The sequence below is a fragment of the Nocardioides pacificus genome, assembly GCF_054775955.1.
Genome location: NZ_BAAHCI010000006.1, coordinates 1 through 44,829 on the forward strand (window position 1 = coordinate 1; position 44,829 = coordinate 44,829).

Here is a 44,829-nt window from a genome sequence, read left to right on the forward strand (position 1 = left end):
GTCTTACTCCAATGATGTTACGCGTCCACTGTGCGGTTTTGAAACAACAACCACTGTGCATTCACTCGGATATATGTGAATAGTGCCCATAGATTTGAACACGCACCACCACGCCCGTTTTATTCGGTGTTGGTGGGTGGGTTCGCCAGAGTTACGGCGGCCATAGCGTGGGGGAAACACCCGGTCCCATTCCGAACCCGGAAGTTAAGCCCCACAGCGCCGATGGTACTGCAATCGAGAGGTTGTGGGAGAGTAGGACGCCGCCGGACAACACTTCGGTAGAGGTCATCACCAGCATTAGGTTGCTGGTGGTGGCCTCTTCTGCATTTCGGGGTCTCGACGTCGGTCGCTAGCGCGACCTGCTCGACCACCGAGCCCCTGTTTTTCGTGGGTCGTGCAGGTCGCGTACCGAAGCCCGGTTTTCGTTGGTCGAGCAGGTTGCGCAGCAACCGACGTCGAGACCCACCAGTCGTCCACAGCCCCGCCGCTGACGTGCCCTCTCCACAGGGACCGCTGCCTGCCCCCGTCCAGCCCTGACGCCGGCCATTCTGGACGCGGAGGTGACGAGGATGTCGACACAGGAAGCCGCGGTCGAGGCCGCGGCAGGATTCAACGAGGTGCGCCTGATCGGGCGCGTCTCCCAGGTGCCCGAGCGGCGCGAGCTGCCGAGCGGGGACGAGCTGTGGACCTTCCGGGTGATCGTGCCCCGGCCGGTCACGAGGTCAGGTCAGGCGCGCGGCCCGGCGGTGGACACACTCGACTGCGCGGCGTGGAGCGGGCGCGCGCGGCGATCAGTGGCCGGCTGGTCCGCCGGGGACGTCGTGGAGGTGACAGGACCTGTGCGTCGTCGCTTCTTCCGGACAGGCGCAGGGGCTGCCTCCCGCGTCGAGGTGGAGGTGGTCACCGCCCGGCGACTTCGTCGCGCACCGACCTCATGAGGACGCCCACGCTGGGCTTCGGCTGGAACGACGTGGCCTTCTCGGGCAGGAGCCGGTGATGCGCGACGATCTCGCTCACGAGGTCGAAGTCCGGGGCCGGCATCAGGATGGCAAGGCCCTTGTCGGCAGCCGTCTTGGCGAGCGCCTGCTCGACGGAGTGGTGATAGCCGACGCTCGCACCCGAGCCGGGCAGCGCCGCGAGCACCTTCTGATGGAAGACTTCCACGGCGCCGCGTTGCGGGCTGGTCTCGGCCCCGAGGAGGAGCGAGCCCCACCGTTCACCGTCGGTGACGACGAGGGTGTCGGGGCACAGCGCAGTGACAGCAGCGCCCTCCGCGCAGCTGACGAGGTCGAAGCCGGCGTCGCGGGTGGCGCGGGTGAGGTCGTCGAAGCTCACGCCGCCCAGATGACGGTGAATCGGGCCGAGGAACAGGGGGCTCTCGTCCTGATCGACGAGCATGGCGAGCCCGCGATCCCAGGGGGTGCCCGGGTGTCGTTCCTGCAGGGCCAGGTAGGCGGCGTACCGGTGATGGCCGTCTGCGATCAGCGCGTGGGAGCGGGCGAGTGCGGAGGAGATGGTCTCGAGGGTGCCACCATCGCGGATCGCCCAGATCCGGTGCTGCTGCTCGGCGCGATCGGTGAAGGCGTGGTCGGGGGGACGGCTGGTCCTGACCCGACGCATCACGTTCCTGACGGCCAGAGGCCCACGGTGGACCAGCAGGATGGGGGCCGGGTTCAGCTCCATCTCATACATGCGCTCCGCGAGCTCGGCGACCTGTTCGGGGTGGATCCCCTCGTGGGGCGCGATCGCGCGCTCGGTGCCGCTGCCTTCGCGGTGAGAGAGGCCGACGGCGCCCACCAGACCTCGGATGGTCAACCCACCTGCCGTGTACTCATGGAGATAGAGGGCAGGGGACGGGTCGTGGTGCAGCCGACCCTCCTCCTCCCAGCGCTTCAGACGTTCGGTCACACCGCGATAGGGTCGCGCGAAGGCGCGCGCGGCCGCCGGCTCCCCGATTCGGCCCTGGTTCAACATCAGCGCGCGGAAGGGGTACAGACGCAGCGGAGTCGCCACGAACGGCGGGCTCACCACGCTGCTCGACTCCATCGAAGCATCGTATTGCGCGGCACCAACCCCGGAAGGAGCGGCATGTCCCTGCTCGGCTCGTCAGCGGAGGCACTCACCGTCGACTACGACCTCGCCATGCTGGACCTGGACGGCGTCGTCTACGTCGGCCGTGACGCCGTGCCAGGGGCGGCGGCGCATCTCGAGCGCGCGCGTGCGGCCGGCATGCGGCTGGCCTTCATCACCAACAACGCCTCCCGGCCACCCGCGGCCGTCGCGACCCACCTCGAGGAGCTGGGCATCCCTGCGGAGGCCGAGGACGTCGTCACGTCTGCTCAGGCCGCCGCCCGGGTCCTGGTGGAGCGGTTCGGGTCAGGAGCCCGGGTGCTGCTCGTGGGTGGGGACGGACTGGGAGAGTCCCTGAGGGCCGTCGGACTCGAGCCGGTCGTCAGCGTCTCCGACGAGCCCGATGCGGTCGTCACGGGCTTCGGGCCCGACGTGCGGTGGCACCAGATCATGGAGGCGGCCGTCGCGATCCGGGGCGGCCTGCCGTGGGTGGCCAGCAACACCGACCTGACGTTCCCGACCGCGGCCGGCCTGGCCCCCGGCCACGGCGTCCTCGTGAGGATGCTCCAGGAGTTCACCCAGGTGTCCCCGGTCGTGGCCGGCAAGCCGCAGCGGCCGTTGCTCGACGAGACCGTACGACGCTTGGGGGCCGCACGCCCGTTGATGGTGGGGGATCGCCTGGACACCGACATCGAGGGCGCCACCGCGGCCGGGATCGATTCGCTCCTGGTGCTGACCGGGGTCACCGGGCTGCCTGAGCTGGTGGCCGCCACACCGGAGGTCCGTCCGACCTACCTCTCGCCCGGCCTCGAGGGTTTGCTGGAGACGCACCCGGCACCGGATGTGACGCCCGGCGAGGTGCGATCCCAGGGCTGGTCCGCCCGGGTCGAGGCGGGTCACCTGGTCGTCGACGGTGGTGGCGATCGCTCGGCGTGGTGGCAGACCGTGGCCGTCGCCGGCTGGCGCCACCTCGATGAGACGGGGGTGGTCGTCGACACGTCGCGGCTCGTCCCGCCGGCCACGGCCGACGAGCCGTCGACCGATAGCCTCAGCGCATGAGCGAGTCCCACGAGAGCGCCGGTCGGACCGGGCTCACCGCAGTCGATGCCGTCCTCGACTCCCTCACCCGTCTCGACGAGCTGTCGTTGGAGGAGCACGTCGGCGTCTACGAGGCTGCCCATGAGCAGCTGCGCCGCTCGCTCGACACGCGCCCGCACGCGGCGATGCGCCCGGACTCTCAGGCCGGGAGCTGAGGAGCGTGCCTCCACGTCGTCTCAGGCTGGATGCCGAGCTCGTCCGGCGCGGCCTCGCGCGTTCCCGCGAGCACGCGAGCGAGCTCGTGGCCGCCCGCCGCGTCAAGGTGGGGGGCGCCGTCGCCAGCAAGCCCGCGACGGGCGTCACCACGGACGCGGCCATCGTCGTGGTCGACGACCCCGACCGGCCCGACTACGTCTCGCGGGGCGGGCACAAGCTCGCCGGTGCGCTGTCGGCCTTCGCGGCGCACGGCCTGGAGGTGCGCGGGCGCCGATGCCTCGACGCCGGCGCCTCCACCGGGGGCTTCACCGACGTGCTGCTCCGCCTCGGCGCGGCCGAGGTCGTGGCCGTCGACGTCGGTTACGGCCAGCTCGCCTGGCGACTGCAGCAGGACGACCGGGTGCACGTGCACGACCGGACCAACATCCGCGACCTGAGCGTCGAGACGATCGGCGGTCCCGTCGACCTCGTCGTGGGTGATCTCTCGTTCATCTCCCTCGAGCTGGTCCTGGACGCCCTCATCGGCGCCACTCGGCCCGACGGCGACCTGGCCCTGATGGTGAAGCCCCAGTTCGAGGTCGGCAAGGACCGCGTCGGCAAGGGAGGCGTCGTGCGCGACCTGGATCTGCGCGCAGAGGCCGTGACGGCGATCGCCGAGAGTGCCGCCCGGCGAGGGTGGGGTGCACGGGCGGTCACCACGAGCCCCCTCCCGGGTCCGTCGGGGAACGTGGAGTTCTTCTTGTGGCTGCGACGAGGAGACGCGGCCATCGGTGGCGACGAGATCGCGGCCGAGGTGCAGCGCTCACGGTCACTCGGGGTGTCGGGTGAGAGGGTGGAGACGTGACCCCGCCCGCTTCTTCCGACCGCCGTGTCCTCCTGCTCGCCCACACCGGGCGCGAGGAGGCGCGGGAGGTGGCGCGCGCGTTCTGCAAGTCCCTCGTCGGGCACGGGATCAGAGTCCGGCTGCTCGCTCATGAGGCGCCCGACCTCGGCTTCGGCCCCGTCGACCCGATGACCGGCCCGACGAGCGACCCGCTGGTCGAGGTGGCGGCGGAGGAGGACGGGGACCCGGTCGAGGGGTGCGAGCTCGTCGTGGTCATCGGTGGCGACGGGACCATCCTGCGTGCCTCCGAGATGACGCACGCCAGCGGCACGCCCGTGCTCGGGGTGAACCTCGGACACGTCGGCTTCCTGGCCGAGGCGGAGTCCGACGACGTGGAGTCCACGATCGATGCGATCGTGAACCGCCGCTACACCGCCGAGGACCGGATGACCCTCGACGTCCTCGTCTACCACGACAAGGAGCTCGTGGCGCAGACATGGGCCCTCAACGAGGCCAGCGTCGAGAAGGCCGCGCGCGAGCGGATGCTCGAGGTCGTCGTCGAGATCGACGGTCGCCCCCTCTCCCGCTGGGGCTGCGACGGCGTGGTCTGTGCCACCCCGACCGGGTCGACCGCCTACAACTTCAGCGCCGGCGGCCCGGTCGTGTGGCCCGGAGTCGAGGCGCTGCTGATGGTCCCGATCAGCGCCCACGCGCTCTTCGCCCGACCGATGGTCGTCGCACCCACGTCGGTGCTCGCGGTCGAGGTCCTGGATCGGACCGGCGGCGGGGGAGTCCTGTGGTGCGACGGCAGACGGACCGTGGACCTTCCGCCCGGCGCCCGCATCGAGGTCCGCCGCGGCGTACGCCCGGTGCGCCTGGTGCGCCTGCATCAGGCGCCGTTCACCGACCGCCTGGTGGCGAAGTTCGACCTCTCCGTCGAAGGGTGGCGGGGGGCGGCGGAGCGACGGCGCCGCGAGAACGGGGACCAGCGTGCTTGAGGAGATCCGGATCAGCTCGCTGGGGGTGATCGAGTCCTCCACTCTCGAGCTCGGCCCCGGTCTCACCGTCATCAGCGGTGAGACCGGCGCAGGCAAGACCATGATCGTCACCGCCCTGACCCTCCTGCTGGGCGGACGCGCCGACAGCGGCGCCGTGCGCTCGGGTGCGCGCTCCGCACGCGTGGAGGGGGTCGTCCGCGCCGACGCCCTGCCGGAGTTCGCCGCCCGGGTGGAGGAGGCCGGCGGCGAGGTCGAGGACGACCGCGTCGTGCTGGCTCGCAACATCTCGGCCGAGGGACGCTCACGCGCCTTCGTCGGGGGCGCCTCCGTCCCGGCCGCCACGCTCGCCGAGGTCGCCGAGCCCCTGGTGGCGGTGCACGGGCAGTCCGACCAGCACCGCCTGCTGCGAGCCTCGGCTCAACGCACCGCTCTGGACCGGTTCGGCGGCGCCGAGATCGCCGGCCTGGCCGAGCGCTACGGCCGGCTGCACGCTGAGCTGCTCACCACCGAGCGCGAGCTCGACGAGGTCGTGGCCACGGCCCGCGAGCGGGCCCGCGAGGCCGACCTGCTGCGCTTCGGACTGGGCGAGATCGAGGCCGTCGAGCCGGAGCCGGGCGAGGACACCGCACTCGCCGCGGAGGAGACGCGCCTGGGCTTCGCCGACACGCTGCGCACCGCGGCGGAGCAGGCGCGCGAGGCGCTCTCCAGCGAGTCCGGATCCCCGGACGCCCTCGGAGCGACGTCGATGGCGCGCACCCTCCTGGAAGGGGTCCGCGAGCACGACGGCGAGGCCGCCGAGCTGGCCGACCGCCTCGCCGAGGTCAGCTACCTGCTCTCCGACGTGGCCGCGGACGTGGCCTCCTACGCCGCGCGTGTCGAGAGCGACCCGGTGCGCCTGGCGACGGTGTCCGAGCGGCGGGCTGCGCTGACCGCCCTGACGCGCAAGTACGGCGAGAGCATCGACGAGGTCCTCGAGTGGAGCCGGACCGCGGCCGAGCGGCTGCTCGAGCTCGACTCGACCGACGAGCAGATCGAGGGACTGCGCGCGCGGCAGGCGAGTCTGCGCAGCGACCTCGCGGACGCAGCCCGGGACCTCTCGGCCGCCCGGACCTCCGCCGCCGGGCGTCTCGCGGACGAGGTGACCGCGGAGCTGACCCGTCTGGCGATGCCGCACGCACGCATCGAGATCGCGGTGCGTCAGAGCGAGCAGGAGCCCCCCGCAGCCGATGGACCCGCCGCCTCGCCTGCAGCTGGCGCGCCGCTGAAGGTGGGCAAGCGGTGGCTGCGCTTCACCGCGTCCGGCGTCGACGAGGTCGAGCTGCTCCTCGCCGCCAACTCCGGCGCCGACGCGCGGCCTCTGGCCAAGGGCGCCTCGGGCGGTGAGCTGTCTCGCGTGATGCTCGCGCTCGAGGTGTCGCTGGCCGGGACCAGTCCGGTCCCGACCTTCGTCTTCGACGAGGTCGACGCCGGCGTGGGCGGCAAGGCGGCCGTGGAGATCGGGCGTCGGCTGGCCCAGCTGGCGCGGACGGCGCAGGTCCTCGTGGTCACGCACCTGCCCCAGGTCGCGGCGTACGCCGACCGGCACGTGGTCGTCGAGAAGTCCAGCGACGGGACCGTCACCACCTCCGGCCTGACCGTCCTGGGCCCCGAGGACCGGCAGCGTGAGCTCTCCCGGATGCTGGCCGGGATGGACGACTCCGACACCGCGCTGGCACACGCCCGCGAGCTGCTCGAGAGCGCGCAGCCGGCCCGCGCTCTGGGCTGAAGTCGAGCGACTCGCCCGGTCGCCGCGGTTGCGAGAAGGGCCTCCGTCCGGTTGAGAAGATGGCGCGGTCATGAAGTTCTCCGTACGACCACGCACCCCTGCCGCTCTCCCCGGGATCGTCGGGACCGCTCGCGCCGAGAGGCGCACCCGGATCCTGATCTCGCGCGTGCGGCCCGGTGACGTCGCTGTCCTCGACCACCTCGACATGGACCGGGCCACCGCCCAGGGCCTGGTCGACGCCGGTGTGGTCGCCGTGCTCAACGCCTCCCCGATGATCTCGGGGCGGTACCCCAACCTCGGCCCCCAGGTCCTCGTCGACGCCGGTCTCCACGTCGTCGACGGCATCGGCGCCGACGGCTACGCCGCGGTGCGCGACGGCAGCAGCGTCCGCATCGACGAGGGCTCGGTCCACGTCGGGGACCTTCAGGTGGCTCAGGGGCGCGTCGTCGACGCCCAGGTCGTGCGCGAGGAGATGGAGAGCGCCCGAGCCGGGCTCGGGACCCAGCTCGAGAGCTTCACCCACAACAGCACCGCGTTCCTGCGTCGTGAGCAGGACCTGCTCCTGCACGGTGAGGGCGTGCCGCGGCTGGCGACGAGGATCGAGGGCCGCCCGGTCGTCGTGGTCGTCGCCGGTCACGAGTACCGCGCCGAGCTCGCCGGCATCCGCACCTACATCCGCGAGCAGCGTCCGGTCCTGATCGGTGTCGACCGCGGGGCCGACGCCCTGCTGGAGGCCGGGCACCGGCCGGACGTCGTGGTGGTCAGCGGAGACGCCGACGAGGACGACGCGCCGTCGGCCAAGGCGCTGCGTCAGGCCAAGGACGTCGTCGTCCGGGTGGCCCGGGGAGCAGGGCGCGATTCCAGCGAGCAGCTGGAGCGTCTCGGCGTCCGTCCGGTGCGCTTCGAGTCCGGGGCGACGTCGGAGGACGCCGGACTGATCCTGGCCGATGCCGGCCACGCCAGCCTGATCGTCGGCGTCGGCATGCACGCGACTCTCGCGGAGTTCCTCGACCGGCAGCGCGCCGGTCTGGCGAGCACCTACCTCACCCGGCTCAAGGTCGGGCCTCGACTCGTGGACGCCGAGGCGGTCCCCGCCCTCTACTCCGGCCGGGTGCGGCCCCGACACGTCTTCGCCGTCCTCCTGGCCGGGCTCGTGGCCCTCGCCGCCGCCATCGGCGTCACGCCCGTGGGCCAGGAGTGGACCACCGACGCTACCGAGGGTCTCCAGGACCTCTTCGACTATCTGCAAGGACGCATCTCGTGATCTCGTTCCGCCACCATCTCGTCACGCTCGTCTCGGTCTTCCTGGCCCTCGCGATCGGCGTCGTCCTCGGCGGCGGCCCGCTCTCGGAGGTGGGCAGGGGAGCCGGGGACGAGGCCGACCGCAAGGCCGTCTCGGCCCGCGAGCGCGCCGCCGACGCCACCAGCGCGGTCTCCTACGCCGACACCTTCGCCACCACGGTGGCACCCGCGGTGTACGGCGACGGCCTGGCGGCGCGGGACGTCGCCATCGTGACGCTGCCCGGCGCCGACACCGAGGTGGTGGACGCGCTGACCGCCCAGATCGCTGCAGCCAAGGGCCGGATGGTCGGCGTGCACACGCTGCAGGAGACGATGCTGGACACCAGTGAGAAGTCGCTGGTCGACACCCTGGGGAGCCAGCTGGTCACCCAGGCCGGCGCCGACGCGGCAGCCCCGGACGCCACGACGTACGAGCGCATCGGGGAGCTCCTGGGCCGTGGCATCGCCACCAAGAGCGTCGAGGGCGAGCCCGTCGACGCGACCGGGCGCGAGATCCTCGAGAGCCTCGCCGGCGCCGGCCTGGTGAAGCCCTCCGCCGACGCCGCCCAGCGGGCCCCGCTGGTGCTGGTCGTGCTCGGAGACGAGCCGGCCGGCGAGGAGGGGGACCAGACAGACAGCGACTGGGCAGACAGCGACTGGGCGGGCAGCGACGCGATCCTGGCCGGGATCAGCCGCGGGCTGCGCGCGGCGGCGGCCGGCGTCGTCGTGGTCGGCACGACCGACTCGGGGGCCGAGGGCCAGCTGGGGCGGCTGCGCGAGGACGAGGTCGCCGCCCAGATCGCGACTGTCGACAGCGTCGAGCGACCGCTGGGTCAGGTGACCACGGTCCAGGCGCTGATCCGGGTTCTCGGACGAAGTGCGGGCTCCTTCGGAGCGTCGGGTTCGGACGGAGCCGTCCCTCTCCGGTAGGCTGCAACTCCGTGAAGAACGCGACGCCGACCAAGCACGTTTTCGTGACCGGAGGAGTCGCCTCCTCCCTCGGCAAGGGGCTCACTGCCTCCAGCCTGGGTGCTCTGCTGAAGTCCCGCGGTCTCCGCGTGACGATGCAGAAGCTCGATCCTTACCTGAACGTGGACCCGGGCACGATGAACCCGTTCCAGCACGGGGAGGTCTTCGTCACCAACGACGGGGCCGAGACCGACCTGGACATCGGGCACTACGAACGATTCCTCGACACCGATCTCAACCAGATCGCCAATGTCACGACCGGCCAGGTCTATTCGGCGGTCATCGCCAAGGAGCGCCGCGGGGACTACCTCGGCGACACGGTCCAGGTGATCCCGCACATCACCAACGAGATCAAGGACCGGATCCGCGCGATGGGCGGTGACGACGTCGACGTCGTCATCACCGAGGTCGGTGGCACCGTCGGCGACATCGAGTCGCTGCCGTTCCTCGAGGCCGCCCGCCAGGTCCGCCACGACGTGGGCCGCGACAACTGCTTCTTCATCCACGTCTCGCTGGTGCCGTTCATCGGTCCCTCGGGCGAGCTGAAGACCAAGCCCACCCAGCACTCCGTCGCAGCGCTGCGCTCGATCGGCATCCAGCCCGACGCGATCGTCTGCCGCGCAGACCGGGAGATCCCGGCCAGCATCAAGGGCAAGATCTCTCTGATGTGCGACGTCGACGAGGAGGCGGTCATCACCTGCGCCGACGCCCCGTCGATCTACGACATCCCCAAGGTGCTGCACCGCGAGGGCCTCGACGCCTACCTCGTGCGCCGCCTCGACCTGCCCTTCCGCGACGTCGATTGGACGGTCTGGGACGACCTGCTGCGTCGGGTGCACCACCCGAAGGAGGAGGTCACCGTCGCGCTGGTAGGCAAGTACATCGACCTCCCCGACGCCTACCTCTCCGTCGCTGAGGCGCTGCGCGCCGGAGGCTTCGCCCACGAGGCGAAGGTCAAGCTGCAGTGGATCCCCTCCGACGAGTGCGCCACGCCCGCAGGCGCCGCACGCATGCTGGGTGACGTCGACGCGATCTGCGTGCCCGGCGGCTTCGGCATCCGCGGCATCGAGGGCAAGCTCGGCGCGCTCACCTATGCGCGCACCCACGGCATCCCGACGTTGGGCCTGTGCCTGGGGCTGCAGTGCATGGTGATCGAGTACGCCCGCTCGATGGCCGGTCTCGAGCAGGCCGCGTCCACCGAGTTCGACCCCGAGTGCCCCGAGCCGGTCATCGCGACGATGGCCGAGCAGAAGGAGTACGTCGAGGGGGCCGGAGACCTGGGCGGCACCATGCGTCTGGGCCTCTACCCGGCCGCTCTCAAGGAGGGGTCGGTCGTGCGCGAGGTCTACGGGGGCGAGGCCCTGATCGAGGAGCGCCACCGGCACCGCTACGAGGTCAACAACGGCTACCGCGACCAGCTGGAGCAGGCCGGGCTGGTGTTCTCCGGGACGTCGCCCGACAACAACCTGGTCGAGTTCGTGGAGCTGCCCCGCGAGGTGCACCCCTACTACGTCGCCACCCAGGCCCACCCGGAGTACCGCTCCCGCCCGACGCGTCCGCACCCGCTGTTCGCCGGACTGGTGGGCGCTGCCATCGAGCGCCAGCGCGAGCTGCGCTTCCCGATCGACGAGGAGGGCCTGCGGGCTCCGGCCCTCGACGAGGCCTGAGATGGGAACCGACCCCCTGGCGGACACGCCGACCTCGTGGCCGGTGTCGCGGAGCAACGACCTGCACCGCGACGGGTGGGTCGTCGCCCTGCGTGAGGACTTCATCCACCGACCCGGGCACGAGGACCACGAGCCGTTCCGGCGGCTGGTGGTCGAGCACCCCGGTGCCGTGGTGATCCTCGCGATCGACGAGCAGGACCGCGTCCTGTGCCTGCGCCAGTACCGTCACGCCGCGCGTCGGGAGTTCGTGGAGCTCCCGGCCGGGCTGATCGACGGCGAGGACGAGGACCCGCTCGACGTCGCGCGCCGCGAGCTGCGTGAGGAGGCCTCGCTGCAGGCCGAGCACTGGAGCCACCTCGCCACGACGTACGCCTCCCCGGGGATCTCCTCGGAGCAGGTGCACTACTACGTCGCGACCGGGCTGAGCCACGCCGACCGGGGCGATTTCGAGCTCGAGCACGAGGAGGCGGAGATGGTGACGTTCTGGGCGCCGTTCGACGAGCTCCGGGCGGCCGTCCTCGACGGTCGGGTGACGGACTCGCCGGTCGCCGTCGCCGTGCTGATGTACGACGCGAAGCGCCGCGGCTGAACGCCTGAGCCGCCCCTGGGGGGAGTAATGTCGCGCCGTCGCCACAACGACGTGGCGATTCTCACGTCAAGGAGCACAGGTGAAGGTCGGCGTCCCGAAGGAAGTCAAGAACCACGAGTACCGCGTAGCGATCACCCCGGCCGGCGTGCACGAGCTCACCGTCCACGGCCACGAGGTCGTGGTCCAGGCGGGGGCGGGGCTCGGCTCGTCGATCCCCGACGAGGAGTTCGTCGCGGCGGGCGCCAAGACGCTGGACTCCGCCGAGGAGGTCTGGGGCTCGGCGGACATGGTGCTCAAGGTCAAGGAGCCGATCGCCTCCGAGTACGCGCTGATGCGCGAGGACCAGCTGCTCTTCACCTACCTCCACCTGGCCGCCATCAAGCCGCTCACCGAGGAGCTGCTCGCCCGGCGCGTCACCGCCATCGCCTACGAGACCGTGCAGACCGAGGACCGGGCGCTGCCGCTGCTCGCGCCGATGTCGGAGGTGGCGGGACGGCTGGCGCCGCAGGCCGGCGCCTACCACCTGATGCGCGCCGGCGGCGGGCGCGGTGTGCTCCTCGGCGGCGCCCCCGGCGTCTATGCCGGGAAGGTCGTCGTGATCGGCGCCGGCGTTTCCGGCATGAACGCCGCCGCGATCGCGCTCGGCATGCAGGCCGAGGTGCTCTTGATGGACAAGGACATCTCCAAGCTGCGGGCGGCCGACCGGATCTACCAGGGCCACCTGCAGACGGTGGCCTCCAACGCCTACGAGGTCGAGCGGGCCGTGCTCGACGCCGACCTGGTGATCGGCGCCGTGCTGGTCCCCGGCGCCAAGGCACCGACGTTGGTCTCCAACGAGCTCGTGTCGCGGATGAAGCCCGGCTCGGTGCTCGTCGACATCTCGATCGACCAGGGCGGCTGCTTCGAGGACTCCCGCGTCACCACCCACGACGACCCGACCTACCGGGTCCACGACTCGATCTTCTACTGCGTCGGCAACATGCCCGGCGCCGTGCCGCACACCTCGACGTACGCACTGACCAACGTGACGCTGCCCTACGTCGTCGCGCTGGCGGACAAGGGCTGGCAGCAGGCCTGTCGCGACGACCGCAGCCTGGCGCTGGGGCTGAACACGCACGCCGGTCAGCTGACCAACGCGCCGGTGGGCGAGGCCCACGGCCTCGAGGCCGTCCCGTTGGACGGTGTGCTCCACTGAGCGAGTCCTCCCGGCCGAGCCCGCTGGGCCGCGCCGTCCGCACCTACCTCGACCACCTCGGCGTGGAGCGGGGGCTGGCGGCCAACACGCTGTCGTCGTACCGACGCGACCTGCGCCGCTACCTCGGCTTCCTCGCCGAGGCGGGTGTCGAGGAGCTGGACGCGATCACCGAGGCCACGGTCTCGGCGTTCCTCGTCCGGCTGCGCGAGGGGGACGCCGATCACCCGCCGCTGTCGGCGAGCTCGGCGGCGCGCACGGTCGTGGCGGTGCGGGGGTTCCACAGGTTCGCGGTCCACGACGGGCTCGCCGCCGTCGACCCGGCCAGCGCGGTGAAGCCGCCGACGCCGGCCAAGCGGCTCCCGAAGGCGCTCCCGCTGCGCGACGTCGAGGCGATCCTCGAGGCGGCGGGGGCTCCGGGGACCACGCTGTCGCTGCGCGACCGGGCCCTGCTCGAGGTGCTCTACGGCACCGGGGCGCGGATCTCGGAGGCGGTCGGGCTCGACGTCGACGACCTCGACCCCGTCGACGGGACGGTGCTGCTGCGCGGCAAGGGTGGCAAGGAGCGGCTGGTGCCGGTGGGGTCGTTCGCACGGGAGGCCGTCGAGGCCTACCTGGTCCGCGCGCGCCCCGAGCTCGTCTCCGCAGGGAAGGGGACCCCGGCCCTGTTCCTCAACGTGCGCGGGGGACGGCTGTCGCGCCAGAGCGCATGGGCGGTGCTCGCGAAGGCGGCCGAGCGCGCCGGCGTTGAGGTCGACGTCTCGCCCCACACGCTGCGCCACTCCTTCGCCACGCACCTGCTCGACGGGGGCGCCGACGTGCGCGTCGTACAGGAACTCCTGGGGCACGCGTCGGTGACCACGACCCAGGTGTACACACTGGTGACCGTGGACAACTTGCGCGAGGTCTTTGCCGTGGCCCATCCGAGGGCTCGCTCGTGACGGGGGAGAGACGCCTCGACAAGCTGGCCCCGGCGATCAAGGACGCCGACGCCGACCGGCTGTACGACGTGTTCTCCGCGTGGGCGACGGCCGGGGGCACCGCGCCGTACCCCCACCAGGACGAGGCGGTCATCGAGCTGCTCAGCGGCAACAACGTCATCCTCGCGACGCCCACAGGCTCCGGGAAGTCGCTGGTGGCGACCGCGGCGCACTTCGCGGCGTACGCGACCGACCGGGTGAGCTTCTACACCGCGCCGATCAAGGCGCTGGTGAGCGAGAAGTTCTTCGCCCTGTGCGAGGTCTTCGGGGCCGAGAACGTCGGCATGCTCACCGGGGACGCCGCGGTGAACTCAGACGCCCCGATCATCTGCTGCACCGCCGAGGTGCTGGCCAACATCGCGCTGCGCGAGGGGCGCCGTGCCGACGTCGGGCTCGTGATCATGGACGAGTTCCACTTCTACTCCGAGCCCGACCGCGGCTGGGCCTGGCAGGTGCCGCTGCTGGAGCTGCCGCAGGCGCAGTTCCTGCTGATGTCGGCGACGCTCGGTGACGTCTCCGGGTTCGTCGACGACCTCACGCGTCGCAACGGCCGCGAGACCTCGGTGGTCGACGACGCCGAGCGCCCGGTGCCGCTGAGCTTCCGGTGGGCGATGACGCCGCTGCCCGAGACCGTCGAGGAGCTGGTGACCACCCACCAGGCGCCGGTCTACGTCGTGCACTTCACCCAGGCCAATGCCATCGACCATGCCCGGACGCTGCTGGGCACCCCGATCGCGACCCGGGAGGAGAAGGACCAGATCGCGGAGCGGATCGCGACCTTCCGCTTCGGGGCCGGCTTCGGCAAGACGCTGTCCAAGCTGCTGCGCCAGGGGATCGGCGTGCACCACGCCGGGATGCTGCCGAAGTATCGCCGGCTCGTCGAGCAGCTGGCCCAGCTCGGCCTGCTCAAGGTCATTTGCGGCACCGACACCCTCGGGGTCGGCATCAACGTCCCGATCCGCACGGTGCTCTTCACCGGGCTGGCGAAGTTCGACGGCACCCGCCAGCGGATCCTGCGCTCGCGGGAGTTCCACCAGATCGCCGGGCGGGCCGGACGGGCCGGCTTCGACGCCGCCGGGTACGTCGTCGTCCAGGCGCCCGAGCACACCATCGAGAACGAGAAGGCCCGCAAGAAGTCCGAGGCCAAGAACGCCGCCAACCCGAAGAAGAAGTCCAAGCCGCAGCTGAAGAAGCCCCCCGAGGGCACAGTGGTGTGGACCGAGCAGACCTTCGACAAGCTCGTCAACGGCTCGCCGGAGCTGCTGGTGTCGCGGATGAAGGTCGACAACGCGATGCTGCTCAACGTCGTGGCCCGCGAGGAGGACGCCTTCCCGGTCTTCCGGCGGCTGCTGCAGGACAACCACGAGGAGCGTCGCCAGCAGCTGCGGCTCAGTCGCCGGGCACTGCGCCTGGCCCGCAGTCTGGTCCGCTCCGGGGTGCTCACGCGGCTCGACGAGCCCGACGAGTTCGGCCGGCGCTACGTGCTGACGATGGACCTGCCGATGGACTTCGCGCTCAACCAGCCGCTGGCGCACTTCGCGCTGGCGGCGATGGAGATCCTCGACCCCGAGTCGGAGACCTACACCCTCGACATCGTCTCGGTCGTCGAGTCGGTCCTCGAGGCGCCGCGCCAGATCCTGATGGCCCAGCAGCACGCCGCCCGCGGCGAGGCGGTCGCGGAGATGAAGGCCGACGGCCTGGAGTACGACGAGCGGATGGCGCTGCTGGACAAGATCACCTGGCCGCAGCCGCTCGCCGAGCTCCTGGGCGCGGCCTACGAGCTCTACCGCCAGGGCCACCCGTGGCTGCGCGAGGACGCACTCGGCCCCAAGACGATCGTGCGCGAGATGTACGAGCAGGGGATGGGCTTCACCGACTTCGTGAAGCGCTACGAGCTGGCGCGCTCCGAGGGGCTGGTGCTGCGCTACCTCACCGACGCCTACCGCACGCTCAACCACACCGTCCCCGACGCGCACCGCACGCCGGAGCTCGAGGACCTGATCGAGTGGCTGGGGGAGACCGTGCGCCAGACCGACTCCTCGCTGCTCGACGAGTGGGAGGCGCTCAGCGCCCCGGACGCCGACCCCAACGCCGTGCGCGACGCGGTCGCGCACGCACTGGACCAGACCGCTCCGGGCTCGTCGCGGCCGATCACCCAGCAGGAGCGGGCGTTCCGGGTGATGGTGCGCAACGCGGTCTTCCACCGCGTCGTGCTGGCCGCCCGCGACGACCTGGACGCGCTCACCAAGGGGGAGCGTGCGGTCGCCGACCGCTTCGACCCGCCGCGCGAGCTGCAGGTGACCCGGAGCGCCTGGGACGAGGCCCTCGAGGCCTACTACGCCGAGCACGACACCATCGGGATCGACGCCCAGGCCCGCGGCCCGCAGCTGTTCCAGGTGGAGCCGGGGCACGCCCCGGCACCGGGGACCGACGACGAGACGCCGGTGCGGGTGTGGAAGGTCCGCCAGGTCCTCGACGACCCGGAGGGCCACCACGACTGGGTGCTCGAGGCGACCGTCGACCTGGACGCCTCGGACGAGGCCGGCGAGGCGATCGTGTTCGCGACCGGGCTGCGCCAGCTGTAGGGCCGGCTGTAGGGCCAGTTGTGAGGTCCTGCTGGGGGACACCCGAGGTTGTGGGGCGGATCACCCGGTCCTAGAGTCGCGGGCATGCCACCCGCGGTGTCGCTGAGTCGACAATTACGATCAAGGAACCATGGCCGACCCGACGACCTCCTCAGGAGCTGAGCACCGCGTGAGTGAACACCTGCCGTTCCAGAGCCCCGCCGCGTCGGCGGTCCTCGGGCCCACCGGGCGACCGCTCCCGAACATCCCGGAGCCGGGGCCGCGCACCAGCACCGGCAACGCCCGGGTGATCGCCCTGTGCAACCAGAAGGGCGGGGTCGGCAAGACCACCACGACGATCAACCTCGGGGCGGCGCTGGCGGAGTACGGCCGCAAGGTGCTGCTGGTCGACTTCGACCCGCAGGGCTCGCTGTCGGTCGGGCTCGGACTCAACCCCCACGAGATGGACCTCAGCGTCTACAACCTGCTGATGGAGCGCGACGTCACCGTCGACGACGTCGTGGTGCCCTCCGGCGTGCCCGGGATGGACCTGCTGCCCTCCAACATCGACCTGTCCGCCGCCGAGGTGCAGCTGGTGCACGAGGTCGCCCGCGAGCAGAGCCTGCAGCGCGTCCTGGCGCCGGCCCTGTCGCAGTACGACATCATCCTCATCGACTGCCAGCCCTCGCTCGGCCTGCTCACCGTCAACGCGCTCACCGCCTCCGACGGGGTGATCGTGCCGCTGGAGTGCGAGTACTTCGCGCTGCGCGGTGTCGCGCTGCTCAAGACCACGATCGACAAGGTCCAGGAGCGGCTCAACCCCAAGCTCGAGATCGACGGCGTGCTCGGCACGATGTTCGACGGGCGCACCCTGCACGGGCGCGAGGTCATGGACCGGCTCGTCCAGGCGTGGGGGGACAAGGTCTTCCACACCGTCATCCGCCGCACGGTGAAGTTCTCCGACTCCACCGTCGCCGGCGAGCCGATCACGTCGTACGCTACGGCGTCGGCGGGGGCGCAGTCCTACCGCGACCTGGCCAAGGAGGTGCTGGCGCGTTGTCCCGGCGCGTGAGCCTTCCGTCCGCCGACGACCTCTTCCGACCGACCGCCCCGGCGCAGACCGAGGAGGCGGCCCCCGCGGCTCCGGCGCCCGCTGAGCCGGAGGCTGAGCCGGCGCCCACGCCCCGCAAGCCCAGCGGACGGGTGCGCCACGACGAGAAGATGACCGTCTACGTCACCTCCGACGAGCTAATGGACCTCGAGCACGCCCGGCTCGCCCTGCGCAGCCGGCACGGGCTGGCCGTGGACCGCGGCCGGCTGGTGCGCGCCGCCATCGCGCTGGCGCTCTCGGACCTCGAGGCGGAGGGCGCCGACAGTCTCCTTGTGCGTCGCCTGAGCGAGGAGTGACGAGCCCCGTGGCCGAGCAGCCGGTGGCCCAGCAGCCAGTGACCCAGCAGCCGGTTGCGGAGCCCGGCTTCGCCGTACGGCTGACGAACTTCGAGGGCCCCTTCGACCTGCTGCTGAGCCTGATCGCCAAGCACAAGCTCGACATCACCGAGGTCTCGCTGTCCAAGGTGACCGACGAGTTCATCGCCCACGTCAAGGCCGGCGGTCCGGTCTGGGACCTCGAGCAGACCACGTCGTTCCTGCTGGTCGCCTCGACGCTGCTCGACCTCAAGGCTGCCCGGCTGCTGCCCCAGGGCGACGTCGAGGACGAGGAGGATCTGGCGCTGCTCGAGGCGCGCGACCTGCTCTTCGCCCGGCTGCTGCAGTACAAGGCCTTCAAGCAGGTCGCCGCGGTGATGGCGCGCCGCCTCGCCGACGAGTCGCGGCGCCACCCGCGGGCGGTCGGGCTGGAGGAGCGCTTCGCCACGCTGCTGCCCGAGGTGCTGATCGGCATCGGCCTGGAGCAGTTCGCGGCACTGGCCGCGAAGGCGCTGGCGCCCAAGCCGGTGGTCGAGGTGTCGCTGACGCACATCCACGCCCCGAGGGTCAGCGTCAAGGAGCAGGCCACCCTGGTGGTGGACCGCCTGCGGCGCTCGGGCACGATGACCTTCCGTGCCCTGTGCGGCGACTCGCCCGACACCGCGACGACGGTGGCCCGCTTCCTGTCGCTGCTGGAGCTCTTCCGCGAGGGCGTGATCGCCTTCGAGCAGATCACGCCGCTGGGGGCGCTCACGGTGCGCTGGACGGGCGGTGACGCCGACGAGATCGAGATCAGCGACGAGTTCGACGGCGAGTCCGCCGGGGCCGGCGACGAGGAGGGGACCGATGACTGACGACGCTGCGGCGATGACGTCCGAGAGCGTGCCGCGCGCCGACCTGCGCCCCGCGCTCGAGGCGATCCTGATGGTGGCCGACCAGCCGCTGGACCGGATGGTGCTGGCCACCGCGGTCGGCTACCCGGCGGGCGAGGTCGACCAGGCGCTGAGCGACCTGGCCCGGGAGTACGACGAGCAGGGACGCGGCTTCGAGCTGCGCCACGTCGCCGGCGGCTGGCGGTTCTACACCCGCGAGGAGTACGCCGGCGTGGTCGAGGCGTTCGTGCTCGAGGGTCAGTCGGCGCGCCTCACCCAGGCGGCGCTCGAGACGCTGGCCGTGGTCGCCTACAAGCAGCCCGTCTCCCGCGCCCGGGTGTCGGCGATCCGCGGCGTCAACGTCGACGGTGTCATGCGGACCCTGCTCACCCGCGGGCTCGTCGAGGAGGCCGGCCAGGACGCCGAGACCGGCGCCCACCTCTACCGCACGAGCAACTACTTCCTGGAGCGGATCGGGATCAGCTCGCTCGACGAGCTTCCCGAGCTCGCGCCGTACCTGCCCTCCATGGACGACATGGAGGACGACCTGGCCGCGCTCGCGGGCGGGCCTGTCGCGGCGGAGCCGCCCGTGACCCATCCGGTGGCGCCGCTGCCGGACACCGACGAAGGGACCACCACGCCGTGATCGAGACTGATGACGAGGGCCTGATCCGGCTGCAGAAGCTGCTGGCCCAGTCGGGCATCGCCTCGCGCCGCAAGTGCGAGGAGCTGATGCTCGAGGGCGAGGTGGAGGTCGACGGCGAGGTCGTCACCCGCCTCGGCACCAAGGTCGACCCGCGCACCGCGGTGGTGCGGGTCTCCGGCCAGCGGCTGCCACCGATCTCGCCCCACGTCTACCTCGTGCTCAACAAGCCACGAGGCGTCGTGTCGACGATGTCGGACCCCGAGGGGCGCCGGACGCTGCAGGACCTCGTCGAGGACCGGCCCGAGCGGCTCTTCCACGTCGGCCGGCTCGACACCGACACCTCCGGGCTGATCCTGCTCACCAACGACGGCGACTTCGCCCACCGGATGGCGCACCCGTCGTACGAGGTGAACAAGACCTACGTCGCCGAGGTCGAGGGCGTCGTCGCCAAGGAGACGCTGGACGGTCTGCGGCGCGGCGTGCGGCTCGAGGACGGGCCGGTGACGGTGTCGCGGGCCAAGCTGATCCAGCACGGCCAGGGCGACGCCAAGGGGCGCACGATCGTCGAGATCGTGATCCACGAGGGCCGCAACCGGATCGTGCGGCGGATGCTCGAGCAGGTGGGGCACCCGGTGCGGAAGCTGACGCGGACGGCGATCGGACCGGTGCGGATGCAGAACCTCGCGCCCGGCAAGCTGCGCGACCTGACTCGTGAGGAGCTGGGGGCGCTGCTGGACAGCGCACAGCTGTAGGTGCGTACTACAGCGAGCCTGTCGAGGCAGGTGCGCTCGGGGGCGCGACAGGCCAGCTGGTGCTGACCTGGGACTTCGAGACCGAGGGCGGGGCGGCCGCGGTGCACGAGGCCGTGGCCGACTTCCTGACCGCTCGTCGGAGCGTTCTGGAGGACGGCCGGGCCGAGGTGTTCGCCTACTACCGCGAGGTCGCCGACCAGGCTCGTGAGCAGGGCTGCGGCCACGACCTGCCCGACATCCCCGGTCCTGAGCAGGTGTGGGACCACGTGCAGATCGGCGACGAGTTCCAGGTGATGCTGGGCGATGACGGAGCCATGATCCATGTCCTGGTGGAGTGCGAGTGCGACTGGGATCCCGAGCACGGCCTGCAGCTCGTCCTCCACCGTGACCGGCTCAGCAAGGCCGGGCCCTGCGACGGGAACGTGGACTGAGGGTCGATCCGGAGGAGAGAGCCCGAGCGGCTCTCGATAGCCTTGTCCGGCGACCGGTCGCCCGGTCCACCCCAGCGAAGCCGGACGAGGAGCAGTCGTGACCCAGGAGCAGGCCCCCGAGCAGGGGGCCCTGGTCGGTCCCGTCCGCGTCATCGGCGTCGGGCTGCTCGGGACCTCGATCGCCCTGGCCTGCCGCCGCGCCGGCCTCGACGTCCTGCTCTCCGACATCTCTCCCGAGCACGTGCGCACCGCCTCCGGGCTCGGCGCCGGTCGGGCCGACGACCCGATGACCCCGGTGCAGCTGGTCGTGGTGGCCGTGCCGCCCGACCATCTCGGTGCGGCGATAGTGGCGAGCCTGGCCGACGAGGGCGCGGTGGTGACCGACGTCGGCAGCATCAAGAGCGCGCCGCTGCGTGTCGTACGGCGGGACGCGGAGGCGGGGCGGGTCGCGCGCTACGTCGGCGGCCACCCGATGGCGGGCAGCGAGCGGTCCGGGCCGCTGGCCGCCTCCGCCGCGCTGTTCGACGGGCGCCCCTGGGCGATCACGCCCCACGAGACGGCCGACCCGGCCGCCGTCGCGCTCGTGGAGGCGCTGGCGCGCCTGTGCGGCGCCGTCCCGGTGCACCTGACGCCCGAAGAGCACGACCGGGCGGTCGCGCGGACGTCCCACCTGCCGCACCTGCTGGCCTCGCTGGTCGCCGGACGGCTGGCCGACGCGCCGGCCGAGCACCTCGCGCTGTCGGGGCAGGGAGTGCGCGACGTGACCCGGGTGGCCGGGGGAGACCCCGGCCTGTGGCAGCAGATCGTGTCCGGCAACGCCGAGGCGCTGCTGTCGCTGCTGGGAGAGGTGCGCGGTGAGCTGGACGCGCTGATGAGCGCGGTCGAGTCCGGCCAGCGTGACGCCCTCGGGGCGCTGCTGGCACGCGGCGTGGCCGGCACCCAGGCGATCCCCGGCAAGCACGGCGGGCCCGCCCGGCCGATGCAGGCGGTGTTCGTGTCGGTGCCCGACGCGGCCGGCGAGCTCGCGCGGCTCTTCGCCGACGCCGGCTCGAGCGGCGTCAACATCGAGGACGTGCACATCGACCACGACCCGGGCCGCCCGGTCGGGCTCGTGGAGCTGGTGGTCGACGAGGCTCAGGCGGAGCGCCTGATCGGCTCTCTCGAAGCACGGGGCTGGGTCACTCAGCGGTAGGCTGCGGGCTGCGCGCGCCCTCATCCAGGGCGCGTACCCCCATCGAAGGAGCAGTCGCAGTGAGCAGCACCCCCGCGGACTCCCGCACCGGCGTGGTCGTCGCGATCGACGGCCCCTCGGGATCGGGCAAGTCGAGCACCTCGCGGGGTGCGGCCAGCCAGCTGGGACTGCGCTACCTCGACACCGGTGCGATGTTCCGGGCGATGACGTGGTGGATGATCCGGATGGGCGTCGACGTCCACGACCCGGCCGCGGTCGCCGCGCTGGTCGACCAGCCCGACATCCGCTCCGGCACCGACCCGGTCGCGCCGTCGATCCTGGTCGACGGCGTCGACGTGGGCACCGCGATCCGCTCCGACGAGGTCAACGCCGCCGTCAGCCCGGTCAGCGCGGTCCCCGAGGTCCGCACCCGACTGCTGGAGCTGCAGCGCGAGGCGATCGGCGCCGGGGGCATCGTCGTCGAGGGCCGCGACATCGGCTCGGTCGTCGCCCCGGACGCCCAGGTGAAGGTCTTCCTCACCGCCGACCCCGGTGCCCGGGCCGCCCGCCGCGCTGCCGAGGAGGGTGGCACCGACGTGGCCGCCACCCAGGCCTCGCTGCTCGCGCGCGACAAGATCGACTCCGGCCGGGCCGTCGCCCCGCTCATCCAGGCCGACGGAGCCGCCCACATCGACACCACGGCGTACTCCCTCGAGCAGGTCATCGCCCAGGTGGTCGCGCTCGTGGAGGCGGTCGAGGCACGAGCGTGACGGCACGTCGCACGCGGGCGACCCGCGGCGGGGCCCCGCACGCGGACCTTCCCCGCACCACGGACACCCGACACCCACCTCTGTGGCTGCTGCGCGGGGGACGGCCGGTCGCGGAGTTCCTGGTGCGCCGGCTCTACCGGACCCGGGTCCACGGACTGGAGCACCTGCCGCGCCGCGGTCCGGTGATCGTGGCCGCCAACCACATCGGCGTCGTCGACGGCCCGCTGCTGGCGGCGCTGACGCCGAGGCCGGTGCACGTGCTGACGAAGATCGAGATGTTCCACGGCCGGGCCGGGGGCTTCTTCCGGGCGAGCGGCCAGGTGCCGCTGGACCGCTTCTCCGTGGACGTCGCTGCCGTGCGCACATGCGTGCGGGTGCTGCGTGACGGGGGAGTCGCCGGCATCTTCCCCGAGGGGCGGCGCGGCCCGGGGAACCTGGAGCGTTTCCACCGCGGGGCGGCCTACCTCGCGCTGATCACGGGGGCGCCGGTCGTCCCCGTCGCCTTCCTCGGCACCCGGGAGCCCGGGGCCGGAGCCAACGCCCTGCCGCGCCGCGGTGGGGCCATCGACGTCGTGTACGGCGCGCCGTACCGGGTCGCGGCGCAGCCGTGGCCCCGCACACGGGAACAAGTGGGGGAGGTGTCGCTGTTGCTCAGGGAGCACATGCTGGCCCATCTCCACGCGGCCCGTGCGCTGACGGGGCAGGACCTGCCAGGTCCACTGCCCCCAGGAGAAATCGAGGACGACCCGCAGACCGGTGTCGTCGAGCAAGGAGCAAGATGACTGAGTACGACGCGTCCCCCGACGCCACGACGCCGGACTCCGGCGAGGAGACGTCGCTGGGGCCGGTGCCGGTGCTCGCCGTCGTCGGACGTCCCAACGTCGGCAAGTCGACGCTGGTGAACCGCATCATCGGCCGCCGCGAGGCGGTCGTGGAGGACCGCCCGGGCGTGACCCGCGACCGGGTCTCCTACGACGCCAACTGGAACGGCCGCGCCTTCACGGTCGTCGACACCGGCGGCTGGAACCCCGACGCCGAGGGCCTGGCCGAGCGCATCGCCGCCCAGGCCGAGATCGCGATCGGCCTGGCCGACGCCGTGCTCTTCGTCGTCGACGCCACCGTGGGCATCACCGACCATGACGAGGCGGTCGTCAAGATCCTGCGCCGCTCCAAGAAGCCGATCATCCTGGCCGCCAACAAGGTCGACGACCAGAAGACCGAGGCCGAGGCCTACGGCCTGTGGAACCTCGGCCTCGGTGAGCCGCACCCGGTCTCCGCGGTGCACGGACGCGGCTCGGGTGACCTGCTCGACGCGATCCTCGACGCCCTGCCCGAGACGCCCCCCGAGTCGTGGGACCCGCCGGGCGGCCCGCGCCGGATCGCGATCGTGGGACGCCCCAACGTCGGCAAGTCCTCCTTGCTCAACAAGCTGGCCGGCGAGGAGCGCGTGGTTGTCGACGACGCCTCCGGCACGACCGTCGACCCGGTCGACGAGCTGGTGCAGTTCGCCGGGCGCTCGTGGCGCTTCATCGACACCGCGGGCATCCGCAAGCGGGTCAAGACGGCGTCGGGCCACGAGTACTACGCCTCGCTGCGCACCACGACGGCCATCGACCGGGCCGAGGTGGCCGTGCTGGTCATCGACGGAAGCCAGAGCATCTCCGAGCAGGACATGCGCATCATCCAGACGATCCGCGAGGCCGGCCGGGCGCTAGTGATCGCCTTCAACAAGTGGGACCTCGTCGATGACGAGCGCCGCTACTACCTCGAGCGCGAGATCGAGCGCGACCTGGTGCAGGTCGGTTGGGCCCCGCGGATCAACATCACCGCGCGGACCGGCTGGCACATCGACCGGCTCGCCGTGGCGCTGGACAAGGCCATCGAGGGCTGGGAGACCCGGATCACCACCGGGCAGCTCAACAACTTCCTCGGCCGTCTCGTCGCCGAGCACCCGCACCCGGTGCGCAGCGGCAAGCAGGCGAAGATCATGTTCGGCACCCAGGCCTCCACGGCCCCGCCGACGTTCATCCTCTTCACCAGCGGCAAGCTCGACGCGTCGTACGAGCGGTTCATCGAGCGCCGTTTGCGCGAGGAGTTCGGCTTCGCCGGATCGCCCATCGTGCTGACCCAGCGGGTGCGCGAGAAGCGCAAGCGCTGACCCGATTCCACACGTCGGGCGGGGCTGCGGTAGTGTTCATCCCGCTTCGCCCGACAGTGTCGGACGGAGCGTTCGGGCTGTAGCGCAGCTTGGTAGCGCACTTGACTGGGGGTCAAGGGGTCGCAGGTTCAAATCCTGTCAGCCCGACCGAAAAGAGGCCTCTGACCTGCGGAAACGCTGGTCAGAGGCCTCTTGGATTCTTGAGTCACGGAGCCCTATTCCGCGTTTACTCCCCATTAACTCTGGCGCTCGTGCCCCGTTTTGATGCCTGGGGATGACCTGGGCGTGGGCAATCAGAAGCGTGGACGGGGCTCGCAGCACCGCCGACGCCTCGGGCCCCTGCCGGGTGAATCCCGACCCTGCCGGGTGTCGGGGGGATCAGCTTTCGTCCGGGGCTGACGAGTCGTCGGAAACGGTCGTCGTGGACTTGGCGGCGAAGGCCTGAAGGATGTGCGTCACGTCGGGTGTTGATCGGTCCTTCTCGATGTAGAACTCCTTGGTGATCGCATCCGATGAGTGCCCAAGGATGCGGGCTGCGGTGTCTGAGTCGACGAGGCGGTCGATCAAGGTCGCGACGGTCTTGCGGAACGTGTGCGGGGTGACCCAGTCGAAGCCGGTCTCTGCTCGTATCGAGCGCCAGCGCCGCTCGATGTTCCCGACCTGGTGCCAGGTGCCGTTGCGGGTGGTGAAGACCGCGTCGTGGCGATTGGCCGGTTGCTCGATGCGGCGCCTGATCAGAACGTCGACGGCGAACGGGGGCAGCGCGATGGTGCGCTTGGAAGCATCCGACTTCGGCTTCGCCTTCCGGTAGGTGCCCTTTCCCGTCTCGGTCTTGATGGTCCCGCTGATGGACACCGTCGGTGGGGCGCTCTCCAAGTTGATGTCTGACCAGCGGATCGCGAGGACCTCTCCGATCCGGCAGCCGGTAGCGAGCAGCAGATCGACGATGTCGGGCATGTCCTGGTTCGGCTTGGGGCCGGGACGTCGCTTGGTCATCCAGGCGTCCACGGCCAGGCGGAGGGCCTGGAGATCCTGCACTGAGAGCGCCTGGACGTCCTTCTTCTGACCTCGAAGCCGCGATGTGGAGGAGACCGGATTGGCTGGGATCGCGTCGTCGATCACCGCGGCGTCGAGCATCATCTTGAGGACCGTCTTGGTCTTCTTGCGGCGACTGGGCGAATCCTGGGACCTGATGAGTCGCTCAAGGCGTCCAGCGGTGGCCTCACGCAGGCGGATACTGCCGATGGCAGGGTTGATGACGTTGTCGATGATGCGTTGGTACTCGTTCGCGGTGGTCGCTTCCGAGCGCTGATCAGCCCGATACAGCGAGAGCCAGACGTCGGCCACCGTGCTGATGCGCATGTCAGAGCCGATGAGGTCACCGGAGGGGGCGCTTCGGTCGGCGATCTTGGTCTTGAGCTCTCGCACGGCGGCGGCCGCGCTTCGACCGGTCCCCGTGATCTCTCGCGTGACGCCGTCGAGGTCTCTAAAGCGCGTTCGCGCGCGGTACACGCCGGGACGTACCTGCTGCGTCGTGATGCTCCCGAATGTTCCGATGGGGAGCGGGGGGCGAGCCATGGGGCGCTCCTTCGTGACCTCTGAGCGCTATCGATGGCGTGGACCGGAGCGTCGTGACAGGGAACCCAACCCGTTGGATGTCGATGACCGCTCGCCCCTAGAGCCCGGACGGTCGTCGTTCTCCAGCTCTGTCTCGAGGTCGAGTGCCTCGGCGTGGGCCTCGATCCATGCATCCAGGTCCGAGCGGCGGTACCGCAGAGCACCGCCCGCCTTCACGGCGCGCGGGCCGAATCCCGGTCGTCGGGTGCGCCAGGTGTACAGCGTCGACTTCGCGATCCCGATGTAGTCAGCCGCATCGGTGATGTTCATCGTGGCGGGGATGAGAGCGAGTCGCCCCCGTTCAGTCGGACCTCGCTCAACGGAAGGGGCCGTGGCCGCTCCGCTCAGATCGGTGACGGCATCCTCGGGGGCGCGTTCGCGGGCCCGGGGAACCGTCGTTCGGTATCCAGCGATGCTGAGCATCTCTCTCGCCTGTGCCATCTCTCGTCCTCTCGTCTTGATGTGGTGGCCCGGTGGTCGCAGACCGGTGGCTTGTGGTGCTCACCTAGGTGGCCCGACGGATGCTGAGGGATCAGTGCCGCTTGCGGACTGGCCGCCTGGCACGTTGTGGCCGGGCGAAGGTACTGGCGGGCGGCGCCCGGCAGGTGGGGGGTTGCTGGTCGCTGCGAGACAGCTGCCTCGATGGGTGCCGCAGTTGGAGTGCGCGAGCAGGGCCAAGGGCGCCGCTGCCATGGCCGCGGACTCCGTCGCCGCACTCGCCGAACGCAGGGCGTCCCGTACGGGCCGCGGCACCGGGACGGTGCGACGCGCGAGGATGTCGGCGGCGGAGACCCATACGACGTCACTCTCCGTCGTTGCTGTGGCCAGCCCGGACTCGACGTCGTTGTGCGCGCGGCGGGACAGGGCTCGGGCTGGGCCGGTGAGGCTGGGGGTATCGGCCTTCTCGGCGACGACGTGTGCGAGCTCGGAGCCGGTCTCGATCGCACGCAATGTCGTCACGGCGCTCTGAGCGAGTCCTGGCCGGGTGGCGATGACCTCCGATGACGCCACGGCCGTGGCGTCCTGGGTGATCTGGCGGTAGGCGGCGCGGACCTCCGCGGCCGCGCGGGCCAGTGGCTCCTCGAGTTGTGCGCCGGGGAGGGCGAAGTCGCCCCATCGGCGGGCCAGGTTGCTCCAGGAGCGGCCAGCTTCTGATATCGCGGGGATCAGATGCTCCGACGGCTCGAGGATGCCGGCGGTCGTGGCCGCATCGACGAGCACCATGCTGGCGCCGGCGATGAGGCCCTGGGTGCGGGTGATCAGCAGGATGTTGGACGGCTCGAGGTCGCGGGCCAGGGCGCGGTGGGACTGGATGTCCCAGGCCGCCAGTGCCTGCGCCAGACGACCGTCGTCGACAGGCCGGATCGCCTCGCACGCGAGGGCCTGGGTGAACCCCTGGGTCAGGTAGCTGCGCGCGGTGTTCTCACACGCCGACATCCGGTCGACCCAGACCCCGGTGGGTGCGATGGCGTAGGGGGAGAGGTGTTGGGCGAGCTGGACACGACGGCCGGCGCCGCGTGCAGCGCTGACGCGTTCGCGGCCGTTGTCGTACAGGGCGACGGTGACGGCGTGGGCGGACAGGTAGAGGCCGTGCATGATCCTGGTCCGGGCTGCCTCGAGGTCGCGGTGAGCCTCGGTCTGCTGAGGCTCGATCTCGGCGCCGTAGCGGCTCACCAGCGCCGCGGCGTTACGCAGGGTCTGGGCCATCTGGTCGAGGCGGAGGTTCGCCGGGCCCGGTCCCGGCCAAGCAGTGCGACCCGCCAGGCTGGCCTGGATGGTCGAGGCCTGCGCGGACAGACTGATGATGGGGTGATCCCGCTCGGCGACGCTAGGCGGGCGAGCCGGCAGCGAGGCCCACAGGTCCGCCGCTGCCGCGACCATCGACGGCCAACTCCGTAGCAGCGTGGCGGCATCATCGCCGCTGACATCCATCAGCAGTTGCCGAGCCAGATAGTCGACGTCGACGAGCATCTCGCCGACGCTGCGCACATCGTGCGAAGTCGCCGGGATCTGAGTGACGTCGAAGAGCTCCTGGTCGATGGCGGCGTACGCCAGGCGCCGCTCAGTAGCCAAGACTGCGAGCTTCCCGGACGAGGTCGCACAGGTCGACGACCAGCTGCCAGCCGCGAACCAGCTCTGCCCGGCGCACCGGTAAGGGGCGGATCAACTCCTCGGCCTCGATGAGCAACTGCAGCGGCGTCCGCCCCTGGAGCTCAGGGAGCGGGGCGTCGTGGGGCGGCTCTGCGCTGTCAGCCAGCAGGGCGCTGGCATGGGAGTGCGCGAGGTAGATGCCCAGGCCAAGGTCGTGTAGCGGTGAGTCAGGGGCGGCCTCGTCGGCGTCGTCCCACACCTGGACCGCGGCCTGGTGCAGCAGTTGGGCGATCAAGCCAAGCCGGTGCCAGGTGAGGTCAGCCTTGACGGTGTCCACGAGCTCTCCTCTCAGTCGAAGGCCGCTCATCCATGAACCCACGTTCCGTCCGCGGCCCGCTGCGCTCAGCGCCGGGCTGTGGATAACTCGGGTGCTGTCGGCACCTGGGCACAAACTGGTCTCGTTCGCCTATGTCATCCGGGGCCCGCCGCACGATCACCGCGAGCAGAGCCCACGGGATCAGCGCTGGTGCTTCACGATGGAGGAGGGCCGAGATGAGGTACTCGACGACCGTGCTGAAGGCCGTGACGCTGGTCCCGACACTCTTGGTGAGCTGCGTGCTCACCGTGGTGGTGTGTGCCCTGCTCCCGCCGGTGCTGGGGCTGGCGGCATTCATGGCTGCGGGCGGGCTGGTGGTCGCGCTGGCGCTGGGGAAGCTGCAGGAGCCCGCAATCGCGGCGTTGACGCGGTCGCGGCCGGTGACGGAGACCGAGTCCGCAGTGATGGCGCCCGTGCTGGCCGAGCTCGTCGCTCGCGGCGTCGGCGTCGACGCGCTGTTCGTGCGCCGGGTGCAGCGACCGAGCACACCGGTGGCGGCGGCGATCGGCCAGCACACCGTGGTCGTCACCCCTGGGCTGGTCCAGGCGACGTACCGGGGCGCGGTGACCGGCGTGGAGGTGGCAGCCGCCGTGGCCTACGCGGTCGGCCGGCGCCAGGTGATCTCGCCACGACTGGATCTGGTCCTGCTTGCCGCGACCATGCCGTGGCGGCTGATGGTGGCCGCGGGCCGCGGCGTCGGCCGGGCCGTCACCTGGCTTCCGTTCCTGCGGCTCTCCTGGGCGCTGCGCGGCCTCGTGGGGGTCGTCTGCGTGGTGCAGTCGGTCGTCGAAGACCGAGCCCTGGCTGGTCTGCTCGGGGGCGCGGTCATCGCGCTGACCTATCTGGTGCCGGAGGCCGGCCGACGCATCGAGCTCCACACGGAGGCCGAGGCGGACCAGTTCGTGCTCTCGCTCGGCCTCGGTCCCGTACTGGCGGGGCTGCTGCGGCGCTACGGGCACACGATGACGCTCGAGCGCATGCAGCGCCTGGAAGCGCCCGTCGAGCAGCCCGGGCGGAGGCATCTACGCCTGGTGCACGGCTGAGCGTGCCCTGGCTCTGAGGCGGCCAGCGGCGGGCTACTCGTCGTCCGGGAAGCCAGAACCAGAGTGGTGCACGCAGCCCCGCCCGTCGCCCTCATGCGGCTCGTGGTTCAGGCAGGGCAGCGCGCCCAACCGGTGCGAGCAGCCCATCCGGTGGCTGCTCGAGGATCCGACTGTCAGTGCGCGTTCGACGATGCTGGGGATGCCCACCTGCGAGCCGCTGCGCTCGGGCATCAGGGCGCCGGCCAGTGGATCGGGGGCGGCGCTGCCAGGTGCTGTGAGGGTGGCGACACCCGGAACAGTCTTCTCGGCTGGGGAAGTGCTCATGGTCCACCTCGCTTTCTCCTCACCTAGGTGGGAAGTAGCTTGGTGAGCGAGCAGTCGGTCACTAGTGTTCCTCGGCGATGGTCTCCGGAATCGACCCCGACGCGTTGCGGGCTGCTCGCGAGAAGGCAGGGCTGACCCAGCATGAGCTGGCGCGCCTGGTGGGAGCGGCTGGGGGTGAGCGCATCTCTCGATGGGAATTGGGCATGTCGACTCCGCGCCCCGACTTTCTGGTCAGACTCGCCAGGGCCCTCGACATCGAGACGCTGCGGCTGATCCATCTGGACGGCGATGTCCCCGATGTCCGGGCGCTGCGCCTGCAGGCGGGGCTCACCGTTCCCGAGCTCGCCGCGTCGGTGAGCGTGGCGGTGCCCACCTACTACGCCTGGGAGCAAGGGCGCTGGACCCGGCTACCGGCGGCGGAGACGATCGAAGCGCTTGCCCGCGCATTCGGTGAGTCCGTCGACGTGGTGGGCGCCGCGTTCCTTGAGGCACAACTGCGACGCCAGCGCAGCGCGACAGCCTCCTCCTGAACGAGTTCGTAGATGCAGGCGGGTCCGCGCGCTTATCCACAGGGATAAATTCGTTCTGGGCGAGTCCGACGAAATGTGGTCCCATGGAATCCGGATCGTTCGGAGGCGTTGGTACTCGGTCCCACCGGGGGGATTGAGCCGCGAGACCCTCCGGTCAGGACTGGGCGATGGCACTTCGGGGGCGGTCACCGGTTGATGGCGAGCCGGTCGATAGAACTGCACTAGTGCTGTCGTGTCGAATGGGCGCAGCGCTGATCGCCCCGGCCCGTCTTGACACGTAGGTGAGCGAGACACGAGAGGACTCGGGATCCATGTCGCAGAACACCGCTCAGGGCCTGTCCGTCGAGGCTCCACCCAGGAGCACTCCCATGACGAGTCTCAACAACACCGCGCGCCCGCGCCCCAAGCAGCGTCGCAGACCCTGGGTGTTCGCGCTCTGCGCGGCCCTGGTCGCCGCAGGAGGGCTGGGGACCGCCTTCGCGTTCACCTCGGTCAACGACACGCAGGAAGTGCTCGTGGTCAGCCGCGACATCAAACGGGGCGAGACCATCGAGGCCGGCGACCTCTCGGTTGCACGGCTGAGTGTGGACCCCGTGCTGAGCCCGGTCGCCGGGAACCAGAAGCCGGACCTTGAGGGCAGCCGCGCCGCCGTCGATCTGTGGGCCGGCGCCCTCCTGACCGCAGACTCCGTCACCGACACTGTGGTGCCGAGGGAGGGGGAGTCCCTGGTAGGCGTCAGCCTCAGCCCGGCACAGATGCCCTCAGAGCCGCTGTACTCCGGCGACGCCGTCCGGATCGTCACCACGCCCGGCGACCAGGGTGAGGTCAACAACGAGGAACCGGCCACCATCGAGGCGCTCGTCGTTGGTGTGAGCCGTGTGCAGGAGACCGGCGAGACAGTCGTCGACGTCTCGGTCCCCGCAGGCGACGCTGCCGACCTGGCCGCCCGCGCCGCGACCCGACGGGTGGCATTGGTCCTGGACGCGCGGGAGCGCTGAGCGATGGCGCTGATCGTCCTCGCCTCTGCCAGCGGTTCGCCAGGCGTGTCCACCACGACGCTGGGTCTCACCCTCAACTGGCACCGTCCCGTGCTCCTGGTCGACGCAGACCCGACCGGATCCTCCGCAGTCCTCGCGGGCTACTTCCACGGAACCCAGGAGCCCACGGGCGGCCTGATCAACCTCGCCCTCGCGCTGCGCGAGGGCGCACTGTCCGCCGCCCTTCCTCGCGAGACGCTGCTGCTCGCCCCCGACTCCCCGGCGGAACGGGCGCCCTGGTTCCTGCCCGGCATCCGCGACCACGAGCAGGCCCCGAGCCTGCTCGCACTGTGGGAGCCGCTCGCCGAGCAGCTGCGCGCGCTGGACCGCCACGGGCAGGACGTCATCGTCGACGCTGGCAGGCTCGGTCTCGCTGGGTGGCCGCAGCCGCTCATCGCCGCCTCCGACTTGACCCTGCTGGTCACCCGAAGCTCCCTGCCCGCGCTGGCCGGGGCACGCTCGTGGGCCAAGACGCTGCGCGATCAGTTCGCGGCCGTCGGTGGCCTCTCACGACTCGGGGTCCTCCTCATCGACGAGGACCGGCGCTGGCCGGCGGCTCCCCGGGGCGTTGCACGCGTGCGTCCCTACACCGCGCACCACATCGCCAAGGCGCTCCAGATTCCCGTCACAGCATCGGTGGACTGGGGCCTGGAGGCCGCGGAGGTCTACTCCCACGGCGCCCGCAAGCCCCGGAAGTTCGAGTCCTGCGAGCTCGTGCGCAGCTACCGCACCGCAGCATCGGTCATCCAGTCCACCCTCACCGCCAACCAGGCAGCCCTCGCGCACCCCATCGGAGGACGCGCATGACCACCGACGGACGCCCGTCCGCAGCCGCAGCCACAGCGCGCGGGGCCGGGGCCGATGAAGGGCCCGAGCCGCGGCAAGCAGACGGCTACCCACGCTCGGCCTTCGCGCACGGCCGCGCTGCTCACGGCGACGCGCCCGCCCCGCAGCACCCGCCGAGGACCAGTGAGGACCACGACCCCTCGACGCTGCCGCTCTTTGCCGGCGTCTGGAGCAGCGCGGAGCAGCTGTCGTCGGGCCCCACCCGATCAGACTTCACCCTCCGACCGCTGGTCACGGTGCCTGGCGAGGAGCCTCGCGCGTTCGTCGCCCCCGATCACGCCGTCGCTGACGTGGGAGAGATCGAGCTCGACTGGGAGCTCATCGCCCAGTACCGGGCCGAGATCTCCTCCCGGCTGACCGCTCGTCTGGACAAGGAGGGCGGCCGGATCACCGACGAGGACCGTGAGCAGATGGGCCTCGACGTCATTGAGGAGTTCATCAAGTCCGAGGCTGAGACGCGCGTGTCGACTGGCCGACCGCCGTGGAGCCGCCAGCACGAGAACGCCCTCAAGGCTGCGCTAAAGGCCGCGCTGTTCGGACTGGGCCGGCTGCAGCCCCTGGTCGATCGCGACGACGTGGAGAACATCATCGTCATCGCTCGCGGTCCGGTGTGCGCCGTCTGGCTGGAGCTCGACGACGGCACACTGATCGAGGCCGCCCCGATCGCTGACTCGGAGGACGAGCTGCGCGAGTTTCTCGCCGACCTCGGCTCCCGGCAGAATCGCCCGTTTACCGAAGCCCGGCCCCACCTGGACCTGCGCCTGCCCGGTGGCGCCCGCCTCGCGGCCGGCTCCTGGGTGATGGCCTACACCTCGGTGGTGATCCGCAGGCACGGGCTGCGCGAGGTGTCGATGGACGAGATGGTCCGCGACCGCAAGGCGTGCGGCGCGGTTCTGGCCGATTTCGTCGCCGCCTGCGTACGCGCCGGCAAGAGCGTCGTCATCTCCGGGGTCCAGGGCTCGGGAAAGACCACCTGGGTCCGCGCGCTGTGCTCGTGTATCCCGCCCTGGGAGATGATCGGCACCTTCGAGACCGAGTTCGAGCTCCACCTGCACGAGCTGGTCGACCGGCACAAGATCGTCCACGCCTGGGAGCACCGACCCGGCTCCGGCGAGGTGGGCATCGACGGCCGCCAGGCCGGTGAGTTCACCCTCGAGGAGGCCATCCACCACTCCTTCCGGTTCAATCTGGCCCGCCAGATCGTCGGCGAGGTCCGCGGCCCTGAGGTCTGGAACATGCTCAAGGCGATGGAGTCGGGCCCGGGCTCGATCAGCACCACCCACGCCCGCAGCGCTGAGCACACCATCGAGAAGCTTGTCTCCTGCGCCATGGAGAAGGGCCCACAGGTCACCCGAGAGCTCGCGATCAGCAAGCTCGCCGCCGCCATCGACATCGTGATGTACCTGCGCTGCGTGGTCGTCCCCAACGACGACGGCACCTTCCGCAAGCAGCGCTGGGTCGAGGAGGTCCTGGTCGTCCAGCCGAGCATCGACGCGGCGCGCGGCTATGCGACCACTCCGATCTTCGCCCCGAACCGGTTCGGTCAGGCCGTCGCCACCGGAAAACTCGACCACGTGCTCGCCCAGGAACTCGCCCGCCACGGGTTCGACCTCGAGGCCTATCAGGCCGAGTCCCATGCACACCCGGAGGTGGTGACCTCATGACCGTATTCCTGCCCGCCGTCGGCGGGGCGCTCATCGTCCTCGGTTTGATCGGCATGGTCTACGCGTTGATCCCCGTCCCTGCGGCGGCGCCTCGGGCGCCCAGTGCCGTCACCCCGTTCGGCCGGGCGGGCGGCTGGGTCACCCGGCTCACCCCGCGCACCCGGAGGCTCGTCACCGGCGGTGCTGTCGCCGGCCTCCTGGTCGCGCTGATGACAGGCTGGGTGATCGCGGTCGTTCTCGTCCCAGCCGCGATCGTGGGCCTCCCGTTGCTGCTCACGCCCCCGCCAGCCGCGACGAGTATCGAGAAGCTCGAGGGGCTCGAGGAGTGGACCCGGTCGCTGTCGGGCAAGCTGACGGCCGGCCAATCTTTGCGATCTGCCCTCATCAAGTCGCTGCAGTCGGCGCCCGCGCCCATCGAGCGGGAGGTCGGGCTGATGGTCTCCCGGCTCTGGAACAACACCGCCACCACCGAGGATGTGCTGCGCGCCTTCGCCGAAGACCTCAACGACTCCACCGGCGACGTGGTGGCCAGCCAGCTGATCCTGGCCGCCAGCGGGCGCGGCCAGGCCGGTCTGGCCAAGGCACTGGACGCCCTTGCCGAGACGGTCGCCGCCGACGTGCGTGCCCGCCGCCAGATCGCCGCCGACCAGGCAAAGCCGCGTACCACCGCCCGCACCGTCACCGTGATCACCCTTGGCGTCCTGGGCGTGCTCGCCCTCACCGGCGACTACATCGAGCCGTACAGCAGCCCCCTCGGTCAGGTCATCCTCGCGGTCCTGCTCTGCGCCTACGTCGCCACGCTGCTGTGGATGCGCCGGATGGCGGTGGCCAAACCGCTCCCGCGCTTCCTCGACCTGCCGGCCCGCAACGCGCAACGTGCGGTGCACGGGCACAAGGAAGGTGCGCTCGCGTGACCGGCCTCCAGCTCGCGCTCACCAGCGGCACCCTCCTCGGGCTCGCCGTCGCCCTGCTGGTGTGGCGCATAGCCCCATCCGACCCCGATCTCACCGACGCGCTGGACCGGCTCTCTCCTCGCCATGTCGTGCTCGGCCACGGCCCCGGCGCGCCCGCCGTGGAGAACAGCGCTGAACCCAGATCTCTCGTCGACCGGATCGGCTTGTGGGCGATGAAGAACCTGCCCGGGTCAGCGTGGGCACACACTCCACGCAAGGACCTGGCCATCCTCCAAGTCAACGAGACCAGATTCTACGGCGAGAAGGTCGTCTGGGCCCTGCTAGGTCTGACCATGCCGCCCCTGTTCGCGGGCTTCTTCGCAGTGATCGGGCTCCCGCTCCCATTCGTGATCCCCACCATTGGCTCGCTCGGGCTCGCCGCACTGTTCTGGTTCATGCCCAACTACAACGCCACCGACGACGCCAAGAAGGCCCGCATCGAGTTCAGCCGTGCCTTGGGCGCCTACATCGACATGGTCGCCACCGGCGTGCGCGACGGATCCAGCGGCCAGCAGGCGCTGCGCACTGCCGCCGAGGTGGGCGACACGTGGGTGTTCAAACGGATCGAGAGCGAGCTACGCCGCGCCCGCTACATGACCCGCGCCCCGTGGGAGTCACTGCACGGGCTCGCCGCTGACCTCGCAGTCCCCGAACTCGACGACCTCGCCGACATCATGCAGCAGTCCGGCCAGGACGGCGCCCAGATCTACAACAACCTGCGCGCCCGAGCCACCGCACTGCGTTCGGCGATGCTCAGCGCCGAGCTCGGAAGGGCCAACGCCGTCTCCGAGCGCATGTACATCCCCGCCAGCCTGCTCGGCATCGTGTTCATGGCGATCCTCGTCACCCCCTCCATGCTCCGATTCGCGACCTGACAGCGACGCGATTCCCGGGCCACACGAACTCCGCCCCCAGAAAGGACAACCCGATGATGAAGCTCTTCATCACCCTCCAGGTGGCGGTCCTCGCCGTGATCACCAACATGGAGGACCGCATAGTCAAGCACCGACCCGGCGAGCGCGGATCGGTCACGATCGAGCAGGTCATCTGGGCCGGCGCGGTCATCCTCATCGTCGGCATCGTCGTCGCCGCGATCAGGGCGTTCGTGACGAGCGAGGCCGGAAAGATCAGGTAGTCCGCCCATGTTCGCCGACTCCCGCCGCCGACGCGGGGACGAGCGCGGCTCCGTGGCCATCCAGATGGTCTTCCTGATGCCCGCTCTGTTCCTGGTGATGTTCCTCGGCGTCCAGGGCGCTCTGTACTACCACGCCCGCGAGGTAGCGCTCGCGGCCGCGCAGGAGGGCGCACGCGAGGCGGGCAGCGAGAACGGCACCCGCGAGTCCGGAGTGGCCACCGCCAACGGATTCCTTCGCGATGCCGGCGGGTCCGACGTGATGACCTCGAGCAGTGTCACCGGATCACGCACCACGACAACGGCCATGATCACCGTCACCGGCAAGTCCATGAGCGTGATCCCTGGCTGGCGCGTGAGCATCCGCCAGAGCGCCAGTGTCCCGGTCGAGAGGCTCACCGAATGATGACGACGAGCGTTTGGGCCCACGCCTTCCGCGGGAGCCGGGGCGAGCGCGGATCGGTGGCCATCGAGGCCGCGATCGGTGCCCCGGCCTTCGCGCTCTTCGTGGCGATGATCGTCCTTGGCGGACGCGTCGAGATCGCCAAGCAGTCGGTGGAAGCAGCCGCGTACGAGGCGGCACGAGCAGCCTCGATCGAGCGAACCCAGAGCGCGGCGGTCGCCGCCGCCACATCCTCGGCCGCAAGCGGCCTACAGGACCAGGACGTGCACTGCACCAACACGAGGATCACGGTCAACGCTGCCGCGTTCAACGCACCGATCGGGAACACCACCCAGGTCAGCGTGACAGTGACCTGCGCGGTCAACGTGTCGGATCTGAGCATCCCCGGCGTACCCGGCACCCGCACGATCACCGCCACCGCGAGCAGCCCCGTCGACGCCTACCGGGAGCGCAGATGATGGGACACCTGATCCGACGACAGAGCGATGAGCGGGGCTCCATCAGCGTCTGGTTCGCCACCGCGTCATTGGTGATGATCATCCTGGTCGGGATGGCCGTCGACCTCGGCGGCAAGGTGCACGCCCAGCAGCAGGCACGCAGTGCCGCGGCCCAGGCAGCGCGCACCGGCGCCCAGGAGGTCCAGGGCTCGAGCGCCATTCGCGGCGAGGAGCTCCGCGTTGACATCAACGCCGCCAAGTCCGCCGCTCAGGGCTACCTCAGCGCCGCCGACGTGCAGGGCAGTGTCGCCGTCATCGGAGGCGACACCTTGATCGTGCGCACCACCGACACCTACGACAGCAAGTTCCTCGCCATCATCGGGCTGAACTCGCTGAGGGTCACCGGGCAGGCATCGGCACGGCTCATCCGCGCCCAAGGAGGCGTCGAACAATGACTACGCCCACCCCGCGCCAGCGGCTGACCGGACTGCTCGCCACGTTCGCCGTCGTCGGCATCATCATCGGCCTCCCCGCCCTCCTCCTCGCGATCGGAGCCAACCCGATCCCCGACCAGGCGCCCAGCTGGGAGCGCGTCAAGGACGCACTCCTCGCACCCGATGACGGCACCCTGGTCTTGAGCCTCTTCGAGGTGATCGGCTGGACCGCGTGGGCCCTGATGACCCTCAGCCTGGTGGTGGAGACCTTCGCCCGGCTCCGCAGAGTCGAGACGCCACCCTTGCCGGGTCTCGGCCGGCCGCAGAGCGCGGCTCGCGGCCTGGTCGGACTCGCTGCTCTGCTGTTCATCGCAGCTCCGGTGGCTGCGCCAGGCACCAACACCGGCCCGGCAGCCGCGGCCACGCCAGCGACCGCGAGCCACACCCAGGCCAGGATCGTCGACCAGACGCCCTCCCTGCACGCGGAGCGGGTCGAGGCGAAGGGGGAGCCCGCGACGCTCGCTCACGCGGTCAGGCCGGGGGAGAGCCTGTGGTCGATCGCTGAGGACCACTTCGGTGACGGCGCGCGCTACAAGGAGATCGTCGCGCTCAACCGCGACCTCCTCGGCTCCCAACCCAGCTTCCTCGAGCCCGGCTGGGTGCTGAAGCTGCCCGCCCCGGGTGGCGGAGCTTCGGTTCGCGCCTACTCCGTGCGGCCCCATGACACGCTCAGCCACATCGCCCACGAGCAGCTCGGTGATGCAGACCGGTGGCCCGAGATATACGAGGCCTCCGCCGGCATCACACAGCCCGGCGGCGCCCAGCTGGTTGATCCCGACGCAATCGAGGTCGGCTGGAAGCTCAACCTCCCCGGAGCCCAGCCACGTGCCGGCCACGACGACCGGCAGCCACAGCCACATGGGGAGGGCAGGCCTGAGACGCCCGCCCGGCCTGAGATCGGGCAGCAGCCGGCGGGTCCTCCGTCCGAAGAGACGCCGGCGATCCCCGCGCCCCAGGCCCCGAAGAGGCTGGACCTCGAGGTGCCGCAGGGCGAGGGGCCGACCGAGCCGGCCGTCGACGTGCACCAGACCGACGACGCTGAGGGCTCAGTCCTCGAGGCGCCCTGGGTCCTCGCGGGTCTCACCGGTGGGGGCGTGCTGCTGTCCGCCGCACTGCTGTCAGCGCTACGCATGCGCCGGCGCGCCGCCTTCCGGAACCGGCCGCCAGGTCGGGCGATCGCCACTCCGTCACCGGAGCTGGCGCCGGTGGAGATGACCCTGAACGCGACCGGACGCGCCGCAGCCGCCACCGTCGAGTTCGCCGACGAGGCTCTGCGTCGCCTTGCGGCCTCGGTGGGAGCTCAGAGTGCCACGATGCCGCCGCTCGCAGCCGTGGAGCTTGCCAAGGGCAAGCTGACGTTGCATCTGAGCGCCCCGGCCGCCGTACCGGCTCCGTGGGTGGGCAGCCCCGACCAGACTCACTGGCACGTCAGCACAGACACCGCGGCGGAAGACCTCGGCCCCGACACCGGCTCCGTCGAGGCGCCCTACCCGCTGCTGGTCACCATCGGCGTGAGCGACACCGGGGACACGTGGCTGCTGAACTGCGAGGAGCTGTCCCTGCTGACCATCAGTGGCGATCCCACCCATGGCCGCGACTTCGCACGCCACCTCGCCGCGCAGCTGGCCGTCAACCCCTGGTCGCGCCGCGTCCGCGTCGACTGCATCGGCGTGGCTGAGGAAGCCATCGCCATGGACGACCGGATCACCTACTACCCGACCGGCGCGGCCGGGACACCGGCGACCGCAGACATCCTCGCCACCGCGGTCACCGCCGTCGACCGGGCGAAGCGACACAGCACCGACGTCTCCACCGCCCGCACCGGCAGCGTCGACGACGACACCTGGCCCGCCAGGATGTTGCTCCTCGACGCCGCAGCCGGAGACCCCGACGACCTCGAACAGCTCCTGCAGCTGGTGAAGGACCACGTCGGCCAGACCGCGACCTCCGTCGTCGTCGCCGGAGAGCGTCCGAACACCCCCGGCGCGGTGCTGCACATGACCAACACCGGTCGCGTCGTCCTCGAGCACGCCGGGCTCGACCTCATCGCCGTCGGCCTCACCAGCGACGAGGCCCGCGGATGCGCTCTGGTCTACGCCCAGAGCGAGACCCCGGCCTACGTGGACACACCCGTGGACGAGACCGCCGCCGACGGCTGGGAGGCCTACACCGACTCCTCCGGCGCTCTGCGCCGCGAGTACACCATGCCGCGCAACACACCCGAGAACGCGATCGATGAGCCGCTGTCCTCCCTTCTCGAGCTCGATGACGAGGACTACATCCGGGAGAGCCCCATCGTGAAGGAGGACCTCGAGGTCCTCGCGCCGAAGGTCCCCGCCTGCGTCCGTGGCCAGGTCGAGGAGAAGGACCCCACCCTGGACCAGGACATCGCAGACTGGTTCTCGACCGACTGCAACCGGCCCCGGCTCACCCTGCTCGGCCCAGTCACCGCGCGCACCCACGGCAAAGCGCTCGCCAAGCGCAAGCCCTACTTCACCGAACTCCTGGCATTCCTCGCCCTGCACCGCAAGCACGGCGCAACCCGCGAGCAGATCCGCGAGGCCTTCTCCATCTCCGACGGCAAGGTGCGCGACTACACCAACATCGTCCGCGACTGGCTCGGCCCGAACCCCCACACCGGCGAGGACCACCTTCCCTATGCGGACAAGGCGCCGGCCGCCAGACTCACCGGGGTCAACGTCTACCAGGTCGACGACGGCCTTCTCGTCGACCTGGACCTGTTCTCCCGGCTTCGCAAGCGCGGCCAGGCCCGCGGGGGCGCGGAAGGCGTGGCCGACCTGTGCACAGCACTCAAGCTGGTAGGGGACGCCCCGCCGTTCAGTCAGCTGCGAGAAGAAGGATGGGAGTGGCTGGTCAACGAGCCCAACCGCGTCGACCAGATGGCCCCTGGCTGGATCGCCGACGTCGCGCTCATCGTGGTCACCGAGGCGATGGCCGTCAGCGCCCTCAGCAAGGCCCGTGCCGCCGCCGATGTCGCCCACCGCGCCGACCCCGACGGGGAGAGCACCCGTCTGTGTCTCGCCCACGTCAGGAAGGCCGAAGGCGACCAGTTCGAGGCCGACCGGATCTTGCGCGACGAGATATGCAACCGGTCCGACGACGGCGACGCGCCCACGGAGCTGTCCGAGCGCACTAAGACCATCATCCGTACACACGGCTGGCTCGCGAGCTGACCCAGAAGAGGATCACCAGCACATGACGACGTTCAACCAGGAGTTCAGCGTCCGCTACGCCGCGGCGGGCGGCGACCGCCGCGACGTTGACGCCCACCGCGTCGCACGAGCCGTGTTCTGCGCGACACCATCCGCACCCTCTACAACGACGATAAGAGGCTCGGAATCGACCAGCGGTCCGTCATGACCCCGCACAGAGGAGGAGAGAGCGCATGAGGAAATACCACCAGTCTGCACCCGGGGGAGTGGCCCTCGCTCTTGCGCTTGCCCTGACATCCTGCGCCGATGACGCCGAGCCCAAGGTCCAGACGCCGAGCGAATCCCCCTCCCAGACACCGACAGCCACCCCAACTCCGAAGGCACCTGAGGATGAGGCGGCCGCTCAGCTGACGAAGTACCTCACGGTGAGGGATCGCGCGTACCGAACGCGAACGATCGACTTCAACACCCTCAATCCAGTCGCAACCGGCGACGTGTTCATCGAGGTGCAGGAGTCGGTGGTCGACATGAAGCAGGCCGACGTCACCGAGACGGGCAGCTACGTCCACACGCTCACGGCGCCTCGGAACCGAGGGACCTCGATCGAGATTACTGACTGCGAGGACCGAACGGGAGTGACCGTGAAGGTGAAGGGCAACGTGCGGAAGCCCGACTACACGGCTCCGGATGGCAACCCGCTGCGCAACCCTGCGCCGGTGAAGTACGTCCTCGTGAAGGACAAGGGCACTTGGAAGGTATCCGGGTCCGACCTCCTGTGGGACCAGTCATGCTGAGGCGCTTCCTTGCTCTGCTGGCAATTCTCGGATCATTGGTCGTGGTCGTGGCCGCTGCGGTCCCATCGGCGGTTGCGGGCTGTGTCGTCGACAAGGCGACCGGCGAGGTCGACTGTGAGGAGGAGGACGGTGGCAACCCCGGTGGAAATAGCGGCGGCGGTGAGGCCACGGGTGGCTTCTCGACCTGCATGTTCGGTGACACGGAGATTCAGTGCTCCCGGGGTGGTGGAAGCTGGAGCAGCGAGCACATGTGTTACATCGTTTCGACGCCAGTCTCTCCTCAGCCGGATCCGCCAGCGGGCCAGTCCGACAAAGACGGCGACTGGCACCCGTGTATCCAAGCGCCTCCGTATCAGGGATCAAACCAGAATGCGTGGGTGGAGACCGGCGAGGTCCTTGTCAACCCCGAGGACCTGGCGCGCCGGGCGATCGCTTCAATGGATCTTGACCCGGTCAAGATCGGAATCGTGCCCGAGCCCGGGCAGGACCGGGTGGGCCTGGTCGGGCTGCCGGTGTGGATGTGGGTCGAAGACCCGACGGACGACACATTCGGGCCGATCACGGCTTCGGCCAGCGAAGGGCCTGTATCGGTCAGTGCCACCGCCAGGGTCTCCAGCATCGTGTGGGACATGGGCGACGGCACCAAGGTCACCTGCACCGGCCGCGGGACCCCGTACGCCGACCACTACGGCAAGCAGGATTCACCGACTTGTGGGCATCGCTACGAGCAGATGAGCGACGACAAGCCACACGGCGCGTACCCGGTCACCGCGACGAGCCATTGGGTGGTCGAGTGGACTGGCGGGGGCCAGTCCGGAAGCATCGAGTTCGACCTGACCACCGCCCCCTTACCAATCCGCATTGGCGAGGCTCAGGCATTAACACAGTGAGAGAGTGATGACCCCCAGCTGACCGGCGACGTTATGCACCCAGTTGCTGAGGCGTTCACCGGGGTCCTCGAGATCCTGGACGCCATCTACGTGCACGCCCATCAAGACCTCCCGGTCCACGGTCGACCCTCGTGGTCGTCGATGTGCTCCCAGACTTCGGGACCCCGTTCTGAGACGTACACGCCGGGGGAGGGGCGCCGGTTTCCACAGGCCGGTGCTCAAAGGCCCCCCATCGACCAGACGCCGGCGCAACAATGAGGACGCCAGGCAGAGCCCGCGTCCCACACTTCAGTTAAGGAGCACCAGCTGATGACTGCCGCTTGTGAGCGTCCGCTGCACGAAGGCCGGCCCATGCTCCGCGTCGACGGCGAGCCGGGCTCCGAGGAGCGCTGTGGGCTACCGAAAAATCATGAACGCACCGGGGTGCCCCAACGCGAGTGCCTGCCCGCCAGCGAGTGCCTGGGGCCGCTGGAGGGGGAGGGCTGATGATCTTGACGACCGATCCCCGCTACCTGGCCCACTTCACCGACCCGGTCTATGCCGATAACGGTTCCGAGGGCGCCCCCTTCGGATTACAACAAGGCGCCGACATGCTCTACGACTACGAGGTCGCAGGCCACGACATCGCGGGAGGGGGCGAGCATCGCCACCCTCATGCCCTGGGACACCATCGAGGGCGCGTTCGCCGCAGCGGAGAACGGCGACATTGACAGCCTGCAGCTCATTTACGCGGCCGGGTTCCTCCTCCTGCGCTACACCGGGCAGATCACTCAAGACGTCTACCAGGTTCTGCGCTCAGCGCTGCTGATGATCGCCGACGACCTGGAGCATCACGCCGAGGTGCGCGGTGACTCGCCCCCCGACCGTCCGGACGTCGAGAAGATCCGCTCAACCGTCCTCCCGGATCTGGACGCGTTGTGGCCGCACCACACTGACACTCCCCGAGGAACCGGCCCTTCGCTCTCGACCATGTGTGGCCCAGTGGGGCTGAGTTTGGGCAAGTCTCTGCGGGGGCCGCATGGCGCGCCTAGCCTCAGGAGACACATCTGGATTTCGCTCTTGGGGGTTGCTCGTCATGGTTGGTCGTCTCGCTGGTGCGTTCTTCGCGCTCGTCCTCATGCTCGCCGGTCTGGCGACGTTCCCGGCCGCCCACGCAGTGGCCGATCGTGACTGCGGTGACTTCAACACCCAGCAGCAGGCCCAGGACTTCTACCTCTCCCAAGGCGGCCCACAGTCCGACCCGCACCGCCTCGACGCCGATAACGACGGCCGGGCCTGCGACTCGCTCCCGTGCCCCTGTGGCGCCTCCGGCGGCGGGGGAGGGACCGGTTCTGGAAGCGGCTCCGGGTCACAGGCGACGCTGCGTCAGAACGCGAAGGTCGTCAAGGTCATCGACGGCGACACCGTGCGGGTCCGACTGCTGCCCCGCGGAGGTCGAAAGGACGTGCGACTGATCGGGATCGACACCCCCGAGGTCCACGGCGGGGTGCAGTGCTGGGGGCCGCAGGCCTCGGCTGCGATGAAGCAGATGCTGCCCGTGGGGACCCGGGTCAAGCTGGTCTCGGACCCGACCCAGAAGCTCAAGGACCGCTACAACCGGCTGCTGCGCTACGTGCTGAAGGGCAAGAAGGACATCAACCGCGCCCAGCTCTCCCGGGGCAACGCCCGCGTCTACATCTACGACCGCAAGCCCTTCAAGCGCACCCGCGCCTACAAGAGCACCCAGGCCCAGGCCAAGCGCGCCGACCGCGGCATGTGGGGCCACTGCTGAGCCTCACCGCGATCCCTCAGCCGTAGCCGAGTCTGCACCACGGGAGCGGGCTTCCTGGGCCCGTTGGTGGAACGCACGCGCGGCCGCGATGACCTCAGCGTCCACCCGTCTGATCCAGTGCTTGCCGCCGTGGACGGTGTAGGGGATCCGGCCAGCGCGGAGCAGCTGGTAGACCCGTTGGATGCTCACCGAGAGCAGCGCCGCGACCACTGGCGCGTCGAGCCACACCTGCCCATCGGCCGGTGGCGTCATCCAGGCAGCGCGCTGCTCCTGGCGCACACGCTCGGCCTCGACACGCTCCGCATCCTCGGCCGCGAGCTCGCCCGCCAGCCGACGCGCTGACGCCGCGTTGATCGAGGGGAACTTGCGGGCCAGCCCCTTGCGCTGCTCTAGCCGGCCCTCCTCGAGGAGACGTGCGACGACCGGCCGCGAACACCCAAGGACTTCCGCGGCCTCGTCGTAGGTAATCCACTCACGCACCACGTTGGAACTCCGAACTTCTCAATTTCGCTATGACCTGCGAGTTCCTATGTCTACAGGTCCGCGGAGTAGTTCGGCGCGACGAATGGCGAATCGTTCGGCTCTGGGGAGAGCCCCGGTCCCGGTTTGCGCCGGGTCCAGATCCCCAGGTTGTCCTTGCTTGTCAGGACATGCCTGAGTGTTAGGGGATGCGGCTGGTGCCGGGGTCCGGTGTGAAGAGTTCCGTCGGTGTTGATGTGAAGCCGCTGAATCCGATGCGCGAGATCGCGTAGCGGTCAAACCTGCCCGTCTCCCAGAGCTGTTCGACGGCCTCGCTCGCGTCGTCGTCGCTCTCCGCGACGACGACGAGACGCTATCAGCGGCATGAGCGGATGGCTTGCACCTGTTCGTTCGGGTC

The 44,829-nt window shown here is 70.4% G+C and carries 45 protein-coding genes, 1 tRNA gene, 1 rRNA gene and 1 pseudogene; 41 read left to right on the forward strand and 7 right to left on the reverse strand.

Annotated elements, in window-relative coordinates; translation table 11 throughout:
* The first annotated feature begins 152 nt into the window (after nt 1–152).
* Together rrf and ACYU7L_RS11690 are read left to right on the forward strand one after the other, a co-directional pair.
* A 5S ribosomal RNA gene (gene rrf, locus ACYU7L_RS11685) occupies nt 153–269 on the forward strand.
* Between the two features lie 300 nt (nt 270–569).
* Complete coding sequence (locus tag ACYU7L_RS11690) at nt 570–938, forward strand: single-stranded DNA-binding protein (RefSeq protein ID WP_460796672.1); 369 nt, start codon at nt 570–572, stop codon at nt 936–938.
* Here the strand turns inward: ACYU7L_RS11690 and ACYU7L_RS11695 are convergent.
* The gene (locus ACYU7L_RS11695) at nt 901–2,046 is read right to left on the reverse strand and encodes a DUF1015 domain-containing protein (protein ID WP_460796675.1); all 1,146 of its coding nucleotides are present in this window, start codon (nt 2,044–2,046) and stop codon (nt 901–903) included. The genes ACYU7L_RS11690 and ACYU7L_RS11695 overlap by 38 nt on opposite strands.
* Before the next feature lie 42 nt (nt 2,047–2,088).
* Between ACYU7L_RS11695 and ACYU7L_RS11700 the strand changes: the two genes are divergently transcribed.
* From ACYU7L_RS11700 to ACYU7L_RS11810, 23 genes and pseudogenes are all read left to right on the forward strand, one after another.
* Complete coding sequence (locus ACYU7L_RS11700) at nt 2,089–3,129, forward strand: HAD-IIA family hydrolase (protein WP_460796677.1); 1,041 nt, start codon at nt 2,089–2,091, stop codon at nt 3,127–3,129.
* The gene (locus ACYU7L_RS11705; protein WP_460796680.1) at nt 3,126–3,323 is read left to right on the forward strand and encodes a hypothetical protein; all 198 of its coding nucleotides are present in this window, start codon (nt 3,126–3,128) and stop codon (nt 3,321–3,323) included. Before ACYU7L_RS11700 ends, ACYU7L_RS11705 begins: the two co-directional genes overlap by 4 nt.
* Nucleotides 3,324–3,328: 5 nt before the next feature.
* Nucleotides 3,329–4,168 carry a TlyA family RNA methyltransferase gene (locus tag ACYU7L_RS11710; RefSeq protein WP_460796682.1) on the forward strand — a complete coding sequence of 280 codons (840 nt, stop codon included), beginning with the start codon at nt 3,329–3,331 and terminating at the stop codon, nt 4,166–4,168.
* The gene (locus tag ACYU7L_RS11715; RefSeq protein WP_460796684.1) at nt 4,165–5,145 is read left to right on the forward strand and encodes an NAD kinase; all 981 of its coding nucleotides are present in this window, start codon (nt 4,165–4,167) and stop codon (nt 5,143–5,145) included. Before ACYU7L_RS11710 ends, ACYU7L_RS11715 begins: the two co-directional genes overlap by 4 nt.
* Nucleotides 5,138–6,910: a DNA repair protein RecN gene (recN, locus tag ACYU7L_RS11720; protein WP_460796687.1), complete on the forward strand. Its 1,773-nt coding sequence runs from the start codon at nt 5,138–5,140 to the stop codon at nt 6,908–6,910. Before ACYU7L_RS11715 ends, recN begins: the two co-directional genes overlap by 8 nt.
* 70 nt (nt 6,911–6,980) lie before the next feature.
* Nucleotides 6,981–8,174: a putative cytokinetic ring protein SteA gene (gene steA / locus ACYU7L_RS11725; RefSeq protein WP_460796689.1), complete on the forward strand. Its 1,194-nt coding sequence runs from the start codon at nt 6,981–6,983 to the stop codon at nt 8,172–8,174.
* Complete coding sequence (locus tag ACYU7L_RS11730; protein ID WP_460796692.1) at nt 8,171–9,121, forward strand: copper transporter; 951 nt, start codon at nt 8,171–8,173, stop codon at nt 9,119–9,121. Before steA ends, ACYU7L_RS11730 begins: the two co-directional genes overlap by 4 nt.
* Before the next feature lie 11 nt (nt 9,122–9,132).
* Nucleotides 9,133–10,827 carry a CTP synthase gene (locus ACYU7L_RS11735; protein WP_460796697.1) on the forward strand — a complete coding sequence of 565 codons (1,695 nt, stop codon included), beginning with the start codon at nt 9,133–9,135 and terminating at the stop codon, nt 10,825–10,827.
* Between the two features lies 1 nt (nt 10,828).
* Complete coding sequence (locus ACYU7L_RS11740) at nt 10,829–11,416, forward strand: NUDIX domain-containing protein (RefSeq protein ID WP_460796700.1); 588 nt, start codon at nt 10,829–10,831, stop codon at nt 11,414–11,416.
* A gap of 79 nt (nt 11,417–11,495) precedes the next feature.
* The gene (ald, locus tag ACYU7L_RS11745; protein WP_460796703.1) at nt 11,496–12,611 is read left to right on the forward strand and encodes an alanine dehydrogenase; all 1,116 of its coding nucleotides are present in this window, start codon (nt 11,496–11,498) and stop codon (nt 12,609–12,611) included.
* A gap of 23 nt (nt 12,612–12,634) precedes the next feature.
* Nucleotides 12,635–13,549: a site-specific tyrosine recombinase XerD gene (gene xerD, locus ACYU7L_RS11750; RefSeq protein WP_460796876.1), complete on the forward strand. Its 915-nt coding sequence runs from the start codon at nt 12,635–12,637 to the stop codon at nt 13,547–13,549.
* Nucleotides 13,546–16,173 (forward strand): DEAD/DEAH box helicase, encoded by a 2,628-nt coding sequence (locus ACYU7L_RS11755; RefSeq protein WP_460796705.1) that lies wholly within the window; start codon nt 13,546–13,548, stop codon nt 16,171–16,173. Before xerD ends, ACYU7L_RS11755 begins: the two co-directional genes overlap by 4 nt.
* A 130-nt stretch (nt 16,174–16,303) precedes the next feature.
* On the forward strand, nt 16,304–17,224 hold the full coding sequence (locus ACYU7L_RS11760) for a ParA family protein (protein WP_460796707.1): 921 nt from the start codon (nt 16,304–16,306) through the stop codon (nt 17,222–17,224).
* Nucleotides 17,221–17,559: a hypothetical protein gene (locus tag ACYU7L_RS11765; protein WP_460796710.1), complete on the forward strand. Its 339-nt coding sequence runs from the start codon at nt 17,221–17,223 to the stop codon at nt 17,557–17,559. Before ACYU7L_RS11760 ends, ACYU7L_RS11765 begins: the two co-directional genes overlap by 4 nt.
* A gap of 8 nt (nt 17,560–17,567) precedes the next feature.
* Nucleotides 17,568–18,431 (forward strand): segregation and condensation protein A, encoded by an 864-nt coding sequence (locus ACYU7L_RS11770; RefSeq protein ID WP_460796712.1) that lies wholly within the window; start codon nt 17,568–17,570, stop codon nt 18,429–18,431.
* Nucleotides 18,424–19,095 (forward strand): SMC-Scp complex subunit ScpB, encoded by a 672-nt coding sequence (scpB, locus tag ACYU7L_RS11775; RefSeq protein ID WP_460796715.1) that lies wholly within the window; start codon nt 18,424–18,426, stop codon nt 19,093–19,095. The genes ACYU7L_RS11770 and scpB overlap by 8 nt, the downstream gene beginning before the upstream one ends.
* Nucleotides 19,092–19,847: a pseudouridine synthase gene (locus ACYU7L_RS11780; protein ID WP_460796717.1), complete on the forward strand. Its 756-nt coding sequence runs from the start codon at nt 19,092–19,094 to the stop codon at nt 19,845–19,847. The genes scpB and ACYU7L_RS11780 overlap by 4 nt, the downstream gene beginning before the upstream one ends.
* A 23-nt stretch (nt 19,848–19,870) precedes the next feature.
* Nucleotides 19,871–20,278, forward strand: a pseudogene (locus ACYU7L_RS11785) (DUF6985 domain-containing protein); the annotation flags it as partial.
* Between the two features lie 97 nt (nt 20,279–20,375).
* Nucleotides 20,376–21,470: a prephenate dehydrogenase gene (locus tag ACYU7L_RS11790; protein WP_460796721.1), complete on the forward strand. Its 1,095-nt coding sequence runs from the start codon at nt 20,376–20,378 to the stop codon at nt 21,468–21,470.
* Nucleotides 21,471–21,529: 59 nt separating this feature from the next.
* On the forward strand, nt 21,530–22,219 hold the full coding sequence (gene cmk / locus ACYU7L_RS11795; RefSeq protein WP_460796724.1) for a (d)CMP kinase: 690 nt from the start codon (nt 21,530–21,532) through the stop codon (nt 22,217–22,219).
* Nucleotides 22,216–23,001 (forward strand): lysophospholipid acyltransferase family protein, encoded by a 786-nt coding sequence (locus ACYU7L_RS11800; RefSeq protein ID WP_460796728.1) that lies wholly within the window; start codon nt 22,216–22,218, stop codon nt 22,999–23,001. Before cmk ends, ACYU7L_RS11800 begins: the two co-directional genes overlap by 4 nt.
* On the forward strand, nt 22,998–24,377 hold the full coding sequence (gene der / locus ACYU7L_RS11805; protein ID WP_460796730.1) for a ribosome biogenesis GTPase Der: 1,380 nt from the start codon (nt 22,998–23,000) through the stop codon (nt 24,375–24,377). The genes ACYU7L_RS11800 and der overlap by 4 nt, the downstream gene beginning before the upstream one ends.
* Nucleotides 24,378–24,450: 73 nt before the next feature.
* A tRNA-Pro gene (locus tag ACYU7L_RS11810) sits at nt 24,451–24,524 on the forward strand.
* Nucleotides 24,525–24,755: 231 nt separating this feature from the next.
* On the opposite strand, the gene ACYU7L_RS11815 is transcribed toward ACYU7L_RS11810, so the two are convergent.
* From ACYU7L_RS11815 to ACYU7L_RS11830, 4 genes are all read right to left on the reverse strand, one after another.
* A complete protein-coding gene (locus ACYU7L_RS11815; protein WP_460796732.1) occupies nt 24,756–25,955 on the reverse strand; it encodes a tyrosine-type recombinase/integrase in 1,200 nt (399 codons plus the stop codon).
* 27 nt (nt 25,956–25,982) lie between these two features.
* Nucleotides 25,983–26,264, reverse strand: a complete 282-nt coding sequence (locus ACYU7L_RS11820) for a helix-turn-helix transcriptional regulator (protein ID WP_460796734.1) — start codon at nt 26,262–26,264, stop codon at nt 25,983–25,985.
* Between the two features lie 231 nt (nt 26,265–26,495).
* Nucleotides 26,496–28,067, reverse strand: a complete 1,572-nt coding sequence (locus ACYU7L_RS11825) for a hypothetical protein (protein ID WP_460796737.1) — start codon at nt 28,065–28,067, stop codon at nt 26,496–26,498.
* The gene (locus ACYU7L_RS11830) at nt 28,057–28,422 is read right to left on the reverse strand and encodes a hypothetical protein (RefSeq protein ID WP_460796739.1); all 366 of its coding nucleotides are present in this window, start codon (nt 28,420–28,422) and stop codon (nt 28,057–28,059) included. Before ACYU7L_RS11830 ends, ACYU7L_RS11825 begins: the two co-directional genes overlap by 11 nt.
* 215 nt (nt 28,423–28,637) lie before the next feature.
* On the opposite strand from ACYU7L_RS11830, the gene ACYU7L_RS11835 reads away from it, so the two are divergent.
* Nucleotides 28,638–29,504: a hypothetical protein gene (locus tag ACYU7L_RS11835; RefSeq protein ID WP_460796742.1), complete on the forward strand. Its 867-nt coding sequence runs from the start codon at nt 28,638–28,640 to the stop codon at nt 29,502–29,504.
* A gap of 33 nt (nt 29,505–29,537) precedes the next feature.
* Here the strand turns inward: ACYU7L_RS11835 and ACYU7L_RS11840 are convergent, their stop codons facing one another.
* A complete protein-coding gene (locus tag ACYU7L_RS11840) occupies nt 29,538–29,828 on the reverse strand; it encodes a hypothetical protein (RefSeq protein WP_460796745.1) in 291 nt (96 codons plus the stop codon).
* 77 nt (nt 29,829–29,905) lie between these two features.
* Here ACYU7L_RS11840 and ACYU7L_RS11845 point away from each other — a divergent pair, with 77 nt between their 5' ends.
* The 15 genes from ACYU7L_RS11845 (at nt 29,906) to ACYU7L_RS11915 (ending at nt 43,952) form a co-directional block, all read left to right on the forward strand.
* A complete protein-coding gene (locus tag ACYU7L_RS11845; RefSeq protein WP_460796748.1) occupies nt 29,906–30,358 on the forward strand; it encodes a helix-turn-helix domain-containing protein in 453 nt (150 codons plus the stop codon).
* A gap of 368 nt (nt 30,359–30,726) precedes the next feature.
* A complete protein-coding gene (locus ACYU7L_RS11850; protein WP_460796751.1) occupies nt 30,727–31,356 on the forward strand; it encodes an SAF domain-containing protein in 630 nt (209 codons plus the stop codon).
* Nucleotides 31,357–31,401: 45 nt separating this feature from the next.
* Entirely contained in the window at nt 31,402–32,202 is an 801-nt protein-coding gene (locus ACYU7L_RS11855; RefSeq protein WP_460796752.1) for a hypothetical protein, read from the forward strand.
* On the forward strand, nt 32,199–33,905 hold the full coding sequence (locus ACYU7L_RS11860) for a CpaF family protein (RefSeq protein WP_460796755.1): 1,707 nt from the start codon (nt 32,199–32,201) through the stop codon (nt 33,903–33,905). Before ACYU7L_RS11855 ends, ACYU7L_RS11860 begins: the two co-directional genes overlap by 4 nt.
* Nucleotides 33,902–34,819, forward strand: a complete 918-nt coding sequence (locus tag ACYU7L_RS11865; protein ID WP_460796757.1) for a type II secretion system F family protein — start codon at nt 33,902–33,904, stop codon at nt 34,817–34,819. Before ACYU7L_RS11860 ends, ACYU7L_RS11865 begins: the two co-directional genes overlap by 4 nt.
* Complete coding sequence (locus tag ACYU7L_RS11870; protein WP_460796759.1) at nt 34,816–35,733, forward strand: type II secretion system F family protein; 918 nt, start codon at nt 34,816–34,818, stop codon at nt 35,731–35,733. The genes ACYU7L_RS11865 and ACYU7L_RS11870 overlap by 4 nt, the downstream gene beginning before the upstream one ends.
* A gap of 53 nt (nt 35,734–35,786) precedes the next feature.
* The gene (locus ACYU7L_RS11875) at nt 35,787–35,993 is read left to right on the forward strand and encodes a hypothetical protein (protein WP_460796762.1); all 207 of its coding nucleotides are present in this window, start codon (nt 35,787–35,789) and stop codon (nt 35,991–35,993) included.
* Nucleotides 35,994–36,000: 7 nt separating this feature from the next.
* Entirely contained in the window at nt 36,001–36,396 is a 396-nt protein-coding gene (locus ACYU7L_RS11880) for a TadE/TadG family type IV pilus assembly protein (RefSeq protein WP_460796764.1), read from the forward strand.
* The gene (locus ACYU7L_RS11885) at nt 36,396–36,851 is read left to right on the forward strand and encodes a TadE/TadG family type IV pilus assembly protein (RefSeq protein WP_460796766.1); all 456 of its coding nucleotides are present in this window, start codon (nt 36,396–36,398) and stop codon (nt 36,849–36,851) included. The genes ACYU7L_RS11880 and ACYU7L_RS11885 overlap by 1 nt, the downstream gene beginning before the upstream one ends.
* Complete coding sequence (locus ACYU7L_RS11890) at nt 36,848–37,285, forward strand: pilus assembly protein TadG-related protein (RefSeq protein ID WP_460796768.1); 438 nt, start codon at nt 36,848–36,850, stop codon at nt 37,283–37,285. Before ACYU7L_RS11885 ends, ACYU7L_RS11890 begins: the two co-directional genes overlap by 4 nt.
* On the forward strand, nt 37,282–40,518 hold the full coding sequence (locus ACYU7L_RS11895) for a LysM peptidoglycan-binding domain-containing protein (protein ID WP_460796771.1): 3,237 nt from the start codon (nt 37,282–37,284) through the stop codon (nt 40,516–40,518). The genes ACYU7L_RS11890 and ACYU7L_RS11895 overlap by 4 nt, the downstream gene beginning before the upstream one ends.
* A gap of 212 nt (nt 40,519–40,730) precedes the next feature.
* Nucleotides 40,731–41,291 carry a hypothetical protein gene (locus tag ACYU7L_RS11900; RefSeq protein WP_460796774.1) on the forward strand — a complete coding sequence of 187 codons (561 nt, stop codon included), beginning with the start codon at nt 40,731–40,733 and terminating at the stop codon, nt 41,289–41,291.
* Entirely contained in the window at nt 41,285–42,181 is an 897-nt protein-coding gene (locus ACYU7L_RS11905; protein WP_460796776.1) for a hypothetical protein, read from the forward strand. The genes ACYU7L_RS11900 and ACYU7L_RS11905 overlap by 7 nt, the downstream gene beginning before the upstream one ends.
* Nucleotides 42,182–42,666: 485 nt before the next feature.
* Complete coding sequence (locus ACYU7L_RS11910; protein ID WP_460796778.1) at nt 42,667–42,891, forward strand: hypothetical protein; 225 nt, start codon at nt 42,667–42,669, stop codon at nt 42,889–42,891.
* A 365-nt stretch (nt 42,892–43,256) separates the two neighbouring features.
* Nucleotides 43,257–43,952, forward strand: a complete 696-nt coding sequence (locus ACYU7L_RS11915; RefSeq protein ID WP_460796780.1) for a thermonuclease family protein — start codon at nt 43,257–43,259, stop codon at nt 43,950–43,952.
* Between the two features lie 3 nt (nt 43,953–43,955).
* Here ACYU7L_RS11915 and ACYU7L_RS11920 read toward each other — a convergent pair whose 3' ends face one another.
* Nucleotides 43,956–44,432 (reverse strand): helix-turn-helix domain-containing protein, encoded by a 477-nt coding sequence (locus tag ACYU7L_RS11920; protein WP_460796782.1) that lies wholly within the window; start codon nt 44,430–44,432, stop codon nt 43,956–43,958.
* Nucleotides 44,433–44,829 lie beyond the last annotated feature (397 nt).

Bases quoted from the DNA above. Each gene is read 5' to 3' on its own strand.
- ACYU7L_RS11690 (WP_460796672.1), top strand. From the start codon at position 570: ATGTCGACACAGGAAGCCGCGGTCGAGGCCGCGGCAGGATTCAACGAG.
- ACYU7L_RS11695 (WP_460796675.1), bottom strand. From the start codon at position 2,046: ATGGAGTCGAGCAGCGTGGTGAGCCCGCCGTTCGTGGCGACTCCGCTG.
- ACYU7L_RS11700 (WP_460796677.1), top strand. From the start codon at position 2,089: ATGTCCCTGCTCGGCTCGTCAGCGGAGGCACTCACCGTCGACTACGAC.
- ACYU7L_RS11705 (WP_460796680.1), top strand. From the start codon at position 3,126: ATGAGCGAGTCCCACGAGAGCGCCGGTCGGACCGGGCTCACCGCAGTC.
- steA (WP_460796689.1), top strand. From the start codon at position 6,981: ATGAAGTTCTCCGTACGACCACGCACCCCTGCCGCTCTCCCCGGGATC.
- ACYU7L_RS11740 (WP_460796700.1), top strand. From the start codon at position 10,829: ATGGGAACCGACCCCCTGGCGGACACGCCGACCTCGTGGCCGGTGTCG.
- ACYU7L_RS11760 (WP_460796707.1), top strand. From the start codon at position 16,304: ATGGCCGACCCGACGACCTCCTCAGGAGCTGAGCACCGCGTGAGTGAA.
- scpB (WP_460796715.1), top strand. From the start codon at position 18,424: ATGACTGACGACGCTGCGGCGATGACGTCCGAGAGCGTGCCGCGCGCC.
- der (WP_460796730.1), top strand. From the start codon at position 22,998: ATGACTGAGTACGACGCGTCCCCCGACGCCACGACGCCGGACTCCGGC.
- ACYU7L_RS11815 (WP_460796732.1), bottom strand. From the start codon at position 25,955: ATGGCTCGCCCCCCGCTCCCCATCGGAACATTCGGGAGCATCACGACG.
- ACYU7L_RS11820 (WP_460796734.1), bottom strand. From the start codon at position 26,264: ATGAACATCACCGATGCGGCTGACTACATCGGGATCGCGAAGTCGACG.
- ACYU7L_RS11835 (WP_460796742.1), top strand. From the start codon at position 28,638: ATGAGGTACTCGACGACCGTGCTGAAGGCCGTGACGCTGGTCCCGACA.
- ACYU7L_RS11840 (WP_460796745.1), bottom strand. From the start codon at position 29,828: ATGAGCACTTCCCCAGCCGAGAAGACTGTTCCGGGTGTCGCCACCCTC.
- ACYU7L_RS11845 (WP_460796748.1), top strand. From the start codon at position 29,906: ATGGTCTCCGGAATCGACCCCGACGCGTTGCGGGCTGCTCGCGAGAAG.
- ACYU7L_RS11850 (WP_460796751.1), top strand. From the start codon at position 30,727: ATGACGAGTCTCAACAACACCGCGCGCCCGCGCCCCAAGCAGCGTCGC.
- ACYU7L_RS11860 (WP_460796755.1), top strand. From the start codon at position 32,199: ATGACCACCGACGGACGCCCGTCCGCAGCCGCAGCCACAGCGCGCGGG.
- ACYU7L_RS11865 (WP_460796757.1), top strand. From the start codon at position 33,902: ATGACCGTATTCCTGCCCGCCGTCGGCGGGGCGCTCATCGTCCTCGGT.
- ACYU7L_RS11875 (WP_460796762.1), top strand. From the start codon at position 35,787: ATGATGAAGCTCTTCATCACCCTCCAGGTGGCGGTCCTCGCCGTGATC.
- ACYU7L_RS11880 (WP_460796764.1), top strand. From the start codon at position 36,001: ATGTTCGCCGACTCCCGCCGCCGACGCGGGGACGAGCGCGGCTCCGTG.
- ACYU7L_RS11885 (WP_460796766.1), top strand. From the start codon at position 36,396: ATGACGACGAGCGTTTGGGCCCACGCCTTCCGCGGGAGCCGGGGCGAG.
- ACYU7L_RS11890 (WP_460796768.1), top strand. From the start codon at position 36,848: ATGATGGGACACCTGATCCGACGACAGAGCGATGAGCGGGGCTCCATC.
- ACYU7L_RS11895 (WP_460796771.1), top strand. From the start codon at position 37,282: ATGACTACGCCCACCCCGCGCCAGCGGCTGACCGGACTGCTCGCCACG.
- ACYU7L_RS11900 (WP_460796774.1), top strand. From the start codon at position 40,731: ATGAGGAAATACCACCAGTCTGCACCCGGGGGAGTGGCCCTCGCTCTT.
- ACYU7L_RS11905 (WP_460796776.1), top strand. From the start codon at position 41,285: ATGCTGAGGCGCTTCCTTGCTCTGCTGGCAATTCTCGGATCATTGGTC.
- ACYU7L_RS11910 (WP_460796778.1), top strand. From the start codon at position 42,667: ATGATCTTGACGACCGATCCCCGCTACCTGGCCCACTTCACCGACCCG.
- ACYU7L_RS11915 (WP_460796780.1), top strand. From the start codon at position 43,257: ATGGTTGGTCGTCTCGCTGGTGCGTTCTTCGCGCTCGTCCTCATGCTC.